Origin of the sequence: Citrobacter sp. MGH106 (assembly GCF_001037495.1) — a bacterium.
Taxonomy (GTDB): Bacteria; Pseudomonadota; Gammaproteobacteria; order Enterobacterales; family Enterobacteriaceae; genus Citrobacter; species Citrobacter murliniae.
This window is the reverse complement of the sequence record NZ_KQ089822.1, coordinates 806,695-864,365: the sequence shown is the minus strand read 5'-3', so window position 1 is coordinate 864,365 and position 57,671 is coordinate 806,695. Positions and strand designations below refer to the sequence as shown.

Here is a 57,671-nt window from a genome sequence, read left to right as displayed (position 1 = left end):
TATCGATGCGCACGCTGGTACGCTCGGCACGCTTGGGGCCTGCGGCGTTTCTGGAGAAGTGGCTGATTTTGACCGCCGCGTTGCGCTAATTGGCGGCACATCTACCGGGCATATGGCGATTTCCAAAGAGCCGCGTTTTATCGGCGGCGTCTGGGGGCCTTACTACTCTGCTGTGCTGCCGGAATACTGGCTCAACGAAGGCGGGCAGTCTGCAACAGGAGCGTTAATCGACCACGTCATTCAGTCGCACCCATGCTACGAAACGCTGCTGGCACAGGCAAAATCTCAGGGACAGACTATTTACGAAGTACTGAATTCATTGCTACGTAAAATGGCTGGCGAACCGGAGGACATCGCGTTCCTGACCCGTGATATGCATATTCTTCCCTATTTCCACGGCAACCGCTCACCGCGCGCGAACCCGACACTCACCGGCGCTATCACCGGGCTGAAGCTGTCCCGCACGCCCGAGGATATGGCGTTGCAGTATCTGGCAACCATCCAGTCCATTGCCCTGGGAACGCGTCATATTATCGAAACGATGAATCAAAGCGGTTACAACATCGATACGATTATGGCCAGTGGCGGCGGCACGAAAAACCCAATCTTTGTTCAGGAACATGCCAATGCCACCGGCTGCGCCATGCTGCTGCCGGAAGAGAGCGAAGCCATGCTGCTGGGCAGCGCAATGATGGGAACTATCGCGGCAGGGGTATTCGAAACTTTCCCGGAAGCAATGTCTGCAATGAGCCGCATTGGTAAAACAGTCACGCCACAGACCAACCGGATTAAGCAGTACTATGACCGTAAATATCGCGTCTTCCACGAGATGTATCAGGATCATATGAAATACCGCAAGCTGATGCAGGAGGACGCATGAGTGATTCATGGTCTCAGGCCACCCACGTGTGGCATCTCTACAGCGATGCCCTCGCAGGTCTTCAACACCATATGAATGAACAGGTCTGGCAAGCTCTGCTGACAGAATTGCGCAGTTGCAAAGGTAAAATAGTGGTAACCGGCGTGGGTACTTCTGGCATTGCGGCGCGCAAAGTGGCGCATATGCTTGCCTGCGTTGAGCGTGCGGCGATATACCTCAATGCCACCGATGCAGCTCATGGCGACCTGGGTTTTTTGGATACTGACGATCTGGTCATTATGCTGTCGCGCGGAGGCAACTCCGATGAACTCACCCGACTGCTGCCTGGGCTGGCAGCGAGAAAGGTACCGATTCTGAGCGTAACTGAAAACGCGAGTTCAGCCATCGCCAGCGCTTCCAGACTGGTGATATCCACGGGCGTGCAGCGCGAGGCCGATCCGCTGAATATGCTGGCAACCACATCTATTATTTTGGTTCTGGCTATCTTTGATGCCGCCTGTGCCTGTCTGATGAGCGAGAGTGGATACTCAAAAGAAACCCTGCTGGCGGTGCATCCAGGCGGTGATGTAGGATTAACGCTAAGTCAGAAGCAGAAAGTCTAAACCGCGCATTTCCGCTCACTTTTCCAACCCCGTCACCCGCTGGCGGGGTTTTTGTTGTTTAAACAAAGATAAAACAGCGAAAAAACAGGTTAACGCGCTGCGTTTAACTACGACCTTCTGTTCCTTACGTTAAAAATTCTGTGACGTCTCCCAGCATTCCTGGCGGAAAGGATTCCATTCTCCATTTCTATCAGCAAACTTTAGCTATTCTTATCAAAAATACTTTCGGGAGACCTTACAGATGATGTCAACGCTTGCCCCGCCATCTGTACTTTCTGCTCCCCAACGTCGCTGCCAGATGTTGCTGACGCTTTTTCTGCCGGGACAAAGCGCCACCGCGCAGACCTTCAGCAGTCTCAATGGCGTCGATGACAATATTGTCCGCGAGGATATCATTGGCGCGGGCCTCGAAATCCAGCGCTATCACCGGCTCGCGATTACCTCGACTCAAAACGGTCGCTATCAAATCGAAGGGACCCCGCTGAATCAACGCCTGTGCCTGTTACATTGGCTTCGACGTGGACTGCGCCTGTGTCCGACGTTTATCAACCAACAATTTACACCAGCATTAAAAATGGAGCTGAAACAACAGGGTATCGCACGCCAGTTGTATGACGATACTAATTTGCAGGCGCTCATCAACCTCTGTTCCCGGCGGTTGCAGAAACCATTTGAGTGTCGTGATATCCAGTTCCTGCGGCTTTTTTTGCAGTATTGCCTGCTGCAACACCATACAGGGATCACCCCGGAGTTTAATCCGGTACAGCAGGTCTGGGCGCAATCTTGCGCCGAGTATCCGCTCGCCGAAGAAATTGGCCGTCACTGGCAACGCCACGTAATGCAGACTGCCCCCCTGGGCGAGTCGCTGTTCATGGCGCTGCTATTTTCGATGATCCGTATTCCTGACCCTATTCGTGATAACCATCAGCAGGACCGCCGTCTGCGTCTGGCCATCGCCCGGCTGGTACTGCGTTTTCGCGAGTATGGCAACGTTCGCTTCAGCGACGAGCAAGGACTGAACGACCAGTTGTATATACACCTTGCTCAGGCGCTTAACCGAAGCTTATTTGCCATCGGTATTGATAACACCCTGCCGGAAGAGTTCAGCCGGCTTTATCCCCGGCTGGTGCGCACCACACGCGAGGCATTAAACGGGTTCGAAGCGGAATACGATGTGCAGTTTTCAGAGGAAGAAGCGGGGCTGGTCGCGGTGATTTTCGGCGCATGGCTGATGCAGGAGAAGGATTTACACGAGAAGCAAATTATCCTGCTGACGGGCAATAATGAACGGCTTGAGACACATATTGAACAACAACTACGTGAGCTGACCCTGCTGCCGCTGAACGTAAAACATATGCCGATGCAGGATTTTCAGAAACAGGGTTCACCGCGTGGCGTGGCGCTGATTATCACACCGTACACCACGCCGTTACCGCTGTTTTCACCGCCGTTAATTCATGCGGACCTGGCGCTTACGCCTCACCAGCAACAACAGATCCGCAAAATACTGGAATCATAACGCCGGAGATTGCGCCTGCACTTTAGGTCGCAAGACGATGGCAGGCAGAGCAACCAGCGCCATCACCCAGAATACGCCACTACCCAAATGCTGATACAGGAAGCCTGCGAACACGGTCATGATGGCGATACTCCCCCCCATCGCAATAGCAGAGTAAACCGCCTGCAGGCGAATCACTTCACTGCCCTGGCGCGCAGCAATATAACGCATGGCCGCCAGGTGGCAGACGGTAAACGTACCGCAATGCAGGATCTGCACCACAATCAGCCACGGTAATTCTGTGCTCCAACCCATCAGTCCCCAACGTACAACGCCACAAACAGCAGAAAGCAGTAGCAGATCACGAGCGCTAAAGCGGCGAAACAGCTTGTGGCTCAGTGCGAAGATAATCACTTCGGCAACCACGCCCAGCGACCATAAATAACCGACCGCCGAGGCGGAATACCCGGCGGACTGCCAATAAATTGCGCTAAAACCGTAATAGGCAGCATGTGCGCCTTGCAGCAGGCTCACACAGGCAAGAAAACGCCAACTCTGCGTGATCAGCAAACGCCAGGCAGGCCATCCGGCACTCTCCTGTTGGCGGTTTTCACCCTGCGGCTGCACGCTCGGACGAATCATCATACCCAGCAGCATTGAAGCCATCCCAAGCGTCAGCAGCACCAGGATAACCCGGTAATCAAACAGGCTCACCAGTTTACCGGTTAGCGCCGAACCAATCACAAAGGCCACCGATCCCCACAAACGTACCCGACCATAATCCATGGTGATCTGTTTTTGCCAGGTGTTAGCCAGCGCATCCGTTAGCGGCACCAGCGGTGAGAAAAACAGGTTAAACCCGACCATCACCACCATCAGCCATGCCACATGCGTACCCGCCCAAAATGCCAGAGCAAACACCAGCGTCAGCAGCGCCAGAATACGTAAAGCGGTAATCAGACGAGAGGGATCACTCACGCGCGGCGCAATCAGCAAACTACCGAGAAAACGTGCAATCAGCCCCGCGCCCAGCAGCAAACCGATGGTTTCCGGCGTCAGCCCCAAACCTTTGAGCCAGACGCTCCAGAAAGGCAGAAAAATACCGTAGCTAAAAAAGTAGGTGAAATAACCGAGCGCCAGCCAGCGCGTGGAATGCAAAGCCATGATTCCCTCCCGTTTGGTGGCGATAGTCTGGCGATAAACACGGGCTGGCGCAAGAGAGCATTAACAGGCAGATAACATGATTCTTGCCCTACTCTACGCAAATTTGCATCGAAAAATGGCACTGTTCTCCCTGGCCTAATACCCTTAACCCCGGCAGTCCCTGCATGTTGTGGGCATTCACCGGATGCGTCTGCGGCTCAAGGCAAAGGAACTCGCCACCCGACATTCTGAACAGCATCAGCCAGGGAGTTTGCGCTAAAAGCGTGACCTTCATCACATCATGTTGGATAACAGCCCGTCCGCTCCAGCCGGAATAGCCGACGTTCAGCCAATCATCTTTACCGTACTGTGGCTGAGAAAAATTGGCCTCGTCGGGCAACCTGTCCTGCCAGGCAAGCGGGAGGTGCTGTTCACCTTCAGGCCAATAACCGCTGGCCTGAAACTGGAGCTGGCTGTGTTCATCAAAGCGGAAGAAGGGATGAAAACCACAGCCGTATAGCATGGGTGAATCACCGCAATGGGTTAGAGTCACTGAGGCAACAAGTTGATTTTGCAGCAGTTGATAACGAATTTTCGCCAGATAATCAAACCCACAGTCATGCTGGCAACGCAGTTGTAGTACGCACTCATCGTCACCGTGTTCGACAATATTCCAACGCCGTAGCCAGCCATCGCCGTGCAGGAAAAACCGCGCATCAGCATGATGATGTGGCAATACGATTTCGCGCCCCTGAAAGGTAAAACGGTTACCGGCGACCCGATTAGCCAGCGGTAACATAGGAAACATCCCGCCGGACGCATTTTCATGGAGCACAGGCAGCGATAATTCGCGCGTGCGTAACCGCAACACGCGCCCACCTTGCAGATCAATATCGGCTTCCAGCGCATCATTGTGTAGATGTAATGGATTCATAATCAGCCTCCCAAAACGACGCCGGGCGATAGTTCCGCCCGGCGTAAAGGGTTAGTCGAAAATACCGCAGTTCAGCGCATGAGACATGAGTAGTGCTTTGTCATGGGCAGGGTTCAGCGTCAACAATAGCGTCAGTGTCTGCTGGCAAGCCTCACGATTATCCAGGCCAAGGTAGCCCAACGCTTCGATAAACAAGCAGTGCTGCTGATGCCGGATAACAGGGCTGGCGTCCAGCGCCACCAAATCCGGTAACGAGACGGCAAAGAAATCGGTTTCCGGTACATTCTCACGATGCTGTTCCACCCAATCGAGGAAGCTCTGGAAGTGGGCATCTGCCTGCAGTCGTTCACCGCTTGCCCGCATCGCCATCCCCTGCCAGAACAAATAGTCAGCAGGCTGGTCGTTGTAGTAACGCCCCGCGCTCAAACCTGAATCGCCCTGCATCGCGCGAGCCAGCGCTTTACAGGCTAACTCGCACTCGCCCCGTCGCTGGTGACAATAACCCAGCAGATACCAGATATCGTTATCCGTCTGACCAGGTAATCGGCCTTCGCCCAGATTGAGTGGATAACACAAGGCCTGCTGAAGCAGGTCAATCGCCTGACCGTCCTGATCCTGGCGAATAGCATCCAGAGCACGGTGTATTTGATTCAGCAAATACTGGCCGGTAATTTTCCCTTCCCCCCCCTCCCACGGATGAAACTCCCGCTCACGAAGCACCTCGGCCGCCGATGCGTAGAGGTTCAGGCCGTTCCACAGACTCAGTAACTCAGCCGTGAGGTCGTCGCGTTTTAGCACCACATTGCGGCGTGGCGCCAACAGAGCCAAACGCGATTCCAAACTTTGCCCCTGCTGTTTATTGAGGTAATCCAGCTCAAACAGGAAACGCGCGTTATCGGGCTCCAGCGCCACGGCACGCTGTAAATACTGGCTCGCCACCTTCGCATTTTGCTGTTTGTTCCAGGCGTAGATCCCCAGCAGGCGATGCACCGGCGCAAAATCAGGCTGTAATGCGAGTGTTTCCTGCCAGCACGCAATGGCATCATCATAACGGCGTTTGCTGTACCAGAAGCAGCCCAGCAGATAACGTGCAAATGCACTCTGCGGCAAAGATTGCAGCATCACCACTTCGTCGAGAGTATTCGGGAAACGTACCCGGTTGGTAAAACAGCGCTGCGCATTGTGCAGGTATGGCTGCGGATTATCACTGAGCGCAGCGAGCCAAAGCATCGGCAGGGCTTCCTGGCTATCGAGTAGCACCAGTAGCGCACGCGCCTCCGTTTTGTTACCCAACGACACCAGCCACCCCGCCAGCGCACTGGCGTTAATTCCGCGTCGACCGGTAATGGCGATAAACGCATCACGATCGGCAGTCGCACCGCTAATAGCCCAGCGAGCGTAATGTAAAACATAGCTCAGTGGATGTGTTTTCAGCGCCTCGTGAATATAGGTCAGTGCGGTTTGCGTATCCTGCACGGTTGCCAACGCTAACGCTTTCAGCCCCATCGCCAGATTATTGCCGCCGTTGAATTGCAGGCTTAACTCCACTTTTTTCAGCGCGTCGCCAGCATCACCGCGCTTTATTGCTAACCGCGCCAGCGAGTAAAACGCCGCATCACGGCAGTTTCCACTCCAGGTCGCTTTATAATAGTGATCCCAGGCACGAGTTTCTTCGCCCTGACGCTCCAACGCTGCGCCCAGCAGCAGACTAGCTTCACCATCGCGCGGATTCTTATTCAATTTATGCGCCCGAGCCAGCGCTGATTCAGCACAATACTGAGCCAGCGCCCAGTCAGCGCGGTTCAACGCCAAATTACCCAGAGCCACATTATTGCGATAATCCCGCGCGTCCAGAGCAATTGCCCGGCGATAGTAATCTTCTGCATAGCGGCTGGCATGGTTGTACTGCTCAATATGCTGGCCGATAAAATAGAGTTCTTCGGTATTATCTAACGCTTCTGGCTGTTTCGGCGCACTCGCGGCGGACGGTAGCGGTGTTTCTTCCGGGATATGTTCTTCGTACTGCAACAGCGTTTGACCGTCCTTCGTAAATATTGTCATCGTCAAGCGCTGCGACCAGCACTCATCCAACGTTTCCTGCCAACTCTGCCCCGGCTCCAGTGTTACGTGGGCCGTCCACAGTATTTGCTGCGCATCACGAATTTCTACACGTACATCGTGAAGCGGTGCAACAGCATATAGCCCAACCGACAGATGTGGCTCGTTACGCTCAAGACGCATCACCAGTTGATCGCTGGCATTCTGTACCGCGGTTAATTCGCTATACGGCAGGAAGTTTTGAACGAAAACTTTCTCTTCATAGGGTGCAAGCCAGGTGAAATCAGGCTGATTGTCCGTAAAGACGCCGGTCATCAGTTCGATGTAGGGGCCATTTTCATCGGTTAGCTGACGATCCCAGGCCTGACCAAATTCACCGTATCCCCACGTCCACTGTTTTTTCCCCGGTGAAATATGGTGATCCGCTACATGTAATAACCCGCCGCGTTCACCGTGATGCCAGGCACCGACGAAATCGTAGTCTGACTTTTCAGCCATGTAGGAAGTCGGTACCGGGACATTTTTGTAGCGAGAGATATCAACACCCGCCGAATAATCGACTTTGTAGTAAGTGCCTGTGGCAATTGGAAAGGCCGACACATCACGCTTCCCGTGATCGAACACCGCCGTGACGTCCGGCGGGAACACGCTTTGATGATCATCGCCGCCTTTCACCGCCGGGTTAGACCACCACAAGAAATGGCGTGGCGTGGCATTGCCGTTAAAGACTTTACCGGTTATCTCTACCAGCGCACGGTCTGGATACAGCGTGAAGCCTGCCATTAGTTGCAGGCCACGCATCGGTTCCACTTCCCCCATCCACACCGTTTGCTCGCCATGTTCACCGGCCTGAATAGTGAAATCAACGGGCATGAACGTAGTTGGGCGATGGTGCTGCGGCCAGTTAAATTCGATCCCACCGGAGATCCACGGCCCCAGCAACCCCACCAGCGCAGGTTTGATCACATCGTTGTAGTAGACGAAATCCCGCTGTTTAACTTTGTCCCAGGCGCGATGAATACGCCCACCCAACTCTGGCAAGAGCAGAATGCGAATGAAATCGTTCTCCATCCAGATGCCCTTATATTCACGCATTTCGCGCTCGCCGGTCAGCGTATCAATCACGCCATAGGGATACACAGCACCGGATGAGCCCTGGTAAACGCGTTTTTCAAGGAACATCGGGTTTTCGTCTTCTTTGCCCGTTGTCCACGTCGGCAACGTCAGCGTCTCCTGCCAGACCTTAACCACTCCGTACATAACCATTCTCCAGTAAACAAAACACAGTGAAATACGATAGGATGGCAGTGTAGAGGAGTTATTTTTCGGTAAATTGCGTGATGCTCACGCATTACTATTAACAAGGTTTAGTAACATGCAGACAGCTGGACTAAATAATCAGACGGTCAGGCAACATAATCGTCGGGCGATTATGGCGCTGATTTGGCGCCATAAGCGTTTGAGCAAATCGCAGCTTGCCACGCATACCGGGCTATCCATTCCAGCGATCAGTAAAATCCTTGATGAACTGGTTGGCGAGGAAAAACTCAGCCACTCCAGTGAAAATCTCAGTTCACGAGGGATTAACAGCGGGCATTATCAAATCCCCAACGACGGCCCGTTGATCCTGTGTATGAACGTCACCCCAACCAATATAGAAAGCCAATTGATTGATGCACAGATGACGCCCATCGGCGATTTTCTGCATACCGAGGTCAATGCCCCTACACCGGAAGCGCTACTTTCCGCTATTGAACTGCTATGGCGACAGCAGCAGAAATGCTGGCCCGGAAGGCATATCAATCTCGCACTGGGGGTGCATGGTCAGGTGGATCCTGATACCGGCGTGTCACAAACCATGCCACAAGCACCGTGGAAAAAACCGGTCGAAATTAAGTACCTGCTGGAAGAAAAGCTACGTGTTTCGGTGCGGGTAGATAACGACTGCATTATGCTGGCGTTGGCGGAAAAGTGGCAAAATAGCAGTAACCGCCAGGATTTCTGTATCGTCAACGTCGATTACGGTATCGGATCGTCTTTCGTTATCAACGGGCAAATTTATCGCGGGATGCTCAACGGCAGCGGGCAAATCGGCCACACCATTTTCGATCGTGATGGCATCGCTTGTGACTGTGGGCGCTATGGCTGTCTGGAAACCGTGGCGTCGCTTTCGGCGCTGAAAAAACAGGCGCGAATCTGGTTGAAGTCGTGCCCTACCTCAACGGGAATCGCCCCGGAAGCCATAACCAGTCGTCAGTTGATCGACGCCTGGCACAGTGGTGACGAGCAAGTTGCTCAGTGGGTAGAGCAAGCGGCCAATGCTGTAGGGATAACTCTCTATAACCTTCTGAATATTCTTAATATTAATCAAATATGGTTTTATGGTCGCAGTTGTGAATTTGGTGAAAAATGGCTGCACACCATCTACCGTCAAATCGGTTTCACCCCCTTTGACCACGGAGATGCCGTGCGTACCCGCCAAACGCAAATTGGTTTTGGCAACCTGACCCGGCAGCAGCAAATCACCGGCATCGGCTATCTCTTTGTTGAAGCCGCGCTGGCACAAGCCTAATGGCGTTTCCATCACCAATGGTGGGGTAAAAAATAGCTCACCGTAAAATACGATTAGTAATCTTTGTTTACTGAAATATATATCTCGGCGCAAAGTCCGCCTGCACTTGTTGCTCTACGCTACCTCCAGAAAGTTGAAGTTCATTGTCGTTAAATCCGATCATTTATTCAATTCAGGGGAACTCAGATGGAGTTAACCAGTTCAAGCAGTGAAGCGGCTGTAGATAAAAAACAATATCCACGAGATAAAGTCTCGTGGACTACCGCGATTTCTTATGGCATGGGAAGCTATGGCGCGAACGTGATGTACGCGTTTATCGCTATATATTTGATGCTTTATTACACCGACAGTTTTGGTATCAAGGCCGCCGCCGTTGGATTGCTTTTTTTAGTTGCCAGGCTCGTTGATGGCGCCACCGATATTGCACTTGGTATTCTGGTCGATAATACCCATACAAAAATGGGTAAATTTAGACCGTGGATCCTCGTAGGCAGTATTTTAGTTTCACTCACCACTGTTGCTTGTTTTTTAAGCCCCGATTTATCTGAAGCTGGTAAATTAGTTTACGCCTACGCCACATACATTTTATGGAGTATTTGCTTTGCTGTGATTGATATACCTTATTGGTCACTATCTGCGGCGATCACCCAAGACCCCACCGAACGTACAAAAGTTATTACCATTCCGAGAACTATTGCGACCTTTGGTTTTCTGACAGTCAGCGCCTCAACGCTCTGGCTGGTGAAATATGTGGGCAGTTGGTGGGGCGTTTCGTTAATATTTAGCGCCATCTTTTTGATCTGTATGCTTATTACTTTCTTTGGGGTAAAAGAAAAACATACTGTTCCACGCAAAGAAAGACAAAGTTTTAAAGGTTTCTGGACGCTGTTAAAACAAAACAAACCGTTACGCTATTTGTTGATCGGTATGTTTATGCTGGAACTGATCGGTATTCTGCGCGGTACATTCCAGTTATACTTCTTTATTTATAATTTAGATGCAGAAGTCGCGCTGGCCGCATTTTTGACAGTATCGCAGGTCGCACAAGTTTTGGGCGCTATTGCCTCACCATTTATTTCGGCAAAAATAGGGAAAAAGAATACCGCTATTTATAGCAGTTTCTTAATGTCACTATCCTGCATGGGGTTATTTTTCTTCCAGACGAATATTTCAATAATATTTATCATCGGAACGCTAGCACCTTTCTTTGGCGGCGTTGGGCAAATCGCTCTTTATTCAATGGTAGCCGACTGTGTTGAGTATGGTGAATGGGTGAGCGGTAACCGCTCTGAAGGTATGGTTTTTTCACTCAATATATTTAAAACCAAACTCTCCGGTGCAATTGGTGGAGCGATTGGCGGCTTTTGTTTATCCTGGGCGGGTTATGTTCCGCATGTTGTTCAGTCGTCACAAACCGCCTTATGGATTGGTTTATTCTTCACTTTGATACCTGGTATTTTGACGCTGATAAGTTTGATTCCGCTGGCAAAATACGAAATTACCGAAAAGCGCTTTTTTGAAATTCTCGACGATATCCACAGCCGAAATAAAAATCAGCAGGAAGTAACTCAATGATTAACTGGAATGAAAAAACGCAGACTTTTCATCTGCAAAACGACAGCATTAGCTATGTGTTAGCTATCGCCCACAATCGCTATCTGACCCACTGCTACTGGGGTAAACGGCTGGCTACGTGGAGCCAGGGCTATGATTACCCGGCGTTAGATCGTTCCTCTTTTTCGCCAACACCCGCCGAATGGCCAGACAGAACATTCTCTCTGGATACCGTATTGCAGGAATACCCAGGGCACGGCGCAGGCGATTACCGGGAACCGGCCTTCGAAGTTCGCTATGCCGATGGTCACCAGGTCAGCAACCTGTATTATGTTACACACCGAATTATGACTGGGAAACCGGGTTTACAGGGGCTGCCCGCGACGTGGGTTGAACATGATAACGAGGCGGAAACACTGATCGTCACGCTCGCCGATCCGGTAACGCATTTGCAAGTAGATCTGAGCTACACGATTTTCCGCCAGCATGCGGTAATCGCCCGCTCGGCGGTATTTACCAACCAGGCGCAGCAGCCATTGCGGTTACTCCGGGCATTAAGCTGCGGCGTTGATCTGCCGGATAACCGCTGGCAGCAAATTCAATTTCCTGGCGCATGGGCACGCGAACGTCAATGGCATCGTCAGCCATTGAATCCCGGCATTAATGTGCTCGACAGCAAGCGCGGCGCCAGCAGTACGCATCAACAACCGTTTATTGGTCTGGTACGTCCGGAAACCACAGAGATGCAGGGCGAAGCCTGCGGTATTCATCTGGTGTATAGCGGTAACTTTACCGCCCGCACCGAAGTCGACGCTTATCGCCAGACTCGCCTGCTGCTAGGTATTAATCCACATGGTTTTGGCTGGCAGTTATCACCCGGAGAACAATTCCAAACGCCGGAAGCGGTGCTGGCATGGTCGGATCTCGGGCTTAACGGCCTGTCGCAGACGCTACATTGTCTGTATCGCGACAACCTGGCGCGCGGCCCACACCGCCACCAACCGCGGCCGATTCTCGCCAATAACTGGGAGTCGACCTACTTCGACTTTAATGAGCAGAAACTGTTGAAATTCGCCGCCAATGCGAAAGCGCTTGGCGTCGAGCTATTGATGCTGGATGACGGTTGGTTCGGTGAACGTAATGGGGATACCTCATCGCTGGGCGACTGGTTCGTCAACACCCAGAAATTCCCCGATGGACTACGACCGCTGATTGACCGCGTTCATGCCATGGAGATGAAATTCGGTTTGTGGTTCGAACCGGAGATGATTTCACGACGCAGCGAACTGTTCAGCCAACATCCGGACTGGGTACTTAACGCGGTGGGACAGCCACTGTCCGAAGGGCGTAACCAATACATTCTGGATCTTGGACGCAAAGAAGTACGTGACAATATTCTCACCCAGATGAGCACGTTTCTTGCCGAGCATCCCGTCGATTACATCAAGTGGGATATGAATCGCAATATGACTGAGGTCGGCTCCAGCACAGCGATGGTAGCCTGTCAGCAGGAAACCGCTCACCGTTATATTCGCGGCGTTTATGCTCTGCTTGAGGCGTTAACCACTCGTTTCCCACACATTTTATTTGAATGCTGCGCTGGCGGCGGCGGGCGCTTTGACCCAGGGATGCTTTATTACATGCCGCAGGCATGGGTTAGCGACAATACAGATGCAGCCTCACGCGTTCATATCCAGTATTCAACCAGCCTGCTTTATCCGCCGATAATGCAATGTGCCCACGTTTCCGAAGTGCCAAATCATCAGATGGGCCGCAGTACCACCATGGATATGCGCGGCGCGGTGGCAATGAGCGGAAACTACGGCCTGATGCTGGATTTAATGCGCAGCGATAGTGAACGTGATGAGGCGGTAAAACAGCAAATCGCCTTCTATAAGCAGCATCGTCCGTTGTTGCAGTTCGGCACGTTCTGGCGGCTGATCAGCCCGTGGGAAAACCCCGATTTCGCGTCCTGGATGTTTGTCGCACCGGATCAAAGCGAAGCGCTAGTAATGGCTTTCTCGTTGGTAAGCCAGGCTTCTGCGCCGCTTCGTTTACTGCGTCTGGCGGGTCTGACAGCAGATGCTCGCTACCGTATTGATGATACGGAAAATGTCATAGGCGGCGACGAGTTACTGTATCGCGGGATGTGGATTGACCCACCACTCAGCCGCGACTACACCAGCCGGATCTGGCATCTGACGCGCTTGTAAGTCTGTAAATGAAGGGGGAGGACACCCCCTTCCACTCATACACAATTACTCTATTCTTCGTCATGAAGAAGGATTTCCTCATGTCTAAAAACAATAACTTCCCTCTGTTCAGCCTTATTAGTGCCACGCTTGTTTCACCCTTTTTTATTTCGTCCGCACAGGCCGCGGGATTTTGGGATGACTCGCATTTAACCGGCGGAATTTATTATTCCCAACGCTACCGTGATAAGCGCGATATGACCCCGGGTAGTGCAAATTATGGCGACTATGTTGAAGATCTTCATCACGGTACATTTAACGCCAACCTTGACTTCATTTCCGGTTATGCCGCTGATTTTATTGGTTTCGACATCGCAGGATTTGCAGCAGAAAACCTGGCAACCGGCAACGCCGCTCACCCGAATGAAATTAGCCTTAGCTCCGCCAACCAACGCTGGGGGGAAGACTGGTCCGGAGATAAAGGAGGTTTTAACCTGTATAAGGCCGCGTTGAAATTAAAATATGATGATTACTGGGTGCGCTCCGGTTATATCCAACCTTCCGGGCAAACATTATTAGCTGTTCACTGGGGTTTTGTTCCCGGTGCGTATCAAGGGAGCGAAGTCGGCGGTTCCTGGGATTTCGGTAAATATGGCGCATTGTCCAGCTCCTATTTATGGTCGGATAAATATAAAGCCCCGTGGTATACCGAAATGTATGAATTCCGTGCTGCCGATAATAAAACCAAAATTGATTACGTTCAGGCATTGGGGGTGAAGTACGACTTCAAAAATAACCTGCTGCTGGAAGCCTCGTGGGCACAGGCCGAAGGCTTTATGGATCAATACATGGGGAAAATATCTTACAACTTCCCGGTGGCGGGCAATATGCTACGCACCAGTTATCAGTTCTATGGTGCAAAAGACAAAGTCGGTGACGGTACACCGGGGGCTTACGGCGCAATCAACGATGAATACTCTGGTCTCGCATGGCTACAAGGGATAACGCTCGGTTATACCGTCGACACACTCGACTTCCGTCTGGAGGCGCAAACGGTAAAAGCCGAAGGTAACCAGGGCTTCTTCCTGCAACGTATTACGCCAGCCTATGCCAGTTCCAACGGTCGTTTGGATATCTGGTGGGATGCGGCCTCTGACTTTGATGCCAACGGTGAAACCTCCGCTTTCGCGGCAGTCACCTACGATCTGAAAAATTACGATCTGCCTGGCTGGGCCGTCGGCGTCGGCTACGCCTATGGCTGGAACGCGAAACCCTGCACCTCGTGTACCGTTAACGGCGAGTTAGCCGATCAAAGCCAGCGTATTGATGAATCGGCCTGGACGCTCAATATCGCCCACACCGTACAAACCGGCCGCCTGAAAGGCACATTGTTTAACCTCCACTACATCAACTACGACAATCACGGTAATAATCCGAACTACGGTAACGGCTACAACAATATGTTCCAGGATGAAATTGATATCAAATTCAACGTGATTGCGCCGTTCACCATCTTCTAATCCTCTGTTCAAAGCGAGAATGCGATGAATAAACAACTGAAATGGTCCGGGCTGCTGCTGGCAGCCCTCTTCCCCTACGCCCAGGCGGCGCAGTTCAGCCAGCAGGGTAATGAAGTCACTGTCAGTCACGGTGATTACACGCTGCGCTATGATCTCCACAGCGGTAAGGGTGATTTGCTGTGGCGCAGCACGCCACTCATCAAGCAATTTCACAGTGAAGCCCAACTGCAAAACCCGGCGCAGACGCTGAATAGCCAGCATGCCACACAGCGTACATCGCAATGGCAAACCGTTAACGATAAACGCTGGGGTGAGGGACATAAGCTAGTACTCACCAGCCATTTAGCCGGAGGGCGAACGCTGACCACCGATTTTTGGTTTTTCGATAATCGCCCCTGGTTGCTCAGTGATATCCGCGTTTTTGCGCCAACACCGCTGACGGTCAGCAAACTCACGCCAATTGCCGCAGCCTTTGCGGATATCGGTATCGGCAGCGATAAACGCATCTATACCACGCCCTACACCAATAATTTTGATTTCGGTGTCGCGCCGGTTAATCAGTTCGGGCTAAGCCAGAATGGCACTGACCGCTTCGCCAACCCACAAGAGCCGATGGTGAAATTTAATGGCATCAGCCATTGGGTTACAGCATTGCTGGATAACCAGAATCGCCACGGTCTGGTGGCCGGGGCAGCAACGGTACAAAAATGGAAAAGTAGCCAGCAATTGGGTGAGGCAACACGCGCTAATGCGCCGCTCAGCCACTTTGTACTGTACAACTGGGGCGGTGAACAGCAGGGTAAACAGGTTGACTCCGATCTGTTCTTTATTGGCTACTTTACCGACTACCGCGATGGACTGGAAACCTACGGTAAGGTTTATAACGACGGCGAGCCAGGTATGCGCTGGCAAGGTTCTGTACCGGTAGGCTTTAACGCCTTTTATTCCCACGATAGCTATGGTAAAGCGCGCGATATGTACGCTATGACCGACTATATCGCTCAGCACCTAAAACCACTAGGTTATAAATACGTCAACATGGACGGCGGCTTCCAGCCAGACGGTTATCCGCAAGGAATGACCACCTTCACCAATCTCGTGCATCAGAAGGGGCTCAAAGCCGGTGGCTATCTGACGCCGTTCTCCATCTACGAAAACTGGCTGGATCTCCCGGTTGATAAGACCGGCTACACTCACCGCGACGCCTGCCTGAAAGACAGCAACGGCAAGTTAATTAAAACCTATCTTGGCAGCTATGCGCTGGATATGTCGCACCCGGCAGCGCAGTACATCGTGCGGCGTAACATCAAAAACTATGTCGATTGGGGCTTTGATTATATCAAGCTCGACTTCCTCGACATGGGGCTTTACGAGGGGCAGCATCACGATCCAGCGGTAAATGGTATTCAGAACTATCGTCTCGGGATGCAGATCATGCGTGACGAAGTGCTCAACGCGAAGCGGCAGATTTTCCTTGATGCGTCAATCTCTCCGCTATTGCCTGCGGCCTTTACTCAGGGACGGCGCACTGCTTGCGATACCTCACTGGGCGTCGCTGATTACAGCGGCGTTGAACGCCAGGCTTTCAATAGTGCGCTGTCATGGTGGAGTAACGGTACGCTGTATCGTTACAACGATGCCGATATGTTTATGCCGGAACAGCTCCTGCAAGGCGACGCACGTTCCGGGCAACGGGCGGCACTTCGCCTGGCGACCGCCGTGGCTATGGATGGCGGTCATTGGCTGGCGGGCGACAACCTGCCGTTTATTGATGAAGACCGCAGCACGTGGCTGGAAAATAAGTCCCTGCTAGCGTTAGCAACCAGCGGCATTTCGGCTCGCCCTCTCTCTCTGAGCAATGTCTATCATCAAGCCGAACATAGCCCGGACGTGCTAGTTCAGCGTGCCGCCGACAACAGCACCTACGTCTCTTTCACCAACTGGAGCACTCAGGAGAAAACATGGCAACTTTCCGCCGCGGAATTGGGGCTTAAAGGAAATACGCCGTGGCAGGTCACCAGTCTGTACGATGGCCTTCGCTGGCTGCAGAAAACGGCCAATATTAACTATCGGCTTGCGGCGGGCAACACGGCGATACTGCATTTTACCCACGGCGAATTACCGCCAGTACAGCCGCCACTCAATCTGGCGCAAGGGCTGGCCCTGAAGCCTGGAGAAAATAGTTTCACGCTGACATTCCCTCAACCAACGCGGATTAATCAGCTGGTTATTCAGGAACCGGCTCCGTTTGCCATGCGTAATTACACGTTGTCATGGCATGACGGATCTCGCTGGCAACCTTTAACCCGAGGTTATCTATTGGGCGATAACCGCACCTTCAATTTCCCGGAGATAAATGCCAGCCAGTTTCGGCTGAGCTATCTCGATAACAAAGGCAATGTGCAAACGCCAACGATTAAAGCTTACAACGCAGCCACATCCTTACCCGCGATGCGGATCGTCAGTGACAACCCACAGTCAGGGGAAAAACGCTTCGATCTTCAGGGACCGAATCAACTAATGCAGACCTTTAGCCTTGATCATAACGATCTGCCGAAGATCGACTTCTGGCTGTTTGAAAACTACGTCAACGCCGTACCAGGAGATAATTTCCGGATCCAGATAGTTCAGCTCGATGCCCACAATAACCCAGAGAAAACGCTATTTAGCGCCGCGTTACCGCCGTTCAACCTACCCGCGCAGCCTGCGATTTATTCTCTCTGGCCACGATTGACCGGCCTGGATACGCAAAAACGCTACGGGTTTATTTTCAGTTCACAGGATTCTGCGGCGAGTGATGCGGTAGGCACGAACAGCTACGGAACATTAACCAGCAACAAGGCACACTATTCGGGCGGCAAACTTCGACACTCCTCCGACGGCGGTAAAAATTGGCAGGACTCACCAGAAAACACACTGCTCTTTACCCTTTATAGTCATGAAAATAACGATAAGGATACTCAATGAAAATACTCATGGTGGTATTCACTGCCCTCTTTCTGGCTGGTTGTGCCAGTACGGCATCGAAGCCACAACCGCAGTCCCATGATGAAACAATCTCTCCCATGGCGTACCAGGAATGCATTCAGGCAGCAATGACCGGCAACGGCCAGGCCAGTAATGAAAAGTGCGATGAGATACTGAAAGCATCGCGCTAAATACGCTACAGAAAGGCGGTTTAACGGCCACCTTTCTTTTCACTTCGAAGGAGTACTCATGCCGCAACATGATGAAAAAATTATTAATCTACAGGGAGAGTGGCGCGTTGAAATCGACACTCAGGATGCCGGAATAAACGATCGCTGGTTTAGTCGCCCTTTATCGGGGTCAGGATTCCATCTTCCCGGTACTTGTGCTGAACATCACCTGGGTGAACGTAATACACTGGCTCCAGGTTTGACGAAAGAAGCGGTACAGTGCCTGAGGACAGAATATACATACCAGGGAGCGGCCTGGTATCAAACGGAGATTCACCTGACTGACGTCGAGGCAGAGAGTGACATTATTTTGTTTCTCGAACGCGTAATGGGGGAAACACAGGTTTGGATCGACGATTTGGCTATCAGTAAGCAAGATAGCCTCTCTATCCCGCATCAATTTGATATCACGCCTTATGTCAGTGATGGTCAACGACACCAACTCACGTTGCGAATCGACAATCGAGATATTCATAATATCGGTGAGTGGCCGAGCGCCCGCACAGACCAGACACAAACCATCTGGAATGGTGTTATCGGCAAAATAGAATTACATATCCGTAATACGTATACGCTGAACTCGCTGCTTATTTCGATGGATAATCGAAGTCGGAAAGTCACCCTGAATATTTCGAAACCAAAGGCTATCGCTGACTGGCAGAATATTGTACTAACATTAACGATTAATGATCTTAACGGTCATTATATACAACAAGAAATACTGTCGACCCAGACACCTAAAAATCAACCCACCATTACTACATCCTTTATCCTGAACGATGACATCGTTTTGTGGGATGAATTTACCCCACAGTTGTATCAGGTGGTGGTAACAATCAACGATCTGTCCCATCCGTCCAACACTGCAAAGATAACCCAGACGACCGGATTCCGCCAAATCAGTACTCACGATGGTTTGTTAAAAATTAACGGTATTCAGCGATTTTTACGTGGAAATATCGATTGCTGTATTTATCCGCTCACCGGATATCCCCCAACAACCGAAGTGGAATGGTCGCACATCTTCCAACAGCTTAAACAATATGGAATTAACCATGTCCGTTTCCACTCCTGGTGCCCGCCAGAAGCAGCCTTTACCTGCGCCGATCGGCAAGGAATGTACCTGCAAATTGAAGGGCCAATATGGATGGATAATTGGATGGATTTTCCTGTTGGAAAATATCCAGACCATTACCACTGGCTCCCTGAAGAAGCTGAGCGCATCATCCGGGCATGGTCTATCCATCCCTCATTTTGTATTTTTAGCAACGGCAATGAATTAAACGGTGATTTTCAACTGCTGCAAGATATCATTCAGCGGCTGAGAATTCTCCAGCCACAGATTATTTATACATTAACCAGTAACTGGGATCGGCAAATGACGAAAGAGGATGATATTTTCATCGCACAATCGTCGGCTGGCATCGGGGTTCGCGGGCAATATTTTCTCGACCAACTGGTCGAAACCACGACGCTAAATTTTTCAACTGGCGTACAAATGCAAACCCTCCCGGTCATCTCTCACGAAGTTGGACAATATGTAGTTTATCCCAATGTTGCAGAGATTCCTTGTTATACCGGCAGCTTAATCCCTGTCAATTTACAACGTATTCGAGATGATCTGGAGCAAAACAACCTTCTTCCTTACCTTAATGATTTTATTAATTCTTCAGGGAAAATGGCCTTATATCTGTATAAAATGGAAATAGAGGCCGCTCTTAGAACCCGGAATATGGCAGGTATTCAGTTATTAAGCCTACATGATTTTCCTGGGCAAAGTACGGCAACCGTCGGTATTCTGGATGCTTTCTACACCAGTAAAAATATTATCGCCGCTGAAGCATTTCGTCATTTTTGCTGTGAAACCGTACCGCTAGTCATGATGCCAACGTTGTTTTATACCAGTGACGATAGTTTTAACGCAGAACTACAAATAGCTCATTACAGCGCATCCGCACTCCACCAGGTAACATTACGCGTTCAGATTACTAATGAAAAACAACATGTTATTTTCACTGAGGATTTCGCAATCGATGAAGTGCCGGTTGGGCTATTAAAGGAAAATCTATCCCTTCAGGTTACACCGTTCAGAACTCTAATAGGCCTGCAGTCATTACAGGTAAAAGCCGAATTGCTGAATACCCCTTATCAAAACCAGTGGGATATTTGGGTCTACGGCCAGGAGGAACCTTGCTCGTTTCCCCCATCAGTAACATTGTGCCGCGAATGGTCACCTTCTGTAGAGGAACGTTTGCAAAAGGGTGAGCATGTTCTGTTGCTGCCCACACCAGCCCAGGTTAAGCAGCTTGCTTCCAGCACCTGGTTTCCAGTGTTCTGGAGCCCAGTACATTTTGCCAGCAAAGATCCTTGCGGGATGGTTATCAATAATCAACATCCGCTGTTCAGTCACTATTTCCCTTGTGAAAATCACGCCACTCTGGAATGGAAAGCATTACTGGAAAATAGCTTTGCCATGAATATTGATTCGCTTGAGCAGTGCGCACCACTAACATTGCTGACGCCAAATTTTTTCCATAATCACAAGAACACACATCTTTTTGAATGCTGTGTGGGCGAAGGGCGACTTATGGTATGCACGCTCAATCTTGAAGTGGATTCACTTATCAGCAAGCCGTTCCAAAATGCGCTTTATAACTATCTGGCATCGGCTGATTTTACGCCTGAAATCTGTTTGAGCATGCCAGAGATTCGGGGACTCTTTACTTCATCAGATCCCGAAAAAATAACCAGAACCGATCTTGCCATCGGAAAGCCCGCGCAAACTGACAGTATGAAATCATTAAATTATGGGCCATTGCGGGGCAATGATGGTAATCCGTCAACCGCATGGATCGCCGCAGATGCCGAGGTAGGACATTACTGGCAAGTAGACTTCGAAAGCATCCTGCACATCACCGCAACACAGGTTGTTTTTAATGAAAATGCTGTTTACACCTACGTCATTCAACATTCGCGCAATGGCATTGACTGGGATATCGCCGTTAATAAAACAAACCAGATAGTTCCTCAACAAACGCATGATGATGAATTCAGCGTGAACGCACGTTTTCTGAGAATTATCTATCAGGGGCTATCTAATGGTATCTGGGCCGGACATCGTCAATTTTCGGCCTACGGACCAGAGATAACTACGCAGCAGATATAAATCCGTTAATAGCAATATCACAGGGCGGGCTTTGGTTCGCCCTTCTTCCCTGTATTAAAAATATTCCTATAACCGGGCATCAAAGTGCGGTCAGAGATAAATTTTTATTCTGCGTGGCGGTTCACAATATTGTGTATTACGTTTAGATCATATGCACTTACACGCTGGAACCATCATGAACTCACTTCGTTATTTCGATTTTGGCGCATCGCGCAGTCTGCTGCTGCTGATTGCTCGTATCGCCATCGTGCTGCTGTTTATCATTTTCGGCTATCCGAAAATGTTGGGCTTTGAGGGAACGGTACAGTACATGGCATCTTCGGGCGCACCGATGCCGACGCTGTCGGCGATTATTGCCATTATCATGGAGGTTCCGGCAGCCATTCTGATTGTGTTAGGTTTTTTCACCCGTCCGCTGGCGGTCATTTTTATCTTTTATACGCTGGGAACCGCGGTTATTGGTCACCACTATTGGGATATGGGCGGTGATGCGGTGCTACCGAATATGATTAATTTCTACAAAAACGTCAGTATCGCAGGGGCATTCCTGCTGTTGGCCATTGTCGGACCGGGAGCGATTTCGTTAGATCGTCGCTGATACACCTACCCGATGGCAGAGATGTGTAGGCTGGGTAAGTGCAGCGCCACCCGGCAAAATTACGGACACAAAAAAGGCCGCTTACGCGGCCTTTTTGTCATTCTGTAACGCAGGAATTATGCGTAAACCGGGAAGCGTGCGCAGATATCCAGGACTTTCGCTTTGACGCGCTCGATTACAGCTTCATCATTGATGTTGTCCAGAACATCGCACATCCAGCCAGCCAGCTCTTTCACTTCGGCTTCTTTGAAACCACGACGGGTCACAGCCGGGGAACCGATACGAATACCGGAAGTGACGAACGGGCTCTTCGGATCGTTCGGTACGCTGTTTTTGTTAACGGTGATGTTAGCACGGCCCAGCGCAGCGTCAGCTTCTTTACCGGTCAGGTTTTTATCAACCAGATCCAGCAGGAACAGGTGGTTCTCAGTACCGCCAGAAACCACTTTGTAACCACGGTTCAGGAATACTTCCACCATCGCTTTAGCATTTTTCGCAACCTGCTGCTGGTAGACTTTGAACTCTGGCTCCATCGCTTCTTTCAGTGCCACCGCTTTCGCCGCGATAACGTGCATCAGTGGGCCGCCCTGCGCGCTAGGGAATACAGCAGAGTTCAGTTTTTTGTACAGCTCTTCGCTACCGTCTTTTGCCAGGATCAGGCCGCCGCGCGGACCCGCCAGGGTTTTGTGGGTAGTGGTGGTAACAACATGAGCATGCGGAACCGGGTTCGGGTACACGCCTGCGGCAATCAGACCGGCAACGTGCGCCATGTCGACAAACAGGTATGCGCCAATGCTGTCGGCGATTTCACGCATTTTTGCCCAATCAACAACTCCGGAGTAAGCAGAGAAGCCACCGATAATCATCTTCGGTTTGTGCTCCTGAGCCTGCTTCGCCATGTCTTCGTAGTCAATTTTACCGGACTCATCGATGCCGTAAGGGACGATGTTGTACAGTTTACCTGAGAAGTTTACCGGGGAACCGTGAGTCAGGTGACCGCCTTGCGCCAGGTTCATACCCAGAACGGTATCGCCCGGTTGCAGCAGAGCAGTGTAGACAGCGAAGTTAGCCTGAGAACCGGAGTGCGGCTGGACGTTAGCGTAGTCTGCGCCAAACAGCTCTTTGGCGCGATCAATCGCCAGTTGCTCAACGATATCAACGTATTCACAACCACCGTAGTAACGCTTGCCCGGATAACCTTCAGCGTATTTGTTGGTCAGCTGAGACCCCTGCGCCTGCATCACGCGCGGGCTGGTGTAGTTTTCGGAGGCGATCAGTTCGATGTGCTCTTCCTGACGTACTTTTTCCTGCTCCATAGCCTGCCACAGTTCGGCATCATAATCGGCAATGTTCATTTCACGCTTTAACATCCGCATCTCCTGACTCAGCTAACAATAGAATTTCGGCCTAAAAAGGCAGTCCCGTTGGACTTCGGCCAACAGTATAACCGAATCATTCTTCGATAACAGGTCTTGACAAAGGATTTTACGCAAACGATTACCTTCAGAGCACGCAAGGCTTTGGAGAACAAAGGTCTGCTTAATTTCAACGGATTTCTTTTCAGGTTTGTGATGCAGATTTTTCACGTTGTAACCATTACAACGCAAAGTTACAAAGAACCATTTACAATGCAGGGGTATTTTTTATAAGATGTATTTGACATACATCATTAAAGTCTCAGATAAAGGAAGACAGTATGCTTGACGCACAAACCATCGCTACAGTGAAAGCCACCATTCCCCTGCTGGTTGAGACAGGCCCGAAGCTGACCGCCCATTTCTACGATCGCATGTTTACGCATAACCCCGAACTCAAAGAAATTTTCAACATGAGTAACCAGCGTAATGGCGATCAACGTGAAGCGTTATTTAACGCCATCGCCGCTTACGCCAGCAATATCGAAAACCTGGCGGCGTTGCTGCCTGCGGTTGAGAAAATAGCCCAGAAGCATACCAGCTTCCAGATTAAGCCCGAGCAGTACAACATCGTGGGCGGTCACCTGCTGGCAACGCTGGACGAAATGTTCAGTCCAGGTCAGGAAGTGCTGGATGCCTGGGGAAAAGCGTATGGCGTGCTGGCTAACGTCTTCATCAACCGCGAAGCACAGATTTACAGTGAAAACGCCAACAAAAATGGTGGCTGGGAAGGTACTCGTCCGTTCCGTATCGTGGCAAAAACCCCGCGTAGCGCGTTGATCACCAGCTTTGAGTTTGAGCCGGTCGATGGCGGTGCGGTGGCAGAATACCATCCGGGGCAATATCTGGGCGTCTGGCTGAAGCCGGAAGGTTTCCCGCATCAGGAAATTCGTCAGTACTCTCTGACCCGCAAACCGGATGGTAAAGGCTATCGTATTGCCGTTAAACGCGAAAACGGCGGCCAGGTTTCTACCTGGTTGCATAACCACGCGAATATCGGTGACATCGTTCATTTAGCCGCACCAGCGGGCGATTTTTTCATGGATGTGGCAACCGATACGCCAGTATCTCTGATTTCTGCGGGTGTTGGTCAGACGCCGATGCTGGCCATGCTGGATACGCTGGCAAAATCCGGGCACACCGCACAGGTTAACTGGTTCCACGCGGCAGAAAACGGCGATGTGCATGCTTTTGCCGATGAAGTAAGTGAACTGGGTAAAACGCTGCCGCGTTTTACCGCACATACCTGGTATCGTGAGCCGAACGAAGCGGATCGCGAAAAAGGTGGATATGACAGCGAAGGACTGATGGATTTAAACAAGATGGAAGGTGCAATCAGCGACCCGTCAATGCAGTTTTATCTGTGCGGTCCGGTTGGCTTTATGCAGTTTGCCGCGAAGCAACTGGTCGGTCTGGGCGTGAAGAACGAAAACATTCACTACGAATGTTTCGGTCCACATAAAGTGCTGTAATTCGTTATAAAGCAGGCCTGATGGCGCTACGCCTGTCAGGCCTGCTAAGCAGACCCGACTTAAATTGCCGCGTCGTCTTCTTCACCGGTACGAATACGAATAACGCGTGCCACGTCAAAGACAAAAATCTTGCCGTCGCCAATTTTACCCGTTTGTGCAGTACGAATAATGGTATCGACGCAGGTATCAACAATATCGTCAGTTACCACAATTTCAATTTTCACCTTCGGCAGAAAATCCACCATATATTCCGCGCCGCGATACAGTTCGGTATGGCCTTTCTGACGGCCAAATCCTTTCACTTCCGTCACAGTCATACCGGTAATGCCGACTTCTGCCAGCGCTTCGCGGACGTCGTCCAGCTTGAAGGGTTTAATAATCGCATCAATCTTTTTCATGCTATTCCTTGAAAAGGTCGCCTGTCTTTTGATCGGATAAACCTAACACATTAAACGATTACACAAAATCATTCATGATGCCTGGCAGCAGCTTGAATGATGCAGTGTAAAATTATTCTTTGAAATCGTTCGCATCCAGTTCGTGTCGAGAGAGCAACTTATAGAACTCCGTCCGGTTGCGCCCCGCCATTCTCGCCGCATGAGTAACGTTGCCTTTGGTAATTTGCAACAACTTACGCAAGTAGTTGAGTTCAAACTGGTTACGCGCTTCGACAAAGGTTGGCAGCGCAGTATTTTCGCCTTCCAGCGCCTGCTCCACCAGCGCATCGCTGATTACCGGTGAAGAAGTTAGCGCCACACACTGTTCAATCACGTTGACCAACTGACGCACGTTTCCTGGCCAACTGGCTGTCATTAAACGTTTCATCGCGTCAGTCGAAAATGCACGCACGAACGGTTTGTGCCGCTCAGCAGACTGGCGTAGCAGATGGTTGGCCAGTAGTGGGATGTCTTCAGTACGCTCGGCCAGCGTCGGGATCTTCAAACTCACGACATTGAGGCGATAGAATAAATCTTCGCGAAACTCACCCCGCGCCATCGCTTTGGGCAGATCACGGTGCGTCGCAGAAACGATCCGCACATCAATGTCGATATCACGATTGCTGCCAAGGGGGCGGACTTTACGCTCCTGCAACACACGCAATAATTTGACCTGTAATGGCGCGGGCATGTCACCTATCTCATCGAGAAACAGCGTCCCGCCTTCAGCGGCCTGAAATAACCCTTCACGGTTGCTCACCGCGCCGGTAAAGGCGCCGCGCGCATGACCAAACAGTTCAGACTCGAGCAGTTGTTCCGGCAACGCGCCGCAGTTAATCGCAATGAAAGGTTTGTGGCTTCGCGGGCTGGCGTTGTGAATAGCCTGAGCGAAAACCTCTTTCCCGGTACCGCTTTGACCGTTGATCAGTACGCTGACGTCTGATTGCGCCACCATCCGTGCCTGCTCCAACAAACGCAACATCAGAGGACTGCGGGTAACGATTGATTCACGCCAGCGGTCATCAGTGGCGGGCGCAGACTGTTCCAGCGCCCCGTCAATGGCATTGTATAACGCGTCTTTATCGACCGGCTTAGTGAGAAAACTGAAAACACCCTGCTGAGTAGCGGCAACAGCATCAGGAATAGAACCATGAGCCGTAAGAATAATAACCGGCATCCCAGGCTGGACTTTCTGGATCTCAGTAAACAGTTGCATACCGTCCATTTCATCCATGCGCAGATCGCTAATAACCAGATCCACCTTTTCACGGTTCAGGATCCGCAGTCCTTCCAGCCCGCTTTCCGCCGTTACGACACTGTAACCTTCGCTGGTCAGTCGCATTCCGAGCAATTTCAACAACCCAGGATCGTCATCTACAAGCAGTAAATGCGCGGGTTTACGGCTTATCATGGCGTTACCTCATCAGATGACGACACCGCACCATCCCCGTTGTCAGGTGTGGTGAGTTTATCACTCCCATGCTGCGTATCGGGACTGTAGTTACCGGCAGGTTTGCGGGTAGAAAGCTGGCGTTCAATATCCGTCAGATTCTCCAGTTTGCGGGTAGTCAGATCGAGCTGGGCTTGCAAATGCTGTTGTTGTAAACGCAGCGTATCAAGATCGCTGTCTGATGCCTGCTGGAGTTTGCTATAGCGCATGCGTTCTTCTGCAAGCTGTAACTGCAGCGTTTGGCTGCTGCGCCAGACCTGATAAAGCGGTCGTACCTGAGCGGGGATTTGCGGGCTTAACGCATCAAGGCGCGTAATCGCGTCCCGCCGTTCTGGTGGGGTAATATTGGCACTGCCTAGCAGGATCCCACGTTTGAAAGCGCCCTGCCAGGTATCCGCCAGCAGGGCACTGGCTTCACTGCGCGCCTGAACCGCCATCATGCGATCGGCACAATCCATTGCCCGCAGCCAATACAGCGGATTAGATTCTGTGGACTGACCCTGTAGTGACCAGATATCCGCACATTCTGTTGAAAGGTAATCGGCCAATTGATGAGGAGGAATTTTCTCCTGCGAAGGATCACCGATAATATGATTCACCGCATTCGGTACACACCCTACCAGCGCCAGGCACGGCAGGCTCACCCATAAGGCGCGGCGGAAAAAATGTCGTTTAAGCATTCGGACAACAACGTGTGGCATACTCACCAGACTTAGGTTGATTTTAGTGTTTTTTCGTTGCAGATAGCGGCAGTTCTATGCGAAAGCAAACACCTTGCGCATTATCATCGACCAGATACAGTTTTCCCCGCATACGGCGGATGCAATCTCTGGCGATACTAAGCCCCAACCCGCTTCCTTTTACCGCCCCTTTCCGCTGATGACTCCCCTGGAAAAAAGGCTCGAAGATCATGGTCTTTTCTGCTTCTGGAATCGGTGTGCCGGTATTCACTATATCTATATATACCGTAGAGCCATGCAAACTGCTGCGGATACAAATGGTACCGGATTCAGCCCCATAGTGCACCGCATTGGAATAAAGATTGTCCAGCACGCTCATTAACAGCCCAGGCTCTGCCAGACAGGAACTCGCAGCCAGCGCAACATCAGTATGTATCATTTTTGAGCGAGCGGGCAGGCTATGTGCAGAAACAACGCCATCCACCAGCGGCGCTATCTCAACGTTCTTAAGCTCAATCACCTCATCAGCCAGTTTCCGGTTGTAATCCAGCAACTGCTCAATCAGTTTCTGCAGATTGCGGCTGCTGTCATCCAGAATACCGACAACCTCTTTCTGCTCCGCCGTCAGAGGACCAACTACCTGATCTGCCAGCAGTTCTGTTCCCTCACGCATGCTTGCCAGCGGTGTTTTCAGCTCGTGTGAAAGGTGGCGTAAAAACTGATGCCGCTGAGACTCCAGCCATGAAAGGCGCTCGCTCAGCCAGATAATTCGCTGACCAACCGAGCGCAGTTCCCGAGGGCCGGTGAACAGTACGCTATCACCCAGCGAGCGCCCTTCCCCCAGGCGGTTGATCATCCGTTCTATACCTTTAACTGGTCCGATAATCATCCGCGTGAACAGCAACACCATCGCCAGGCTGACGAGAAACAGCACCAGTGCCTGCCAGCCAAAGAACTGCCCACGCTCCGCTATATCTTGTTGTAATTGTTGCCCACGAGAGAAAACCACCGTACGCGTTGCCTGAACCATCTCCGTATTGGCGCTGGCAAAAGCTTCAAGTCGTGCCGCCGCCACGCTATCAGGGCCGCTATTTTTACACTGTAGCTGTGCGAGGTCGTTTAAATCCTGGCGCAACGCCTGATAGAGTTTGTCATCCGGTAAAACGCCCGCATGCGCATCCAGCATATCGCTGTAGCGTTTGCGCTGACTTTGATAGACCTTCGCCAGGGTCGGATCATCAAGCACGCAGTATTGCCGATAGCTGCGTTCCATCTCCAGTGCCGCATTGGTCATCGCCTCGCTTCGTCGGGCATCAATCAACGTCGTTCGGTTCGTTAACGCAGCCTGGGCGCTAAGCACGTTCAGACTCTGCCATGCCTGCCAGGCCAGCACTAACAAAGGCAGCAGGATCAGCAAAAAAGCCAACGTCACCAACTGGCGTAAAGAACGGGGGAAAACAGACCAGCGCTTCAAGGCGTTACCTCAACGGACACGAATAAGAAGATGCTAACTGAGGGAAACGCCAGATACAACAAAGCCGGGATTAACCCGGCTTTGTTGTGGAATAAGGCGGTGCCTAACTCGACGTTTCGCCCGGAGATTGATATGAGCAACGCTAATATCAGAAGTTGGACGGCAGGCACCTTGTTGTGCGTCATTCGAAGTTTATGTAGCACGTCCCGAAGGGGCTGACATAAGAGGGTGAATGAGCCACTGGTTATTATTATGCAGCAACTGTGCCAACAATCAAAACATTTTATTAACACAATGATAAATATAAGAAATATGTTTAAATATGCTAAAAAGTTTTCCGTCTGTTTTTTGCACCTTTTGTCGCTAATTAGCAACACATATAACACTAAAAAATAAATAATATATAAATCAATTAATTAACTGTCTCTTTTAGGCGACACCCCGTCGTGCCATTGTCGGCATTTGCCGACACCCTGGAGGTGTAAACGCCTCATCCCCTAACAGGATTTACGTCGCTCAACTGGACCAGACAAAAAAAACCCCTCACGAAGAGGGGCTTGATGTCTATCGTTATGATTAGCCGAGTTGCTTACGCGCATTGCGGAAGATACGCATCCACGGGCTGTCCTCGCCCCAGTTTTCCGGGTGCCAGGAGTTGCTCACAGTACGGAATACTCGTTCCGGATGCGGCATCATAATCGTCACACGACCATTTTCGGTCGTCACCGCAGTGATCCCGTTTGGCGAGCCATTCGGGTTCGCTGGATAGGTTTCAGTCACCTTGCCAAAGTTATCAACATAGCGCAGCGCTACCAGACCTTTGCTTTCCAGCCCCGTCAGATGTGCATCATCACGTACTTCCACGCGCCCTTCACCATGAGAAACGGCAATCGGCATCATTGACCCGACCATTCCCTGCAACAGAAGAGACGGGCTTTGCGTCACTTCCACCAGGCTAAAGCGAGCTTCGAAACGATCAGAGTGGTTACGTACAAAGCGCGGCCACAGTTCGCTACCCGGGATCAATTCGCGCAGGTTGGACATCATCTGACAGCCGTTACATACACCAAGCGCCAGCGTCTGTGGGCGATGGAAGAAGGTTTCAAACTCATCACGCACGCGGTTGTTGAACAGTATTGATTTCGCCCAGCCTTCACCGGCACCCAGTACATCACCGTAAGAGAAACCACCACAGGCAACCAGCGCCTGGAAGTTCCCCAGGCCGATACGTCCGCCCAGCAGATCGCTCATGTGAACGTCGATGGCGTCAAAGCCAGCACGGTGGAAAGCCGCGGCCATCTCAACGTGGGAGTTAACACCTTGCTCACGCAACACAGCCACTTTTGGACGCGCACCGGTGGCAATATACGGCGCGGCAACATCTTCGTTGATATCAAACGACAGTTTTACGTTAAGGCCTGGATCCGCATCGTTCGCCTTGGCATCGTGTTCCTGATCGGCACATTCCGGGTTGTCACGCAGACGCTGCATCTGCCAGGTGGTTTCTGCCCACCACATACGAAGCGTAGTGCGGCTTTCACTGAATACGGACTGGCCGTTGGCTGTCAGAGTGAAACGATCACCTGCGACTGCCTGTCCGAGGTAATGTACACAATCTGTCAGACCGTTAGCTGCGAGAACAGCCTCTACTGCATCGCGATCTGTCGCACGCACCTGAATCACTGCACCCAGCTCTTCATTAAACAGAGCAGACAGAGCGTCATCGCCAAGTGTGCTGATTTCAGCCTGAATACCACAGTGACCGGCAAATGCCATCTCAGCCAGAGTCACCAACAGACCGCCGTCTGAACGGTCATGGTAGGCCAGCAGCTTACGCTGCGCCACCAGCGCCTGAATGGCGTCATAGAAGCCCTTCAGTTGCGCGACGTCGCGTACATCAGCCGGTTTGTCACCCAACTGGCGGTAAACCTGCGCCAGTGATGTCGCACCCAGTGCATTGTGGCCAAGGCCCAGGTCAATCAACAGCAGCGCGTTCTCTTCGGTCGAGAGCTGCGGTGTAATGGTATGACGCACATCTTCCACGCGGGCAAAAGCGGTAATCACCAGCGACAGCGGCGAGGTCATCTCACGCTGTTCGTTACCTTCTTGCCAGCGGGTTTTCATCGACATGGAATCTTTGCCCACCGGGATGGTCAGACCAAGTGCAGGGCATAATTCTTCCCCTACCGCTTTTACCGCTTCGTACAACCCGGCATCTTCGCCAGGGTGACCAGCGGCCGCCATCCAGTTTGCGGACAGTTTGATACGTTTGATATCACCTATTTGCGTTGCCGCAATGTTGGTCAGCGCTTCACCTACCGCGAGGCGTGCCGAAGCGGAGAAGTCCAGCAGCGCAACCGGTGCGCGCTCGCCGATTGACATCGCTTCGCCATAGTAGCTGTCAAGGCTGGCAGTCGTCACCGCGCAGTTCGCGACCGGGATCTGCCACGGCCCCACCATCTGATCACGTGCAACCATGCCGGTAACGGTACGGTCGCCAATTGTCACCAGGAAAGTTTTTTCTGCAACTGCGGGCAGGTGCAGCACGCGTTTGACCGCATCTGCAATCGTGATATCGCTTCGATTTAACGCATCGCCTTTCGCTTTCAGCGTCTGTACATTGCGGGTCATTTTCGGTGTCTTACCGAGCAATACATCGAGTGGCAGATCGATCGGCTGATTGTCAAAATGACGGTCATTCATAGAAAGGTGCTGTTCTTCGGTGGCTTCACCGATCACTGCATATGGTGCGCGCTCACGCTTACACAGCTCGTCAAACAACGCTAACTGGTCAGCGGCAACCGCCAGCACGTAACGTTCCTGAGATTCGTTACACCAGATTTCCAGCGGGCTCATGCCCGGCTCATCGCTGAGGATATCACGCAGTTCAAACTTACCACCGCGCCCGCCGTCGCTGACCAGCTCAGGCATAGCATTAGACAGTCCGCCTGCCCCCACATCGTGGATAAACAGAATCGGGTTGGCATCGCCCATCTGCCAGCAACGGTCAATAACCTCCTGGCAACGACGTTCCATTTCCGGATTGTCACGTTGCACGGAAGCAAAATCGAGATCGGCGTCGGACTGGCCGGAAGCCATCGAAGAGGCCGCGCCGCCGCCAAGACCGATGTTCATTGCCGGGCCTCCGAGGACGATCAGTTTCGCACCCACGACGATCTCACCTTTCTGTACGTGATCGGCGCGGATATTACCGATCCCACCGGCCAGCATGATTGGCTTGTGGTAACCGCGCAGCTCTTCGCCGTTGTGGCTGTTAACTTTTTCTTCGTAGGTACGGAAGTAACCGGTCAGCGCCGGACGACCAAATTCATTGTTAAACGCCGCGCCCCCCAGAGGACCATCGGTCATGATATCCAGCGCGGTAACAATACGTTCTGGTTTACCGAAATCTTCTTCCCACGGCTGTTCAAAGCCAGGAATTCGCAGGTTGGAGACGGAAAAACCAACCAGGCCCGCTTTCGGCTTTGCGCCGCGTCCGGTTGCGCCTTCATCACGAATTTCGCCACCGGAACCGGTCGCCGCGCCCGGCCATGGCGAGATCGCCGTCGGGTGGTTGTGAGTTTCTACTTTCATCAGGATATGTGCCGGCTCCTGATGGAAGTCATAGCGACCCGTTTGATGGTCGGCAAAGTAGCGGCCCACTTCAGAACCTTCCATCACCGCCGCGTTGTCTTTATAAGCAGACAGCACGTGATCCGGTGTGGTTTCGAAGGTGTTTTTAATCATCTTGAACAGCGACTTCGGCTGTTGTTTTCCGTCGATAACCCAGTCGGCGTTAAAAATTTTATGACGGCAGTGCTCAGAGTTGGCCTGCGCAAACATATACAATTCGATGTCGTTCGGATTGCGTCCCAGTTTGGTAAACGCATCCTGCAGATAATCAATTTCGTCGTCCGCCAGCGCCAGACCCAGGCGCAGGTTAGCGTCAATTAGCGCCTGGCGGCCTTGACCCAGCAGATCGACACTAGAAACCGGTGCCGGCTGGTGATGCACAAACAGTTTTTCTGCTTCGTCCAGCGAAGAGAATACCGTTTCCATCATGCGATCATGCAGTACGGCAGCAACGTCCTGCCACTCTTCTGCAGTCAGCGTAGAGGCTTCTACATAATAGGCGACGCCACGTTCCAGACGGCTAATCTGCTGCAGACCGCAGTTGTGGGCAATATCAGTCGCTTTAGAAGACCAGGGGGAGATGGTGCCAGGGCGAGGCGTTACCAGCAGCAGTTTGCCCTCAGGGACATGGCTGCGAAGAACAGGACCATACTTCAACAGGCGTGCAAGTTGCGCATGCTCATCCTCGTTTAACGGGGCATTCAGGTCAGCAAAATGGACATACTCGGCGTAAATATTGTGGACCTGAAGATTGGCCGCCTGAAAACGCGCCAGCAGTTTGTTAATACGGAATGCAGACAGTGCAGGCGAACCACGCAGAATTTCCATCATAAGTCTCTCGTCTTCGAAGCGCCTGAGGCGCTTATAAGTGTGCGCAAGGGGGGAAACGGGCGTCATTATAAAGAATCTACCGCGGAGACGAAACCGTTTGCGTCGAAATAAAATCACGACTTTCTCTTATCATCAAATGCGGTCAGTTTTCTGAATAAGTTGCCAACTGGCGCAAGTTTAAGCAAAATGCCGCTCATTAATGACTACTTCACTTCTTAATCAATATCACAGCAGGCTAAGATTACGCACGATTCAGAGAATTAACTAATTGAAAAAATTAAAGATTAATTATCTGTTCATCGGCATATTGACGCTGCTGCTGGCAGCGGCCCTCTGGCCATCTATCCCCTGGTTCGGTAAAGCCGACAATCGTATCGCCGCGATTCAAGCTCGGGGAGAATTGCGCGTCAGTACAATCGACTCGCCTTTAACGCACTCCACCCTTAACGGGAAAACCTTTGGTCTGGATTATGAGCTGACCCAACAATTCGCCAGCTATTTAGGGGTGAAGTTAAAAGTCACTGTACGTCAGAATATCAGCCAACTTTTTGACGACCTGGATAACGGCGATGCCGATCTGTTAGCCGCAGGCCTGGTCTATAACAGCGAACGAGTTAAAAACTACCAGCCGGGTCCGACTTACTATTCGGTTTCGCAGCAACTGGTGTATCGGGTCGGAAAATATCGCCCCCGCACCCTTGCCAGCGTGAATGAAAATCAGCTGACTATCGCCCCCGGACATGTCGTGGTGAATGATTTGCAGCAGCTGAAAGCGAAAAAATTTCCCGAATTGAGCTGGAAGATCGATGACAAAAAAGGAACGACAGAACTGCTTGATGATGTCATCTCCGGTAAGCTCGACTATACCATTGCCGATTCAGTCGCTATCAGCCTGTACCAACGCGTGCACCCGGAGCTTGCCGTGGCGCTGGATGTTTCAGACGAACAGCCAGTAACCTGGTTTAGTCCTCTGGATGACGACAACACACTCTCCGCTGCCCTGCTGGATTTCTTTAACACTATTAATGAAGACGGTTCACTGGCGCGACTGGAAGAAAAGTATCTCGGACATGGCGATGATTTCGATTATGTCGATACTCGCACTTTTTTACGCGCTGTAGATAGCGTACTGCCGGATCTCAAACCATTGTTTGAAAAATATGCACAGGAGATAGACTGGCGGCTGCTGGCGGCTATTTCCTATCAGGAATCCCATTGGGATGCGCAGGCTACTTCCCCGACCGGCGTACGTGGCCTGATGATGTTAACCAAAAATACCGCCCAAAGCCTGGGGCTGACCGACCGGACCGACGCTGAACAGAGCATCAGCGGTGGAGCGCGTTATCTACAGGACATGATGAGTAAAGTGCCGGATACCGTACCGGAAGGAGAGCGCATCTGGTTTGCGCTTGCCGCATATAATATGGGATATGCACATATGCTGGATGCCCGGGCGTTAACGGTTAAAACCAAAGGCAACCCGGACAGCTGGGCCGATGTGAAGCAACGCCTGCCACTGCTCAGCCAGAAGCCATATTACAACAAGCTGACGTATGGCTATGCTCGTGGCCACGAAGCCTACGCATATGTAGAAAATATTCGTAAATACCAGATAAGCCTGGTGGGATATCTGCAAGAGAAAGAAAAACAGGCGACAGAAACGCAGCAACTGGCACAGGATTACCCGGCGGTATCTCTGGCAGAATTATTAGACCAGGAGAAATTTCCTCTCTCTGCGTTTCTGTCTCAGACATCGTCTAATTACCTGACGCACTCCCCTTCACTGCTGTTTTCCTCACAGAAGAAAGAGGAAAAATAGCCGCATCCGGCTTGCTGGAACAAGTAATCACTCACTTGCAGACTTTTTCAGGTTTTTGATTTCCTGACGACGCATACGGAAGAAATCACTAAGCAGCGTGGCACATTCATCCCGTAGTATACCCTCAGTGACCTCAACCCGATGGTTCATTCCCGGATGATGTAGCACATCCATCAGCGAACCTGCGGCCCCCGTTTTCGCATCGCGCGCACCAAATACTACGCGTCCGATACGACTGTGTACCATCGCGCCAGCGCACATAACGCACGGCTCCAGGGTGACGTACAGAGTGGCGTCCAGTAAGCGGTAATTTTGTAGCACCAGACCGCCCTGACGCAGCGCCATAATTTCAGCGTGGGCTGTTGGATCATGGTGACCAATCGGCCGGTTCCAGCCTTCGCCAATAACGCGATTGTTATGTACTAATACCGCACCTACCGGGACTTCCCGCTCATCCCAGGCGCGTTTAGCCAGCGTTAAGGCGTGGCGCATCCAGTACTCATGGCTAAATTCAACATCAGACAAAGGCAGAACTCCGGTAATCAAAGCGGGCGCATTATACACAGACGCTATCGTTTACTCTATTCGAGTTGCTGAAGCTCACCGCGTGGCGTAACGCGCCAGCGATGCTGGCAAAATGAAAGCAGCGGATTGTCCTGTTTGCTATCGCTATAGCCACTGTAAAGGCGCAGCGGAGCGCCAATATGACGTTCCAGTTGCGTCACTTTCTCATGGCCCAGGCAGCGCAGAGGTAGCACCCAACCGCCGTACCCCCGCTCAATTTGGCTGGCGATAAGATTAACGCGCGGTAGCCATGGGGTGTCGAAGTAGACCTGTTCGACCAGTGACCTTGGGGATCCGGTAATCAACCAGATATCAGCGTCAGAGCTTAACAGGTAAGTCGTTAGACGCTGTTGCACGGCCGGAAAAGCCGTTACGTGCTGTCGAAACCAGCGTACGAAATCGGTCTGATGGGATTTCAGGCGCGCTTCACTCCGACCAAAAGTGCATCCCCAAAGGAGCAAGCTCATCGGCCAGCGCGCGGCGCGCCCCTGAATCACCAACCCCAGCGCAATAATCGGTAGCAGGGGCAGCACAAGCAACGCATTCAGCGGTTGGCGACGTAGCAGGTAGCGCAGAAAACTGCCGAACATATCCTGCTGGTGTAACGTACCATCCAAATCAAAAAAGACAACGCGACGCTCGTGATTGGTCAAACCTTATTCCTCTGGATCGTTGAACCCCAATAGCCAGGTAAAAAGAAACCCGGCGATAACCGCTACCAGATAGCCTAACAGATAGAACATCACTTTTCCGGCAACAATCGTCAGAGCCAGCGGTAACCCTGAGATCCCAAAAGTAATAACCGTCGCGACCTTCCAGTAACTGATCAGCGCCCCGCCGACCGCTCCGCCAAGACAAGCACCAATAAATGGCTTACCCAGCGGCAACGTCACGCCAAAAATCAGCGGCTCACCGATCCCCAGTAATCCTACTGGTAACGCACCTTTAATCACTTTTTTCAGCCGTGCGTTACGGGTTTTCATCAGAACAGCAATCGCGGCACCAATCTGCCCCACTCCCGCCATCGCCAGAATGGGAAAGAGCGCGTTATAGCCATGTGCCTGCACCAGCTCAACATGGATGGGCACCAGCCCCTGATGCAAACCGGTGAGTACCAGCGGTAGAAATGTTCCCGCCAGTACCGCGCCGACGAGGAAACCGCCGCGATCGATAGCCCAGGATGCGCCATGAGCAATGGATTCCGAAATCCAGCCACCGAGCGGTTGCAGTGCCACAATCGCGATTGTCCCGGTGATGATAGTCGTCAGCAAAGGGTTCAGGATAAGCTCCAACGAGCCCGGCAGCACCTCACGAAATTTACGCTCAATCCAGCACATCAGCGCGACCACTAACAACACCGCGATAACTCCACCGCGGCCAGGCTGTAGTGCTTCGCCAAACAGAGTAATCTGTGCCAGCTGCGGACTGGAGAGGATCCCAGCCATTACGCCGCCCATCGCTAACGAACCGCCAAACACTTTGGCGGTGTTTACCCCGACCAGGATGTTCATGATGGCAAATACGGCGCTACCGAAGATACCCATCAACCCCAGCATATTCGGATAGTGAGTAGCAAAATCACCCACAATATCCGGTCGTTTGAGGATGTTAATGATGCCGGTAATCAAACCGGAGGCGATAAACGCCGGGATCAGCGGAATAAAGACATTCGCCAGCTTGCGCAGCGCATCGCTCATTGGCGCTTTGTACTTCGCTTTCACCTGAGACTTCGTGCGTTCAATGTCATTTACATTCGGACGTTCGCCGTCATCAGCAATCAGAGAACGCATGGCATCCACCACTTTGGCGGCCTTACCGGGACCAACAATAATCTGATGCTGCGCCCCCTGCTTCACATAGCCACTGACACCGGGTAACTGCTTCAGCCGGGAAATGTCCAGTTGGTCGTCATCCTGCACTTCCACCCTGACGCGCGTCATACAGTTTTCCAGGCGCAGAATATTTTTCTCTCCGCCAATCCCCAGCAGGATGTCGCTGGCAAGAACCGCCGTTTTGTCCATATGCACCTCTAGTGTTCTAACGCCGCGCGCAAAAAACCCTGGTGAGCGGAAAGTTTGGCTCTGGCTGCGGTTGCATCCAACCCGGTTAGCGCCATCAGTATGGCGGGTTTAACATCAAAGTCAGTCTGTTTCAGCAGTGTCTCGGCCTCTTCACGCGCAATGCCGGTAGCTTCCACCACCATGCGACACGCCCGGTCTACCAGCTTGACGTTGGTCGCTTTCATATCCACCATCAGGTTCTGATATACCTTGCCAAATTTCACCATTGCCCCGGTGGAGATCATATTGAGCACCAGCTTTTGCGCAGTACCTGACTTCAGACGCGTTGACCCCGTCAGGGCCTCCGGACCTACAACCGGAGAGATGGCGATATCAGCTTCACGGGCGACAGGGGAATCCGGATTACAGGAGATCGCCACCGTCGTGCATCCCACTTTGCGAGCATATTGCAGACCGCCTATCACGTACGGCGTACGTCCTGACGCCGCCAGACCAACAACCAGGTCCTGCATGCGAAGATTGAGTGCCCGAAGATCATCTTCGCCCAACTGAGGGTTATCTTCTGCGCCTTCAACCGCCTTCAGCAACGCGCCCGGACCTCCGGCAATAAGCCCGACAACCAGATCATGTGGCACACCAAAGGTCGGTGGACATTCAGAAGCATCCAGCACGCCAAGACGACCGCTGGTGCCTGCACCCATGTAAATAATCCGCCCGCCTGCTTTTAACGCGTCAGCTGCCGCATCGACCGCATGCGCAACTTCAGAAAGCGTTGCTTTTACTGCTTCCGCTACCAGCGTATCCTGTTGATTAAAACGATGAACCAGCTCAAGCGTGGATAAAGCATCGAGATCCATCGTCTGTGGATTGCGGGTTTCTGATACTAACGCACCGAGATTCATTTTTTGTTCCTTAGGAATTTTTAATTCATAATAATCCGCCATAATGGAATATTGTATTCACCCAGGCGAGTGAAATTTTGTTTTGTAATCGCCATCACGTTTTCGCCAGGAGACAGCATGAACTGTTTGATTCGCATTCGTCAGCGTTACCCGGACCTCGCGCAAAGCGATAAAAAGCTTGCGGATTACCTCCTTGCTCATCCGGATGATGCGCGTCATCTCAGCTCACAGCAACTGGCCTGCGAGGCAGGCGTCAGCCAGTCCAGCGTCGTGAAGTTCGCACAGAAAATGGGATTCAAAGGATTTCCGGCACTAAAACTGGCGATCAGCGAAGCGCTGGCCAGTAATCCCAATCCACATTCTGTTCCAGTGCACAATCAGATCCGCGGTGACGATCCCATGCTTCTGGTCGGAGATAAACTGATTAAAGAGAATGTGGCAGCAATGCATGCAACTCTGGATATCAACAGTGAAGAGAAGCTGATGGAAAGCGTTACAATGCTGCGGTCTGCCCGTCGCATTGTACTGACAGGTATTGGCGCATCCGGTCTGGTCGCGCAGAATTTTGCCTGGAAGCTGTTGAAGATTGGATTTAATGCGGTAGTTGAACGCGATATGCACGCCTTGCTGGCGACCGTACAGGCAATGTCACCAAACGATCTCTTGCTGGCAATTTCGTATACAGGGGAGCGACGCGAGCTCAATCTGGCTGCCGATGAAACATTACGCACCGGAGCAAAAATCCTCGCCATCACCGGATTTACCCCCAATGCTCTGCAGCAACGTGCAACCCGTTGCCTGTACACCATTGCAGAGGAGCAGGCCACCCGGAGCGCTGCGATTTCATCCACTCATGCGCAAATGATGCTTACCGATTTGTTGTTTATGGCGCTGGTTCAGCAGGATCTGGAGCACGCGCCGGAGCGTATCCGTCACAGCGAAGCGTTGGTAAAAAAACTGGTCTGAGCAAAGAATGCGCGTATAATGCCCGCCCGATTTGTGATGTTTTGAGAGTTTCCTGATGGCCCTGTTAATCACTAAAAAGTGTATCAATTGCGATATGTGCGAACCCGAATGCCCGAACGAGGCGATTTCGATGGGTGACAGCATCTACGAGATTAACAGCGACAAATGTACCGAATGTGTAGGACATTACGACACGCCGACCTGCCAGAAAGTGTGCCCAATCCCCAATACTATTTTGAAAGATCCGGCACATGTCGAAACAGAAGAACAGCTGTGGGATAAGTTTGTATTAATGCACCACGCAGACAAACTTTAACTCTCGATAATCACCGTGGCGCAGGCGTAGTGACGTTCATCGGCCAGCGTCACATGCATATGCGCCACACCGAGCTTTTCTGCCAGCTTTAACGCCTCTCCCCACAACCGCAGACTCGGTTTGCCAAGTTCATCGTTAAACACCTCGAACTGATTGAACGCCAGTCCGTTGCGGATACCGGTACCAAAAGCTTTTGCCGCCGCCTCTTTTACCGCAAACCGCTTTGCCAGAAAACGCACCGGCTGCTGATGCGTTTCCCAGATAGACCATTCGTTATCGCTCAGAACCCGTCTGGCAAGACGATCGCCGGTACGAGAGATCACCGCCTCAATGCGAGCAATCTCCACGATATCCGTACCTAATCCCAGAATTGCCATTAGCCACGCGCTTCCAGCATCAGGCGTTTCATTTCCACAACCGCATCTTTCAGGCCGCTCATTACCGCGCGTCCGATGATCGCGTGGCCGATGTTCAGTTCGTGCATTTCCGGGATCCGTGCAATCGCTTTGACGTTATGGTAAGTCAGACCGTGACCAGCATTAACCTTCAGCCCCAGACTGGCTGCGAAGGTCGCAGCCTTAGCGATACGCGCCAGTTCATTGGCCTGTTCAGCGTCGGTTTTTGCATCGGCATAGCAACCAGTGTGAATTTCAATGTACGGCGCGCCCACTTCTGCGGCTGCTTTAATCTGATCTTCGTCGGCATCAATAAACAGCGATACCAGGATCCCCGCATCCGCAAGTCGTTTGCAGGCATCACGCATTTTGTCACGCTGACCTGCTACGTCCAGGCCACCTTCGGTGGTAACTTCCTGGCGTTTTTCCGGCACCAGGCAGCAAAAATGCGGCTTTGTCTCAACGGCGATGGCCAGCATCTCTTCCGTCACAGCCATTTCCAGGTTCATGCGCGTATCCAGCGTTTGACGCAGTATACGCACATCTCTGTCGGTAATATGGCGTCGATCTTCACGCAGATGTACGGTAATACCATCCGCACCTGCTTGCTCAACGATAAACGCCGCCTGAACCGGATCCGGATATGCGGTGCCGCGTGCATTACGTAAAGTGGCAATATGGTCAATGTTGACGCCTAACAGTAATTCAGCCATGACAATCCTCGTTAATCATTATTTGTTTTTACTGCGCGTTTTGGCATAAATTGCCGGAACAGTTCCCGGCTTTTTAACGGTTTACCACCAAGATACGGCTTTAACGCCATGCGGGTAAAGCGTTTCGCGGCACGTAGCGTATCAGCATCCGGAAATTCTCGCGACTCAAGTGCTTTCAAATGCCGCCCGGTAAAGGTGCTGTTATCAATCACCACGCTGGCGATAAATCCTTTTTCTTCACGATAACGGTAGGTCATGGTGTCTTCGACCGACTCGCCGCTACCGGCACAGTGGGTGAAATCCACGCCATAGCCCAGATGACCAAGTAAAGCCAGCTCAAAACGACGCAAGGCGGGCTCAGGTGAGCCAGTCGCGCCAGCCAGCGCCTGAATGCAATTCAGGTAGTCGAAGAAGAGTTCGGAAAAGCGGGTCTCGTACTCAAGCACCCGAGAAATGAGTTCGTTGATATAAAGACCGCTGTAAAGCGTGATACCACTTAGAGGAAGCGCCAGAGAGACGGCTTCAGCGCTACGCAGGGTTTTGACCTCACCACGTCCACCAAAGCGAAGTAATAGCGGCGTAAAAGGCTGAAGTGCGCCTTTAAGATTGGAACGTTTAGAACGTGCGCCTTTAGCCACAAGGCGCACGCGACCCGACTCTTCCGTGAAGACGTCCAGCACCAGGCTGGTTTCGCTCCACGGGCGGCTATGTAAGACAAAGGCTCGTTGCCATCCTTCCATCATACCCGCCGTCTTTTCAGAACAGGGAATTAAACGTCGTCGCCGTAACCGAGACTGCGCAGTGCTCGCTCGTCATCAGCCCAGCCAGATTTTACTTTCACCCACAGTTCAAGGTGCACAGGCGCTTCGAACATCTCCTGCATGTCTTTACGCGCTTCGATACCGATGGTTTTGATTTTGGCCCCTTTGTTGCCAATCACCATCTTCTTCTGCCCTTCACGTTCAACAAGGATCAGGCCGTTGATATCGTAGCCGCCACGTTCGTTAGAGACAAAACGCTCAATCTCAACGGTAACGGAATACGGCAGTTCAGCCCCCAGAAAACGCATCAGCTTTTCGCGAATGATTTCTGAAGCCATAAAGCGCTGAGAGCGATCGGTAATGTAATCTTCCGGGAAGTGATGAATCGCTTCTGGCAGATGCTTACGCACGATACCTGCAACGGTATCGACATTCATGCCGGTTTCGGCAGAAATGGGGACGATATCCAGGAAGTTCATCTGGCTTGCCAGGAACTGCAGGTGCGGCAGCAGATCGGCCTTATCCTGTACGTTATCAACTTTGTTGATCGCCAGGATAACCGGTGCTTTACCGTCACGCAGTTTATTCAGCACCATCTCGTCGTCCGGCGTCCAACGAGTGCCTTCCACGACAAAAATAACCAGCTCAACGTCGCCAATAGAACTGCTGGCAGCCTTGTTCATCAGACGGTTGATGGCTCGTTTCTCTTCCATATGCAGGCCCGGGGTATCAACATAAATAGCCTGATACGCGCCTTCAGTATGGATCCCGACAATACGGTGACGTGTTGTCTGCGCCTTACGTGAGGTGATGGAAATCTTCTGCCCAAGCAGATTATTCAACAGGGTGGATTTACCAACGTTCGGACGACCGACGATGGCAATAAATCCGCAATAGGTTTTTTCTTCGCTCATTCCAGCTCCAGTTTTTTTAACGCCTGTTCGGCGGCAGCTTGCTCAGCCTTACGACGGCTTGAACCTGTGCCAACCACCGGTTCACTCAGGCCGCTAACCTGGCAGTGGATAGTAAATTCTTGATCGTGCGCTTCGCCCCGGACCTGTACTACCAGATAAGACGGCAGCGGCAGGTGGCGACCCTGCAAATATTCCTGCAAACGCGTTTTCGGATCTTTTTGTTTATCGCCGGGACTAATTTCATCCAGACGGGTTTGATACCAGTTAAGAATAAGTTGTTCAACGGTCTGAATATCGCTGTCGAGGAAGACACCGCCGATCAATGCTTCGACAGTATCCGCCAGGATAGATTCACGACGAAAACCGCCGCTTTTCAGCTCACCTGGCCCCAAACGTAAACATTCACCGAGGTCAAACTCACGGGCTAATTCCGCCAGCGTATTACCACGTACCAACGTGGCACGCATGCGGCTCATATCACCTTCGTCCACACGAGGGAAACGATGATATAGCGCATTAGCGATAACAAAGCTCAAAATAGAGTCGCCTAAAAATTCTAAACGCTCGTTATGTTTGCTGCTGGCGCTACGGTGAGTTAATGCCTGCTGCAACAGCTCCTGATGATTAAAAGTGTAGCCCAGCTTCCGTTGAAGCCGATTAATTACGATGGGGTTCATGCGATACCAATAAATGAATGCGTCAACAATCCAGCACACGAAACAGACCTGATATACACAATCCGGGTAGCCGTTTCGGCATAGCCAGAATGCTTATGTATACGAACCAACGCTGTTTCGTGTGCCGTGGCAACCTAACGCTGCCAACCTAAAACTTCGGGGGAATATTCTATACACAACGACAAGGGATGTCGTTAGTCTGCGGGAATTTATCCAAGAAATAATTCACGCTGTCGCCATAATGACGACAACGTGAACGATTATCAGAGATTAGTGAATACCACCAATACGGCTTAAACGAACACCGGTCGGCCACTCACCTTCCTGCTTATCAAAGCTCATCCAGATAGCTGTCGCTTTACCCACCAGATTCGCTTCCGGTACAAATCCCCAGTAACGGCTGTCCGCGCTGTTATCACGGTTATCACCCATCATGAAGTATTGTCCCGGCGGGACTATCCAGGTCGCGAGTTGCTGCCCTGGCTGACGGAAATACATCCCCACCTGATCCTGCGCGATCGGCACGGTCAGAATGCGATGCGTTACATCACCCAGAGTCTCTTTACGCTCGGTCAGACGAATCCCGTTTTCTTTTGTTTCGTTCAGCGGAACCTCGAAGAAACCACTGGTCGCTTCTCCGCCATTACGACGAGCAAACGTCTGCACGAAATCACTCGGCTGAACATCAGAATACGTTACCGGCAATGCGTTTTCACATGCCTGACCGGAGCTGCACCCGGGCTGAATGGTGACCTCTTTAGCCACTGGATCGTACGTCACTTTGTCTCCCGGTAAACCGACAGCGCGTTTGATGTAATCCAGACGCGGATCTTCCGGGTATTTAAACACCACGATATCACCACGTTTCGGATGGCCTGTTTCAATTAACGTTTTCTGATAAATCGGATCTTTAATTCCGTAGGCAAATTTCTCTACCAGAATAAAGTCGCCAATTAACAGTGTCGGCATCATCGAACCCGATGGGATCTGAAACGGTTCATAAATAAACGAGCGCACCACCAGCACAATCGCCAGCACCGGAAAAACAGATGCCCCCGTCTCCAGCCAGCCCGGCTTAGGGGAGACTTTTTTCAGCGTTGCGTTATCCAGTGAATCACCCGCTGCAGCTTGTGCCGCCGCCTGACGCTCCCGGCGTTTTGGTGCAAAGACAAATTTATCAATACACCATAAAATGCCCGTCACCAGTGTGGCAATCACCAGAATCAGGGCAAACATATTCGCCATGCCAACTCCTTAGGATTATTTACTGTCTTTACCGACATGCAGAATGGCGAGGAACGCTTCCTGCGGCAGTTCGACGTTACCGATCTGCTTCATGCGCTTTTTACCTTCTTTCTGTTTCTGCAGCAGCTTTTTCTTACGGCTGATATCACCACCGTAGCACTTCGCCAGAACGTTTTTACGCAACTGCTTAACCGTTGAACGCGCGATAATGTGCGTACCAATGGCCGCTTGAATCGCGATATCAAACTGCTGGCGAGGGATCAGATCTTTCATCTTCTCTACCAGTTCGCGACCACGGCTCTGAGAGTTATCGCGATGGGTAATCAGCGCCAGCGCATCGACACGTTCATTGTTGATGAGTACATCAACACGCACCATGTCAGAGGTCTGGAAGCGTTTGAAGTTATAATCCAGCGACGCATAGCCGCGAGAGGTCGACTTCAGACGGTCGAAGAAGTCGAGCACCACTTCTGCCATCGGAATTTCATAGGTCAGCGCAACCTGGTTACCGTGGTAAACCATGTTGGTCTGTACGCCACGCTTCTCAATACACAGTGTAATAACGTTGCCCAGGTAAGCCTGAGGCAGCAGCATGTGACACTCAGCGATCGGCTCACGCAGTTCGTAAATGTTGTTCAGCGGCGGCAGCTTGGACGGGCTATCGACATAGATAGTTTCTTTCGACGTGGTTTCCACTTCGTAGACTACAGTCGGCGCGGTGGTGATCAGATCCAGATCGTATTCACGTTCCAGACGTTCCTGAATGATCTCCATGTGCAGCAGGCCAAGGAAGCCACAGCGGAAACCGAAGCCCAGTGCGGTAGAGCTCTCCGGCTCGTAAAAAAGCGAAGCATCGTTCAGGCTCAGCTTACCAAGCGCATCACGGAAGTTTTCGTAATCGTCAGAGCTGACCGGGAACAAACCGGCATATACCTGCGGTTTCACTTTTTTAAAACCTGGCAACGCTTTGTCTGCCGGGTTACGAGCCTGTGTCAGCGTATCGCCAACCGGTGCGCCGAGAATGTCTTTAATTGCACAAACCAGCCAGCCCACTTCACCACATTTCAGTTCGGTACGGTCAACCTGTTTTGGTGTGAAGATCCCCAGACGATCGGCGTTATAAACCTGTCCGGTACTCATCACTTTGATTTTGTCACCTTTACGCATAGTGCCGTTTTTAATACGCACTAGCGAAACCACGCCGAGGTAGTTATCGAACCAGGAGTCAATGATCAGCGCCTGTAACGGACCTTCCGGATCACCTTCCGGCGGTGGAATATCTCGTACCAGACGTTCCAGAACGTCTGTCACGCCAACCCCGGTTTTCGCTGAGCAGCGAACGGCATCAGTCGCATCAATACCGACGATATCTTCAATCTCTTCCGCCACACGCTCAGGATCAGCGGCAGGCAGGTCAATTTTGTTTAATACCGGCACCACTTCGAGATCCATTTCCATGGCGGTATAGCAGTTAGCCAGCGTTTGCGCTTCAACACCCTGCCCGGCGTCGACAACCAGCAGTGCGCCTTCACAGGCAGCAAGCGAGCGGGAAACTTCATACGAGAAGTCAACGTGTCCCGGGGTGTCGATAAAGTTAAGCTGATAGGTTTCACCATCAGATGCTTTGAAATCGAGCGTCACGCTCTGCGCTTTGATAGTAATACCGCGCTCACGCTCAAGATCCATCGAGTCGAGAACCTGCGCTTCCATTTCACGGTCAGACAGGCCACCGCAGATCTGGATAATACGGTCAGACAGCGTCGATTTACCGTGGTCGATGTGAGCTATGATTGAAAAGTTACGTATGTTCTTCATATAGAGTAGTTATTGTGCCTTACGCCTGATTCGACAGGCTCTGAGAAGTCGCTGTTCTGAGCTTAACGTCTGTTTAAGTGAAACGCCGCATTCTACACTACAACGCTGAGGCGAGGAAATGTTCATAGAGCAAGGATAGCGGGAACTGGAAACAACTTCGCTTTTCTAATGCAAAGCTCGCAAGGGTAACGTTATGCCCGATGGAGCAAGCTTATCGGGCCGACAAATACAATATGTACATTATTGCCACTTGCAGGCCAGATCAGACGAAGATATCACTGGCTTGTTTCGGTAGAGGATGTGTCGACACGCAGTATTCCAGGCGGGAGAGCAACGTTTAAAATAACCGGTTGCCAGGCTTCACGTACTGCCAGTTTTCGTGAAAAACCGCGTGCAATCAGAAATCCACCCACGCCGCCCAGTATCGCACCGCTTAACGCTGCGATATCACTACCAAACAGCACCTGAAACAGCGCTGCAAAAACAAAAAGCCCCGCCAATGGTGACATATAGACCAACATTGCCGAGCCCAACAGGCTGCCTTCCGCAATCCCAAGTTCAACTTTCTGACCTGGAGCCAGTGGTTCGTCGCTGGGCACCACAATAGTATGCGTCGTCTGCGGCCCCAGTTTGTTCAACACACGGCTTCCGCAGCCTGCTCGTGAGGCACAACTGCTGCAAGACGCTTTAACGTCACAGCTGACCGTTGCCAGACCGTTCTGCCAGGAAACAACCGTTGCCCACTCTTTAATCATTGTGCAGCCCTGAACTTAATATTGTCCGCAATACGCTTCGCCGTCTGTGGCGGAAGCTCACCCACAATGGTGATTTCGGCATTATCACGCACGCTGGTGCTGACTGTCCGGCGTCCTGTACGCAGCAGTTGATCGGCACTGTTTTGCATTGCACGGTTAACGTTCACGGAGAAACTGAACAGACCATCAGAGTAAAGACGAGATTCAATAGGCATATTATCCATCGTCGGTAGCGGACGACGGCTGCTGGATACTTCACTGAATCCTTGCGGCAACCACGACGGGCTCCAGTTAAAATTCGTTTTCTCGCCCGCAGGAACGGACAGCAGCGGTGGCAGGTTCGCTTTCGCCAGCGTCTGCATACTGTCACCGACACCGCTATTCACGGTAAAGGAGATAACACGGAACTGTTCGAGCGTTTCACCATCACGATCGAGCAGATCGACACGCATCGGCAACTTGGTTTCGGTGTCCATCCAGACAATGTAGCTATAACGAGTACCGTCACGCGCCACAACGCGGATCACTTCACAGAGTCTGTCGGCAATACGGGTGCGGCCTACTGAAATAAAATCATAGTAGGGCGAAAGGCGTTTAAAGTCGGTATAAATCAGAGACGGCAGGGAATCAACGATATAGTCACCGTTCAGCGTGAACGGCTCCAGCCCAGGCTCAAAATAGCTGATTTCGTTCCCACGCTGCACCACTTCCCGGCGCGGTCCATCCATTTGCAACAACTGTGCAAGAGGACGGTTGTCCAGGCGTGCATGGCGATAACGTAGGGATTCAACACCCTGCTTATTGATGCTGACAAATGACAGCTCATAGGTTAGCGACTGGCTGGCCAGATTCATCTGCTGCAACAACGCCCCGGACGCAGGATTGGCCGAGGCGTTTACAGAGAAGAACAGGCTACCAGCCACAAGTGACATGGCAAACCAAAGTTGCTTCATTACTGCGATTGCGTTCCTAAAGTTTGAATTCCTGGCACCTGTACAGCGGCTTGCTGTGTTTGCGCCTGCTCAAACTGAAGCTGTTCGGAGTGCAGTCGGCGTTGCAGTTCGTAATCCTGCAACATGGCATTGATACGACGACGCTGCTCCTGTACCTGCTGTTGCTGACCGCCGCTGGCCGTCGCGTCAGAAGGTACACCCAAGCTCACCGGACTGGCTTTACCCATCATCGGTAATGTATTAAATACCGGCGTTTCGGGCTGCTGGGACATTTCAGATTGTCCATTATAGTGCTGGACGCCAACAATAACTGCAAGCGATACGCACGCAGCCACGCCCATTTGGGTAAGCTGCGCGGCCCACGGACGCATTTTCTTCCAGAATGGCATTTTCTGCCACTGATGCGGTGCGGGCTGGGCCTCAGGGATCAACGGCGCCGTCTGGCGTACTGGCTCAGCTTCAATAGCAGCCATAACGCGGGCGGAAATATCGAAATGGAGAACGTCGGCAGTATCACCTCGCATGGAATCGCGGATCAGGTGATAACTCTCCCAGGTTTTTTGCATTTCCGGGTTGTGAGTCAGCTCTTTGAGTAACTCAGTGTCCAGCGTTTCGCCATCCATTAAAGCGGAAAGTTTTTCTTTCTGCATGCCTAATACCTTTTCCAGTATCCCGCTATCGTCAACGCCTGATAAGCGGTTGAACTTTATTATCAATAGCTTCCCTCGCTCGGAAGATACGTGAACGCACCGTACCTACCGGACAATCCATGATAGCGGCTATATCTTCATAGCTCAGGCCATCTAGCTCCCGCAAGGTTATTGCCATGCGTAAATCTTCCGGGAGGGACTCAATAGTTCGGAAAACTATCTGTCTCAGTTCTTCTGACAACATTAAGTTCTCAGGGTTCGAAATTTCTTTCAGTGCTCCGCCACTTTCGTAGTTTTCAGCTTCAATCGCATCTATATCACTGGAAGGTGGACGACGCCCCTGAGCGACCAGGTAATTCTTCGCTGTATTGACTGCAATACGATACAGCCATGTATAAAAAGCACTATCTCCCCGGAACGAATCCAGCGCACGATAGGCCTTAATAAATGCTTCTTGTACCACATCAGGAACATCGCCCGATGGTACATAGCGAGAAACCAGACTCGCCACCTTATGCTGATAGCGTACTACCAGTAAGTTAAAGGCTTTCTGATCTCCCTTCTGGACCCGTTCAACCAGGACCTGGTCCGTTAACTGCTCGCTCATCCGAGGTAAAGTCTCCCCAAACCAAATTTCCACGCGCTTTCGAAACGCCACTCCATCAGCTGCACTATGAGCAAGCAACGAGTTAGAGTGCTCAAGTTTCGTAAAGTTCCGTTACGCATTTGTTTTTGTTTGTCATGTTGTAGACAGGTCTTATCTATCATTATAAGTCTACATAACCCGATCAACGCACTATCTGTTCAGAAATGCCCATTAAACCGCTTGCAGAGTAACCCAACGGCTACTTTATTTCATCACCTAATCTGTTGCTAACGGCCTGCTTCGCAAAATATTTTTCGTATTTTACTCCTCATCGTACATTTCTTTAATGTTTAGTCATTGCAACACAATCAAAAATAAAACGTGCAGTATCGCGCAATGTGGTGCTATGGTGACCAACACTGTTTAGTAAATTAAACAAAAATCATGAATACGACCCCTGAATTATCCTGTGATGTGTTGATCATTGGCAGCGGAGCTGCCGGACTCTCGCTGGCGTTACGCCTGGCTGAAAAACATCAGGTCATTGTGCTGAGTAAAGGGCCGGTAAGTGAAGGCTCAACGTTCTATGCTCAGGGTGGCATCGCCGCTGTTTTCGATGAAACTGACAGTATCGACTCCCACGTTGAAGACACGCTGATTGCAGGAGCTGGTCTTTGCGATCGACATGCGGTTGAGTTTGTTGCCAGCAATGCCCGCACGTGCGTCCAATGGTTGATTGATCAGGGCGTCCTTTTTGATACCCAGGTTCAGCCCAACGGCGAAGAGAGCTATCACCTGACCCGAGAAGGTGGCCATAGCCACCGACGTATCCTGCATGCCGCCGACGCTACTGGCAAAGAGGTCGAAACCACGCTGGTCAGCCAGGCACAAAATCATCCCAATATTCAGGTTCTGGAGCGTAGCAACGCCGTGGACCTGATTATCTCCGATAAAATCGGCCTGCCGGGTACGCGTCGCGTTGTCGGTGCCTGGATCTGGAACCGTAATAAAGAAGCCGTCGAAACCTGCCACGCTAAATCCGTGGTACTGGCAACCGGCGGCGCATCCAAAGTTTACCAATACACCACTAATCCGGATATTTCTTCGGGCGATGGGATCGCGATGGCCTGGCGCGCAGGTTGCCGCGTTGCCAACCTCGAATTTAACCAGTTCCACCCAACTGCGCTATATCACCCGCAAGCGCGTAATTTTCTACTGACTGAAGCGTTACGTGGCGAGGGGGCACATTTGAAGCGCCCGGATGGATCGCGCTTTATGCCCGACTTCGACGAGCGTGGAGAACTGGCTCCGCGAGATATTGTTGCTCGCGCCATTGACCATGAAATGAAACGCCTTGGCGCGGACTGCATGTTCCTTGACATCAGCCATAAGCCGGAAGAATTTGTCCGCCAGCATTTTCCGATGATTTATGAAAAATTATTGGGCCTGGGGATCGATCTGACAAAAGAGCCGGTTCCGATTGTGCCTGCTGCACACTATACCTGCGGTGGCGTCATGGTCGATGACTTTGGCCGTACCGATGTCGACGGTCTGTATGCCATCGGAGAGGTCAGTTATACCGGGTTGCATGGCGCAAATCGCATGGCATCGAACTCACTGCTGGAGTGTCTGGTGTATGGCTGGTCTGCGGCGGAAGATATTGATCGAAGAATGCCTTACGCGCGCGGCGTAAGTACGCTCCCAGGGTGGGACGAGAGCCGGGTAGAAAACCCTGATGAACTGGTTGTTATCCAGCATAACTGGCATGAGCTACGGCTCTTTATGTGGGATTACGTTGGCATTGTACGTACAACAAAACGTCTGGAACGCGCCCTGCGGCGTATCACCATGCTTCAACAGGAAATTGATGAGTATTACGCCCATTTCCGTGTGTCAAACAATTTACTGGAACTGCGCAATCTGGTGCAGGTTGCCGAATTAATTGTGCGCTGCGCGATGATACGTAAAGAGAGTCGGGGCCTGCATTACACACTGGATTATCCTGAACAACGTCCCGAGTCAGGCCCTTCTATCCTGTCGCCGTTAAGCCATCACATAAACAGATAAAACGCCTGGGTCAGCGCCGTATAGCCTTCTGAATAGCGCTGGTCTGGCCCACGAATCACCAGCCTGTCAATAAAACACTCCCCGGCCTGCGGGGAGAAAGCCAGCAATACCCTGTGCGGTAGACGAGCCTCAGTTTCTGCAACATCCGTACGCAGACGCAGATGCCAGCCCATACCCAGAGCCTGCTGGGTAAATGCGTTACCAATCTGCTCCGGCAGCACCACACAAAAAAAACCTTCTTCTGTAATACTGTTCGCCGCCAGTGTTAACAATGCTTCGTGATCGAGTGTGGTGGTATAGCGTGCCTGCTCACGTTGCGGCGTGGCACACTCTACCCCCTGTTCATAATAGGGAGGGTTACTGATGATCAGATCGAAACGCACGGTCTGGCGCGGTACCCACAGCTGCGCATCTTCTGAATGCACTGTCACACGATGCATCCATGGAGATTTTACAATGTTTTCCTGAGCCTGCAGCGCGGCATCGACATCAAGCTCCACGGCATCAATAATGACGCTTTCATCCGTGCGCTGGGCCAGCATCAGCGCCAGCAGGCCACTCCCGGTACCGATATCAAGGATCCGTTTTACACCCGCGACGGGCGCCCAGGCGCCTAATAAAATACCGTCCGTTCCGACTTTCATTGCACAACGATCGTGTGCCACAAAAAACTGCTTAAAAGTAAATCCATTACGTCGAAGTACGGATGTAGACTGGGGCATGAAGAACAACCTTCCTGGAAAAAAAACGATAACATTGGATAAAAACAATACCTGAGAAGGTATATCCATACAAACAGATGAAGATTGCAGCCGTAACGTCTATAATCAGCGCCCCACACAGAGGTAGAACATGACTGTAACGACTTTTTCCGAACTTGAACTCGATGAAAGCCTGCTGGATGCCCTCCAGGAAAAAGGTTTCACTCGCCCGACCGCCATTCAGGCTGCCGCCATTCCGCCTGCGCTCGATGGACGTGATGTACTCGGTTCTGCGCCGACAGGCACCGGTAAAACGGCGGCATACTTGCTGCCAGCGTTGCAGCACCTGCTCGACTTCCCGCGCAAAAAATCCGGTCCACCGCGCATTTTAATTTTGACGCCGACGCGCGAACTGGCGATGCAGGTTGCCGAACACGCTCGTGAACTGGCCAAAAATACGCATCTGGATATCGCCACTATTACCGGCGGCGTGGCTTACATGAACCACATGGAAGTCTTCAGCGCAAACCAGGACATCGTGGTCGCAACCACAGGCCGCCTGCTGCAATATATTAAAGAAGAGAACTTCGACTGCCATGCAGTCGAAACACTGATCCTCGATGAAGCCGATCGCATGCTGGACATGGGCTTTGCCCAGGACATCGAGCACATCGCCGGTGAAACACGCTGGCGCAAGCAGACCATGCTGTTCTCCGCCACGCTGGAAGGTGATGCGATTAAAGATTTTGCCGAGCGTCTGCTGGAAGATCCGGTTGAGGTCTCAGCGGATCCGTCAACGCGCGAACGCAAGAAGATCCATCAGTGGTACTACCGCGCCGATGACATCGAGCATAAAACAGCTCTGCTGATCCATCTGTTAAAACAGCCTGAAGCGACCCGCTCAATTGTCTTTGTACGCAAACGCGAGCGTGTGCACGAACTTGCAGGCTGGCTGCGCCAGGCGGGGATTAATAACAGCTATCTCGAAGGCGAGATGGTACAGAATAAACGCAACGAAGCGATCAAACGACTGACCGATGGTCGGGTGAACGTACTGGTTGCGACCGACGTGGCCGCACGTGGTATTGATATCCCAGACGTCAGCCACGTGTTTAACTATGACATGCCGCGCAGTGGCGATGCCTATCTGCACCGCATCGGTCGTACCGGTCGTGCTGGCCGTAAAGGTACCGCGATTTCTCTGGTTGAAGCGCATGACCACCTGCTGCTCGGCAAAGCAAGCCGTTATGTAGATGAACCACTGAAGCCGCGAGTTATTGACGAACTGCGTCCAACAACCCGTGCGCCAAGTGAAAAATCTAACGGCAAGCCATCCAAGAAAGTGCTGGCAAAACGCGCCGAGAAGAAGGCGAAGGATAAAGAGAAGCCGCGTGTGAAGAAACGTCACCGCGATGCCAAGAATATCGGCAAGCGTCGTAAGCCGAGCGGATCTGCCTCACAGCAGTCCGACAAAGAATAAACCGAATGCCGGGCCAGTCAGCCCGGCATTTTTTCATGCCTCGCAAAGCTCTCTACAATACAATCCATGAAAACCCGCATAGCCGGGCTGACGACTTTTCCGGCATGATGCGCGCACAATGCGGTAATCAACTCAGAATCTTCACCAAACGGTAACGCTATCAATTCTCCTGAACGCAACTCCTTCTCAACGGTAAATCGCGGTAAAAAGCTAACACCAAGATTAGCAGATACACACTGCTTGATGCTCTCAATACTCCAGAGTTCAATGGTATTTTCCAGTGTAATCTGTCGCTTTCGCAGCAGACTTTCAAAGCGTTGCCTGAAGATACATTGCGGTTCATTAATGATAAAGCTGCAGGGTATGTGCTGGTTATGCTGGGTGAAATTAACGTGCTGAAGAACCGGAGAAGCAACCAGGACAAGAGGTTGTTCGCCCAATGGCAGCATCTCAAGAGCATCGTCATTACCAACCCGATAAAATACTCCCAGATCAACATCATCACTCAGCAAAGCATCACGAATGACATAACAATTGAGTGACTGTAAGAATAAGCGAACATTGGGCGCACGTTGTTTAAACCGTTGTAAAACCTGAGGCATTTTATAAGCCAACAGCGTTTCTCCGGTTGCGACGCGGAGATCGCCGCTCGGTTGTGCATCTTGTTGTGCCGTTTGCCGGATCGATGCCATCACGCGCGTCAAGTCATGTATATGCGGCATCAGCCGTTTCCCTTCACTGGTCAGGCACATCCGGCGACCAATTTTTTCGAACAACTGCACCGAGAGTTCTTGTTCAAGCTGTTGAATATGAAACGTAACGGTTGACTGCGTACAACAAAGTTTTTGCGAAGCCCGAAGAAATGAGCCCTCTTCTACCACCGTTTTTAGCGTAATAAACCGACGTAAATCCATCTTCACCAACCTATCGAAATTATCGAACTTAGAATGCAAAAACATTCATTTTTTTAAATGTTCTGTGTCGGGTACTCTCTGCTAAAACAGAGGAGATAACAAGTGACCCCCACGCTTTTAAGTGCATTCTGGACCTATACACTGATTACTGCGCTAACCCCCGGCCCGAACAATATCCTCGCGCTTAGTGCAGCGACATCACATGGCTTTCGTCAGAGTACGCGTGTTCTGGCGGGAATGAGCCTGGGCTTTTTGATAGTCATGTTGCTGTGTGCCGGGATTTCATTCTCGCTTGCAGTCATTGATCCGGCTATCGTCCACTGGCTCAGTTGGACGGGGGCAGCATATATCTTATGGCTGGCCATAAAAATCGCCACCAGCCCGACCTCAAATGATAGCCTTGAGGCAAAACCGATTAGCTTTTGGGCAAGTTTTGGCTTGCAGTTTGTTAATGTCAAAATCATTTTGTACGGCATTACCGCGTTATCCACGTTTGTTTTGCCGCATACAAAAGAGCTGAGTTGGATAATTGGAGTTAGTGTATTACTGGCATTGATAGGAACATTCGGCAATGCCTGCTGGGCGCTGGCTGGTCATTTTTTCCAGCGCATCTTTCGCAGCTATGGGCGGCAATTGAATGTCATTCTGGCATTACTGCTGGTGTACTGCGCTGTGAGGATCTTTTATTAAATGATGTAAAAAAGCGGAAGATGCACTGACATCTTCCGCTTTTTGATTATTGATTTAGCGGGGTTGATTCCCCGTAAGCCTTACAGGCTCTCAGTAAAGGTACGAGCAATAACGTCGCGCTGCTGTTCTGGTGTCAGTGAGTTGAAACGCACTGCATAACCAGAAACACGAATAGTCAGCTGCGGATATTTTTCCGGGTGCTTAACCGCATCTTCCAGCGTTTCGCGACGCAGAACGTTGACGTTCAGGTGCTGACCGCCTTCCACACGCACTTCTGGTTGCACGTCTACTGGAACTTCACGGTATTCAATTTCACCCAGTTTGCTGACGGCAACGACTTCATCGGCATTGAAACCTGCTTTCGCAACGATGCAGCGTGCTTCACCTTTTTCGCTGTCCAGCAGCCAGAAAGAGTTCAGCAGGTCGTCATTTGCAGCTTTAGTAATCTGGATACCTGTAATCATGTTAATGCCTCCCCGGCAAAATTATTTGATTTCGGTCAGCCGTTTCTCCGGCCAATTGGTAAAACCATTGTTGCTTGAGTGTATATATACCCCTCACACACCCTTGAATCTTTGATTTAAATCAACAAAAACCACACATCAAAAGTGGTGATGGGTGGATTTTATTGTTTTACATCAACTTACGCCAAGTCCTCAGGTAAACTTTTTACATAAATTTTCAACTATCTTTAAGGGTTAGCCCATTGAGAAACGTACAGAATTTTGCGCCTCATAAAGAAGCAGTTAAGCTATAGCGATTGCAAATTCGCAGGAGAGCGAGATGGCCACCGAATTAACCTGGCACGATGTGCTGGCTGAAGAGAAACAACAGCCCTACTTTGTTAATACACTGCATACTGTCGCCGGCGAACGCCAGTCGGGTATGACAATTTACCCACCACAAAAAGATGTGTTTAACGCATTTCGTTTTACCGAGCTGGGCGATGTTAAGGTCGTCATTCTGGGGCAGGATCCTTACCATGGGCCAGGTCAGGCACATGGTCTCGCCTTTTCTGTCCGTCCTGGCATTGCCATTCCGCCATCATTACTGAACATGTATAAAGAGCTGGAAGCCACAATTCCAGGTTTTACGCGACCTGCACACGGATATCTGGAAAGCTGGGCACGCCAGGGTGTTCTGTTACTTAACACTGTCCTTACCGTTAGGGCTGGTCAGGCGCATTCACATGCGAGTCTCGGCTGGGAAGCCTTTACCGATAAAGTCATTAGCCTGATCAATGAACATCGTGAAGGGGTGGTATTTTTGCTCTGGGGCGCGCACGCGCAGAAGAAAGGGGCAATTATTGATGCGCAGCGTCACCATATCCTGAAAGCGCCGCACCCTTCACCGCTCTCGGCACATCGCGGTTTCTTTGGCTGCAATCACTTTGTACAGGCAAATACGTGGCTGGAACAACGAGGTGAAAAAACAATTGACTGGATGCCGGTACTGCCGGCTGAGAGTGAGTAAAAAAATGCCAGCGATTCGCTGGCATTTTTATTATCAGGCTTTGTTCTGACGCCACCACTCCGCGAGCAGTACGCCTGTCGCGACGGAGACGTTGAGTGTCTCTACGTTGCCTGTGCCGTCAATCGCGACACACAGGTCGTCTGCTGAGCATGCCGCTTCCGGCAGAGCTTCGCGTTCGCGGCCTAATACCAGCACCATTTTTTCCGGCAGCGTTGTGTTAAACAACGGCTTACCTTTGTCGCTGGAGGTCATGACGACGGTATAACCTGCCTGGCGGAAATCATCCAGCACATCGACAATACTGTCACCAGTAATTGGTTGAACGTGCTCTGCCCCACCTTCCGCGGTGCGAATCGCTGCACCAGATTCCAGCAGAGCTGCGTCCTGCACTACCACGCCTTTCACACCGAAGTGCGCACAGCTACGCATCATACCGCCCAGGTTGTGCGGGTTAGCGATATCTTCCAGCGCCAGTACGCAATCCTGCGCGCCCGCCTGACCGACCCATTGCTTAACGGTAGTACCATTACGTTTCTTAATCAGGAAGCAAACGCCGCCATGGTGCTCGGTACCAGAAGCTTTCGCCAGTTCGGCCTCGTCAACCACGTGGTAGGCTTTGCGATTTGCCGCCATCCAGCGTAACGCTTCTTTGAATCGTGGTGTCACGCTCTGAATAAACCAGGCACGGACAATTGCATCCGGACGGCTCTGGAACAGAGCCTGACAGGCATTTTCACCGTAAACGCGGGTTTCTTCCGCACGCTGACGACGTAATACTTCAGGATCGATAAAACTCTTGCCGCTAATACCACCGTGATCGGCCTTTTCCGCGACATCATCACTCGGCGCGCGGGATACAGTACGCCATGGTGAGTCTTCACGTTTGCGGTCACGGTCACGATCGCGGCTCTGATTATTTCTTTCATCGCGGGCGGGGCGACGGCCACCGTCTGCACGAGACTTTCCTGGACGTCCTCCCCCTTTCCCG

General features: G+C 51.5%; 48 protein-coding genes (2 of these 48 only partly in view). 19 read left to right on the top strand and 29 right to left on the bottom strand.

Annotated features, from left to right (window positions below; genetic code table 11):
* The 3 genes from SK36_RS03955 to csiE form a co-directional block, all read left to right on the top strand.
* Nucleotides 1-880: the 3' portion of an FGGY-family carbohydrate kinase gene (locus tag SK36_RS03955; RefSeq protein WP_048220814.1), read on the top strand. The gene continues 758 nt to the left of window position 1, outside the view; 880 of the gene's 1,638 nt are visible here — the last part of the coding sequence; its start codon lies off the left edge, out of view; its stop codon occupies nucleotides 878-880.
* Complete coding sequence (locus SK36_RS03950; protein ID WP_048220813.1) at nucleotides 877-1,482, top strand: KpsF/GutQ family sugar-phosphate isomerase; 606 nt, start codon at nucleotides 877-879, stop codon at nucleotides 1,480-1,482. The genes SK36_RS03955 and SK36_RS03950 overlap by 4 nt, the downstream gene beginning before the upstream one ends.
* A 241-nt stretch (nucleotides 1,483-1,723) precedes the next feature.
* Entirely contained in the window at nucleotides 1,724-3,001 is a 1,278-nt protein-coding gene (gene csiE, locus SK36_RS03945) for a stationary phase inducible protein CsiE (RefSeq protein ID WP_045446202.1), read from the top strand.
* Here the strand turns inward: csiE and SK36_RS03940 are convergent.
* The 3 genes from SK36_RS03940 to SK36_RS03930 all read right to left on the bottom strand — a co-directional run bounded on the left by SK36_RS03940 (nucleotide 2,996) and on the right by SK36_RS03930 (nucleotide 8,375).
* Nucleotides 2,996-4,144 carry a 3-phenylpropionate MFS transporter gene (locus SK36_RS03940; protein WP_045446205.1) on the bottom strand — a complete coding sequence of 383 codons (1,149 nt, stop codon included), beginning with the start codon at nucleotides 4,142-4,144 and terminating at the stop codon, nucleotides 2,996-2,998. The two genes, csiE and SK36_RS03940, sit on opposite strands and share 6 nt — an antisense overlap.
* Nucleotides 4,145-4,232: 88 nt before the next feature.
* Nucleotides 4,233-5,057 carry an aldose 1-epimerase gene (locus SK36_RS03935; RefSeq protein WP_048220812.1) on the bottom strand — a complete coding sequence of 275 codons (825 nt, stop codon included), beginning with the start codon at nucleotides 5,055-5,057 and terminating at the stop codon, nucleotides 4,233-4,235.
* Nucleotides 5,058-5,108: 51 nt separating this feature from the next.
* Nucleotides 5,109-8,375 carry a DUF5107 domain-containing protein gene (locus tag SK36_RS03930; protein WP_048220811.1) on the bottom strand — a complete coding sequence of 1,089 codons (3,267 nt, stop codon included), beginning with the start codon at nucleotides 8,373-8,375 and terminating at the stop codon, nucleotides 5,109-5,111.
* Nucleotides 8,376-8,490: 115 nt separating this feature from the next.
* On the opposite strand from SK36_RS03930, the gene SK36_RS03925 reads away from it, so the two are divergent.
* The 8 genes from SK36_RS03925 to SK36_RS03890 all read left to right on the top strand — a co-directional run bounded on the left by SK36_RS03925 (nucleotide 8,491) and on the right by SK36_RS03890 (nucleotide 21,914).
* Nucleotides 8,491-9,687 (top strand): ROK family transcriptional regulator, encoded by a 1,197-nt coding sequence (locus SK36_RS03925; protein WP_048220810.1) that lies wholly within the window; start codon nucleotides 8,491-8,493, stop codon nucleotides 9,685-9,687.
* 186 nt (nucleotides 9,688-9,873) lie between these two features.
* Nucleotides 9,874-11,262, top strand: coding sequence for an MFS transporter (locus SK36_RS03920; RefSeq protein ID WP_048220809.1), 1,389 nt, complete (start codon nucleotides 9,874-9,876; stop codon nucleotides 11,260-11,262).
* Nucleotides 11,259-13,454, top strand: a complete 2,196-nt coding sequence (locus tag SK36_RS03915) for an alpha-galactosidase (protein ID WP_048220808.1) — start codon at nucleotides 11,259-11,261, stop codon at nucleotides 13,452-13,454. Before SK36_RS03920 ends, SK36_RS03915 begins: the two co-directional genes overlap by 4 nt.
* Nucleotides 13,455-13,534: 80 nt before the next feature.
* The gene (locus SK36_RS03910; protein ID WP_048220807.1) at nucleotides 13,535-14,953 is read left to right on the top strand and encodes an OprD family outer membrane porin; all 1,419 of its coding nucleotides are present in this window, start codon (nucleotides 13,535-13,537) and stop codon (nucleotides 14,951-14,953) included.
* Nucleotides 14,954-14,977: 24 nt separating this feature from the next.
* A complete protein-coding gene (locus SK36_RS03905) occupies nucleotides 14,978-17,920 on the top strand; it encodes an alpha-amylase family protein (protein WP_048220806.1) in 2,943 nt (980 codons plus the stop codon).
* The gene (locus SK36_RS03900) at nucleotides 17,917-18,111 is read left to right on the top strand and encodes a ChiQ/YbfN family lipoprotein (RefSeq protein ID WP_048220805.1); all 195 of its coding nucleotides are present in this window, start codon (nucleotides 17,917-17,919) and stop codon (nucleotides 18,109-18,111) included. Before SK36_RS03905 ends, SK36_RS03900 begins: the two co-directional genes overlap by 4 nt.
* 58 nt (nucleotides 18,112-18,169) lie before the next feature.
* Nucleotides 18,170-21,316 carry a discoidin domain-containing protein gene (locus SK36_RS03895; RefSeq protein ID WP_048220804.1) on the top strand — a complete coding sequence of 1,049 codons (3,147 nt, stop codon included), beginning with the start codon at nucleotides 18,170-18,172 and terminating at the stop codon, nucleotides 21,314-21,316.
* A 175-nt stretch (nucleotides 21,317-21,491) separates the two neighbouring features.
* Nucleotides 21,492-21,914 (top strand): DoxX family protein, encoded by a 423-nt coding sequence (locus SK36_RS03890; protein WP_048220803.1) that lies wholly within the window; start codon nucleotides 21,492-21,494, stop codon nucleotides 21,912-21,914.
* Between the two features lie 116 nt (nucleotides 21,915-22,030).
* Here the strand turns inward: SK36_RS03890 and glyA are convergent, their stop codons facing one another.
* Nucleotides 22,031-23,284, bottom strand: a complete 1,254-nt coding sequence (glyA, locus tag SK36_RS03885) for a serine hydroxymethyltransferase (RefSeq protein ID WP_045446222.1) — start codon at nucleotides 23,282-23,284, stop codon at nucleotides 22,031-22,033.
* A 326-nt stretch (nucleotides 23,285-23,610) separates the two neighbouring features.
* On the opposite strand from glyA, the gene hmpA reads away from it, so the two are divergent.
* A complete protein-coding gene (hmpA, locus tag SK36_RS03880; RefSeq protein WP_048220802.1) occupies nucleotides 23,611-24,801 on the top strand; it encodes an NO-inducible flavohemoprotein in 1,191 nt (396 codons plus the stop codon).
* 59 nt (nucleotides 24,802-24,860) lie between these two features.
* Here the strand turns inward: hmpA and glnB are convergent, their stop codons facing one another.
* The 5 genes from glnB to purL form a co-directional block, all read right to left on the bottom strand.
* Nucleotides 24,861-25,199: a nitrogen regulatory protein P-II gene (gene glnB, locus SK36_RS03875; RefSeq protein WP_002914032.1), complete on the bottom strand. Its 339-nt coding sequence runs from the start codon at nucleotides 25,197-25,199 to the stop codon at nucleotides 24,861-24,863.
* Nucleotides 25,200-25,311: 112 nt separating this feature from the next.
* A complete protein-coding gene (gene glrR, locus SK36_RS03870; protein ID WP_304413159.1) occupies nucleotides 25,312-26,646 on the bottom strand; it encodes a two-component system response regulator GlrR in 1,335 nt (444 codons plus the stop codon).
* Entirely contained in the window at nucleotides 26,646-27,389 is a 744-nt protein-coding gene (qseG, locus tag SK36_RS03865) for a two-component system QseEF-associated lipoprotein QseG (protein ID WP_045446231.1), read from the bottom strand. The genes glrR and qseG overlap by 1 nt, the downstream gene beginning before the upstream one ends.
* A gap of 22 nt (nucleotides 27,390-27,411) precedes the next feature.
* On the bottom strand, nucleotides 27,412-28,842 hold the full coding sequence (qseE, locus tag SK36_RS03860) for a two component system sensor histidine kinase QseE/GlrK (RefSeq protein WP_045446234.1): 1,431 nt from the start codon (nucleotides 28,840-28,842) through the stop codon (nucleotides 27,412-27,414).
* Nucleotides 28,843-29,418: 576 nt separating this feature from the next.
* A complete protein-coding gene (gene purL / locus SK36_RS03855) occupies nucleotides 29,419-33,306 on the bottom strand; it encodes a phosphoribosylformylglycinamidine synthase (protein ID WP_048220801.1) in 3,888 nt (1,295 codons plus the stop codon).
* A 268-nt stretch (nucleotides 33,307-33,574) separates the two neighbouring features.
* Between purL and mltF the strand changes: the two genes are divergently transcribed.
* Nucleotides 33,575-35,125, top strand: coding sequence for a membrane-bound lytic murein transglycosylase MltF (mltF, locus tag SK36_RS03850; RefSeq protein ID WP_048220800.1), 1,551 nt, complete (start codon nucleotides 33,575-33,577; stop codon nucleotides 35,123-35,125).
* Between the two features lie 27 nt (nucleotides 35,126-35,152).
* On the opposite strand, the gene tadA is transcribed toward mltF, so the two are convergent.
* The 4 genes from tadA to murQ are packed head-to-tail and all read right to left on the bottom strand — an operon-like array spanning nucleotide 35,153 to nucleotide 38,612.
* Entirely contained in the window at nucleotides 35,153-35,689 is a 537-nt protein-coding gene (gene tadA, locus SK36_RS03845; protein WP_075261753.1) for a tRNA adenosine(34) deaminase TadA, read from the bottom strand.
* 17 nt (nucleotides 35,690-35,706) lie between these two features.
* On the bottom strand, nucleotides 35,707-36,342 hold the full coding sequence (yfhb, locus tag SK36_RS03840; protein ID WP_048220798.1) for a phosphatidylglycerophosphatase C: 636 nt from the start codon (nucleotides 36,340-36,342) through the stop codon (nucleotides 35,707-35,709).
* A gap of 3 nt (nucleotides 36,343-36,345) precedes the next feature.
* Nucleotides 36,346-37,710: a PTS transporter subunit EIIC gene (locus tag SK36_RS03835; protein ID WP_045446252.1), complete on the bottom strand. Its 1,365-nt coding sequence runs from the start codon at nucleotides 37,708-37,710 to the stop codon at nucleotides 36,346-36,348.
* Nucleotides 37,711-37,718: 8 nt separating this feature from the next.
* Complete coding sequence (murQ, locus tag SK36_RS03830) at nucleotides 37,719-38,612, bottom strand: N-acetylmuramic acid 6-phosphate etherase (protein WP_048220797.1); 894 nt, start codon at nucleotides 38,610-38,612, stop codon at nucleotides 37,719-37,721.
* Nucleotides 38,613-38,729: 117 nt separating this feature from the next.
* Between murQ and SK36_RS03825 the strand changes: the two genes are divergently transcribed.
* Entirely contained in the window at nucleotides 38,730-39,578 is an 849-nt protein-coding gene (locus tag SK36_RS03825; protein WP_045446258.1) for a MurR/RpiR family transcriptional regulator, read from the top strand.
* Between the two features lie 55 nt (nucleotides 39,579-39,633).
* Nucleotides 39,634-39,894, top strand: coding sequence for a YfhL family 4Fe-4S dicluster ferredoxin (locus tag SK36_RS03820; protein WP_003037590.1), 261 nt, complete (start codon nucleotides 39,634-39,636; stop codon nucleotides 39,892-39,894).
* On the opposite strand, the gene acpS is transcribed toward SK36_RS03820, so the two are convergent.
* The 12 genes from acpS to rseD form a co-directional block, all read right to left on the bottom strand.
* Nucleotides 39,891-40,271: a holo-ACP synthase gene (gene acpS, locus SK36_RS03815; protein WP_048220796.1), complete on the bottom strand. Its 381-nt coding sequence runs from the start codon at nucleotides 40,269-40,271 to the stop codon at nucleotides 39,891-39,893. The genes SK36_RS03820 and acpS overlap by 4 nt on opposite strands.
* Nucleotides 40,271-41,002: a pyridoxine 5'-phosphate synthase gene (gene pdxJ / locus SK36_RS03810; RefSeq protein WP_048220795.1), complete on the bottom strand. Its 732-nt coding sequence runs from the start codon at nucleotides 41,000-41,002 to the stop codon at nucleotides 40,271-40,273. Before pdxJ ends, acpS begins: the two co-directional genes overlap by 1 nt.
* Before the next feature lie 11 nt (nucleotides 41,003-41,013).
* Nucleotides 41,014-41,742 carry a DNA repair protein RecO gene (gene recO, locus SK36_RS03805; RefSeq protein WP_045449747.1) on the bottom strand — a complete coding sequence of 243 codons (729 nt, stop codon included), beginning with the start codon at nucleotides 41,740-41,742 and terminating at the stop codon, nucleotides 41,014-41,016.
* 29 nt (nucleotides 41,743-41,771) lie between these two features.
* Nucleotides 41,772-42,677, bottom strand: coding sequence for a GTPase Era (gene era, locus SK36_RS03800; RefSeq protein WP_048220794.1), 906 nt, complete (start codon nucleotides 42,675-42,677; stop codon nucleotides 41,772-41,774).
* Complete coding sequence (rnc, locus tag SK36_RS03795) at nucleotides 42,674-43,354, bottom strand: ribonuclease III (RefSeq protein WP_003037579.1); 681 nt, start codon at nucleotides 43,352-43,354, stop codon at nucleotides 42,674-42,676. The genes era and rnc overlap by 4 nt, the downstream gene beginning before the upstream one ends.
* 270 nt (nucleotides 43,355-43,624) lie before the next feature.
* Nucleotides 43,625-44,599, bottom strand: coding sequence for a signal peptidase I (gene lepB, locus SK36_RS03790; protein WP_048220793.1), 975 nt, complete (start codon nucleotides 44,597-44,599; stop codon nucleotides 43,625-43,627).
* 15 nt (nucleotides 44,600-44,614) lie between these two features.
* Entirely contained in the window at nucleotides 44,615-46,414 is a 1,800-nt protein-coding gene (gene lepA / locus SK36_RS03785) for a translation elongation factor 4 (protein ID WP_048220792.1), read from the bottom strand.
* A gap of 275 nt (nucleotides 46,415-46,689) precedes the next feature.
* A complete protein-coding gene (gene rseC / locus SK36_RS03780; RefSeq protein ID WP_045446278.1) occupies nucleotides 46,690-47,169 on the bottom strand; it encodes a SoxR-reducing system protein RseC in 480 nt (159 codons plus the stop codon).
* On the bottom strand, nucleotides 47,166-48,122 hold the full coding sequence (rseB, locus tag SK36_RS03775; protein ID WP_045446281.1) for a sigma-E factor regulatory protein RseB: 957 nt from the start codon (nucleotides 48,120-48,122) through the stop codon (nucleotides 47,166-47,168). Before rseB ends, rseC begins: the two co-directional genes overlap by 4 nt.
* Nucleotides 48,122-48,772: an anti-sigma-E factor RseA gene (gene rseA, locus SK36_RS03770; protein ID WP_045446284.1), complete on the bottom strand. Its 651-nt coding sequence runs from the start codon at nucleotides 48,770-48,772 to the stop codon at nucleotides 48,122-48,124. Before rseA ends, rseB begins: the two co-directional genes overlap by 1 nt.
* Before the next feature lie 31 nt (nucleotides 48,773-48,803).
* Nucleotides 48,804-49,379: an RNA polymerase sigma factor RpoE gene (rpoE, locus tag SK36_RS03765; RefSeq protein ID WP_045446287.1), complete on the bottom strand. Its 576-nt coding sequence runs from the start codon at nucleotides 49,377-49,379 to the stop codon at nucleotides 48,804-48,806.
* Nucleotides 49,376-49,540, bottom strand: a complete 165-nt coding sequence (gene rseD, locus SK36_RS24565) for a rpoE leader peptide RseD (protein ID WP_136345495.1) — start codon at nucleotides 49,538-49,540, stop codon at nucleotides 49,376-49,378. The genes rpoE and rseD overlap by 4 nt, the downstream gene beginning before the upstream one ends.
* 262 nt (nucleotides 49,541-49,802) lie before the next feature.
* Between rseD and nadB the strand changes: the two genes are divergently transcribed.
* Entirely contained in the window at nucleotides 49,803-51,425 is a 1,623-nt protein-coding gene (nadB, locus tag SK36_RS03760; RefSeq protein ID WP_048220791.1) for an L-aspartate oxidase, read from the top strand.
* On the opposite strand, the gene trmN is transcribed toward nadB, so the two are convergent.
* Complete coding sequence (trmN, locus tag SK36_RS03755) at nucleotides 51,410-52,147, bottom strand: tRNA(1)(Val) (adenine(37)-N(6))-methyltransferase TrmN (protein WP_045446293.1); 738 nt, start codon at nucleotides 52,145-52,147, stop codon at nucleotides 51,410-51,412. The two genes, nadB and trmN, sit on opposite strands and share 16 nt — an antisense overlap.
* A gap of 130 nt (nucleotides 52,148-52,277) precedes the next feature.
* On the opposite strand from trmN, the gene srmB reads away from it, so the two are divergent.
* Nucleotides 52,278-53,606, top strand: a complete 1,329-nt coding sequence (srmB, locus tag SK36_RS03750; RefSeq protein ID WP_048220790.1) for an ATP-dependent RNA helicase SrmB — start codon at nucleotides 52,278-52,280, stop codon at nucleotides 53,604-53,606.
* Between the two features lie 17 nt (nucleotides 53,607-53,623).
* Here the strand turns inward: srmB and SK36_RS03745 are convergent, their stop codons facing one another.
* Nucleotides 53,624-54,520, bottom strand: a complete 897-nt coding sequence (locus SK36_RS03745) for a LysR family transcriptional regulator (protein ID WP_136345497.1) — start codon at nucleotides 54,518-54,520, stop codon at nucleotides 53,624-53,626.
* Nucleotides 54,521-54,622: 102 nt separating this feature from the next.
* Here SK36_RS03745 and eamB point away from each other — a divergent pair, with 102 nt between their 5' ends.
* On the top strand, nucleotides 54,623-55,210 hold the full coding sequence (gene eamB / locus SK36_RS03740; RefSeq protein ID WP_048220788.1) for a cysteine/O-acetylserine transporter: 588 nt from the start codon (nucleotides 54,623-54,625) through the stop codon (nucleotides 55,208-55,210).
* Nucleotides 55,211-55,290: 80 nt separating this feature from the next.
* Here the strand turns inward: eamB and grcA are convergent, their stop codons facing one another.
* Nucleotides 55,291-55,674, bottom strand: coding sequence for an autonomous glycyl radical cofactor GrcA (gene grcA, locus SK36_RS03735; RefSeq protein WP_003037563.1), 384 nt, complete (start codon nucleotides 55,672-55,674; stop codon nucleotides 55,291-55,293).
* Between the two features lie 319 nt (nucleotides 55,675-55,993).
* Here grcA and ung point away from each other — a divergent pair, with 319 nt between their 5' ends.
* On the top strand, nucleotides 55,994-56,683 hold the full coding sequence (gene ung, locus SK36_RS03730; RefSeq protein ID WP_048220787.1) for a uracil-DNA glycosylase: 690 nt from the start codon (nucleotides 55,994-55,996) through the stop codon (nucleotides 56,681-56,683).
* 33 nt (nucleotides 56,684-56,716) lie between these two features.
* Here the strand turns inward: ung and SK36_RS03725 are convergent, their stop codons facing one another.
* Nucleotides 56,717-57,671 carry the 3' portion of a tRNA/rRNA methyltransferase gene (locus tag SK36_RS03725; RefSeq protein ID WP_045446316.1) on the bottom strand. 95 nt of this gene lie beyond the right edge of the window, so the window shows 955 of its 1,050 coding nt (coding positions 96-1,050); its start codon lies off the right edge, out of view — the gene reads right to left on this strand; the stop codon is at nucleotides 56,717-56,719.

What these genes read in the sequence shown, in the direction of transcription:
- SK36_RS03950 (WP_048220813.1), top strand. Translation starts at nt 877, where the DNA reads ATGAGTGATTCATGGTCTCAGGCCACCCACGTGTGGCATCTCTACAGC.
- csiE (WP_045446202.1), top strand. Translation starts at nt 1,724, where the DNA reads ATGATGTCAACGCTTGCCCCGCCATCTGTACTTTCTGCTCCCCAACGT.
- SK36_RS03940 (WP_045446205.1), bottom strand. Translation starts at nt 4,144, where the DNA reads ATGGCTTTGCATTCCACGCGCTGGCTGGCGCTCGGTTATTTCACCTAC.
- SK36_RS03935 (WP_048220812.1), bottom strand. Translation starts at nt 5,057, where the DNA reads ATGAATCCATTACATCTACACAATGATGCGCTGGAAGCCGATATTGAT.
- SK36_RS03930 (WP_048220811.1), bottom strand. Translation starts at nt 8,375, where the DNA reads ATGTACGGAGTGGTTAAGGTCTGGCAGGAGACGCTGACGTTGCCGACG.
- SK36_RS03925 (WP_048220810.1), top strand. Translation starts at nt 8,491, where the DNA reads ATGCAGACAGCTGGACTAAATAATCAGACGGTCAGGCAACATAATCGT.
- SK36_RS03920 (WP_048220809.1), top strand. Translation starts at nt 9,874, where the DNA reads ATGGAGTTAACCAGTTCAAGCAGTGAAGCGGCTGTAGATAAAAAACAA.
- SK36_RS03915 (WP_048220808.1), top strand. Translation starts at nt 11,259, where the DNA reads ATGATTAACTGGAATGAAAAAACGCAGACTTTTCATCTGCAAAACGAC.
- SK36_RS03910 (WP_048220807.1), top strand. Translation starts at nt 13,535, where the DNA reads ATGTCTAAAAACAATAACTTCCCTCTGTTCAGCCTTATTAGTGCCACG.
- SK36_RS03905 (WP_048220806.1), top strand. Translation starts at nt 14,978, where the DNA reads ATGAATAAACAACTGAAATGGTCCGGGCTGCTGCTGGCAGCCCTCTTC.
- SK36_RS03900 (WP_048220805.1), top strand. Translation starts at nt 17,917, where the DNA reads ATGAAAATACTCATGGTGGTATTCACTGCCCTCTTTCTGGCTGGTTGT.
- SK36_RS03895 (WP_048220804.1), top strand. Translation starts at nt 18,170, where the DNA reads ATGCCGCAACATGATGAAAAAATTATTAATCTACAGGGAGAGTGGCGC.
- SK36_RS03890 (WP_048220803.1), top strand. Translation starts at nt 21,492, where the DNA reads ATGAACTCACTTCGTTATTTCGATTTTGGCGCATCGCGCAGTCTGCTG.
- glyA (WP_045446222.1), bottom strand. Translation starts at nt 23,284, where the DNA reads ATGTTAAAGCGTGAAATGAACATTGCCGATTATGATGCCGAACTGTGG.
- hmpA (WP_048220802.1), top strand. Translation starts at nt 23,611, where the DNA reads ATGCTTGACGCACAAACCATCGCTACAGTGAAAGCCACCATTCCCCTG.
- glnB (WP_002914032.1), bottom strand. Translation starts at nt 25,199, where the DNA reads ATGAAAAAGATTGATGCGATTATTAAACCCTTCAAGCTGGACGACGTC.
- qseG (WP_045446231.1), bottom strand. Translation starts at nt 27,389, where the DNA reads ATGCCACACGTTGTTGTCCGAATGCTTAAACGACATTTTTTCCGCCGC.
- purL (WP_048220801.1), bottom strand. Translation starts at nt 33,306, where the DNA reads ATGATGGAAATTCTGCGTGGTTCGCCTGCACTGTCTGCATTCCGTATT.
- SK36_RS03835 (WP_045446252.1), bottom strand. Translation starts at nt 37,710, where the DNA reads ATGGACAAAACGGCGGTTCTTGCCAGCGACATCCTGCTGGGGATTGGC.
- murQ (WP_048220797.1), bottom strand. Translation starts at nt 38,612, where the DNA reads ATGAATCTCGGTGCGTTAGTATCAGAAACCCGCAATCCACAGACGATG.
- SK36_RS03825 (WP_045446258.1), top strand. Translation starts at nt 38,730, where the DNA reads ATGAACTGTTTGATTCGCATTCGTCAGCGTTACCCGGACCTCGCGCAA.
- SK36_RS03820 (WP_003037590.1), top strand. Translation starts at nt 39,634, where the DNA reads ATGGCCCTGTTAATCACTAAAAAGTGTATCAATTGCGATATGTGCGAA.
- acpS (WP_048220796.1), bottom strand. Translation starts at nt 40,271, where the DNA reads ATGGCAATTCTGGGATTAGGTACGGATATCGTGGAGATTGCTCGCATT.
- pdxJ (WP_048220795.1), bottom strand. Translation starts at nt 41,002, where the DNA reads ATGGCTGAATTACTGTTAGGCGTCAACATTGACCATATTGCCACTTTA.
- recO (WP_045449747.1), bottom strand. Translation starts at nt 41,742, where the DNA reads ATGGAAGGATGGCAACGAGCCTTTGTCTTACATAGCCGCCCGTGGAGC.
- era (WP_048220794.1), bottom strand. Translation starts at nt 42,677, where the DNA reads ATGAGCGAAGAAAAAACCTATTGCGGATTTATTGCCATCGTCGGTCGT.
- rnc (WP_003037579.1), bottom strand. Translation starts at nt 43,354, where the DNA reads ATGAACCCCATCGTAATTAATCGGCTTCAACGGAAGCTGGGCTACACT.
- lepB (WP_048220793.1), bottom strand. Translation starts at nt 44,599, where the DNA reads ATGGCGAATATGTTTGCCCTGATTCTGGTGATTGCCACACTGGTGACG.
- lepA (WP_048220792.1), bottom strand. Translation starts at nt 46,414, where the DNA reads ATGAAGAACATACGTAACTTTTCAATCATAGCTCACATCGACCACGGT.
- rseC (WP_045446278.1), bottom strand. Translation starts at nt 47,169, where the DNA reads ATGATTAAAGAGTGGGCAACGGTTGTTTCCTGGCAGAACGGTCTGGCA.
- rseB (WP_045446281.1), bottom strand. Translation starts at nt 48,122, where the DNA reads ATGAAGCAACTTTGGTTTGCCATGTCACTTGTGGCTGGTAGCCTGTTC.
- rseA (WP_045446284.1), bottom strand. Translation starts at nt 48,772, where the DNA reads ATGCAGAAAGAAAAACTTTCCGCTTTAATGGATGGCGAAACGCTGGAC.
- rpoE (WP_045446287.1), bottom strand. Translation starts at nt 49,379, where the DNA reads ATGAGCGAGCAGTTAACGGACCAGGTCCTGGTTGAACGGGTCCAGAAG.
- rseD (WP_136345495.1), bottom strand. Translation starts at nt 49,540, where the DNA reads ATGATAGATAAGACCTGTCTACAACATGACAAACAAAAACAAATGCGT.
- nadB (WP_048220791.1), top strand. Translation starts at nt 49,803, where the DNA reads ATGAATACGACCCCTGAATTATCCTGTGATGTGTTGATCATTGGCAGC.
- trmN (WP_045446293.1), bottom strand. Translation starts at nt 52,147, where the DNA reads ATGCCCCAGTCTACATCCGTACTTCGACGTAATGGATTTACTTTTAAG.
- srmB (WP_048220790.1), top strand. Translation starts at nt 52,278, where the DNA reads ATGACTGTAACGACTTTTTCCGAACTTGAACTCGATGAAAGCCTGCTG.
- SK36_RS03745 (WP_136345497.1), bottom strand. Translation starts at nt 54,520, where the DNA reads ATGGATTTACGTCGGTTTATTACGCTAAAAACGGTGGTAGAAGAGGGC.
- grcA (WP_003037563.1), bottom strand. Translation starts at nt 55,674, where the DNA reads ATGATTACAGGTATCCAGATTACTAAAGCTGCAAATGACGACCTGCTG.
- ung (WP_048220787.1), top strand. Translation starts at nt 55,994, where the DNA reads ATGGCCACCGAATTAACCTGGCACGATGTGCTGGCTGAAGAGAAACAA.